The sequence below is a fragment of the Brevibacillus sp. NRRL NRS-603 genome (genome assembly GCF_003013445.1).
Lineage (GTDB): Bacteria > Bacillota > Bacilli > Brevibacillales > Brevibacillaceae > Brevibacillus > Brevibacillus formosus.
In genome coordinates, this window is the sequence record NZ_PXZN01000066.1 from 1 (window position 1) to 43,281 (window position 43,281).

Annotated in this window: 42 protein-coding genes; 37 read left to right on the forward strand and 5 right to left on the reverse strand. The window is 49.9% G+C overall.

The genetic code is table 11. From position 1 onward, the window contains the following. A partial coding sequence (gene ilvD / locus C7R94_RS27315) for a dihydroxy-acid dehydratase (RefSeq protein ID WP_199197968.1) occupies positions 1-1,035 on the reverse strand: 1,035 nt, incomplete at its 3' end. 221 nt (positions 1,036-1,256) lie between these two features. Here ilvD and C7R94_RS27320 point away from each other — a divergent pair. Next, the gene (locus C7R94_RS27320; RefSeq protein WP_106785740.1) at positions 1,257-1,745 is read left to right on the forward strand and encodes a PaaI family thioesterase; all 489 of its coding nucleotides are present in this window, start codon (positions 1,257-1,259) and stop codon (positions 1,743-1,745) included. A 45-nt stretch (positions 1,746-1,790) separates the two neighbouring features. Here the strand turns inward: C7R94_RS27320 and C7R94_RS27325 are convergent, their stop codons facing one another. Next, positions 1,791-2,168 (reverse strand): hypothetical protein, encoded by a 378-nt coding sequence (locus C7R94_RS27325; protein ID WP_047071749.1) that lies wholly within the window; start codon positions 2,166-2,168, stop codon positions 1,791-1,793. Between the two features lie 112 nt (positions 2,169-2,280). On the opposite strand from C7R94_RS27325, the gene C7R94_RS27330 reads away from it, so the two are divergent. From C7R94_RS27330 to cysC, 13 genes are all read left to right on the forward strand, one after another. Further along, positions 2,281-3,057: an inositol monophosphatase family protein gene (locus C7R94_RS27330; RefSeq protein WP_106785768.1), complete on the forward strand. Its 777-nt coding sequence runs from the start codon at positions 2,281-2,283 to the stop codon at positions 3,055-3,057. Positions 3,058-3,202: 145 nt separating this feature from the next. Continuing rightward, entirely contained in the window at positions 3,203-3,649 is a 447-nt protein-coding gene (locus tag C7R94_RS27335; protein WP_047071751.1) for a hypothetical protein, read from the forward strand. A gap of 11 nt (positions 3,650-3,660) precedes the next feature. After that, positions 3,661-3,918, forward strand: coding sequence for a hypothetical protein (locus tag C7R94_RS27340; RefSeq protein WP_106785741.1), 258 nt, complete (start codon positions 3,661-3,663; stop codon positions 3,916-3,918). Positions 3,919-3,922: 4 nt separating this feature from the next. Continuing rightward, positions 3,923-5,170 (forward strand): glutathionylspermidine synthase family protein, encoded by a 1,248-nt coding sequence (locus C7R94_RS27345; protein ID WP_197239779.1) that lies wholly within the window; start codon positions 3,923-3,925, stop codon positions 5,168-5,170. Positions 5,171-5,191: 21 nt separating this feature from the next. After that, positions 5,192-5,629: a DUF350 domain-containing protein gene (locus C7R94_RS27350; protein WP_048034089.1), complete on the forward strand. Its 438-nt coding sequence runs from the start codon at positions 5,192-5,194 to the stop codon at positions 5,627-5,629. A 147-nt stretch (positions 5,630-5,776) separates the two neighbouring features. Beyond that, positions 5,777-6,544, forward strand: a complete 768-nt coding sequence (locus C7R94_RS27355) for a potassium channel family protein (protein ID WP_106785742.1) — start codon at positions 5,777-5,779, stop codon at positions 6,542-6,544. Positions 6,545-6,870: 326 nt separating this feature from the next. Beyond that, positions 6,871-7,683, forward strand: a complete 813-nt coding sequence (locus C7R94_RS27360; RefSeq protein ID WP_106785743.1) for a sirohydrochlorin chelatase — start codon at positions 6,871-6,873, stop codon at positions 7,681-7,683. Then, positions 7,649-9,265 (forward strand): nitrite/sulfite reductase, encoded by a 1,617-nt coding sequence (locus tag C7R94_RS27365; RefSeq protein ID WP_106785744.1) that lies wholly within the window; start codon positions 7,649-7,651, stop codon positions 9,263-9,265. Before C7R94_RS27360 ends, C7R94_RS27365 begins: the two co-directional genes overlap by 35 nt. A 40-nt stretch (positions 9,266-9,305) precedes the next feature. Then, complete coding sequence (locus C7R94_RS27370; RefSeq protein ID WP_047071761.1) at positions 9,306-9,554, forward strand: DUF3906 family protein; 249 nt, start codon at positions 9,306-9,308, stop codon at positions 9,552-9,554. Between the two features lie 46 nt (positions 9,555-9,600). Then, positions 9,601-11,058 (forward strand): uroporphyrinogen-III C-methyltransferase, encoded by a 1,458-nt coding sequence (cobA, locus tag C7R94_RS27375; protein WP_233220684.1) that lies wholly within the window; start codon positions 9,601-9,603, stop codon positions 11,056-11,058. Positions 11,059-11,073: 15 nt separating this feature from the next. Continuing rightward, a complete protein-coding gene (locus C7R94_RS27380; RefSeq protein WP_106785745.1) occupies positions 11,074-11,790 on the forward strand; it encodes a phosphoadenylyl-sulfate reductase in 717 nt (238 codons plus the stop codon). 41 nt (positions 11,791-11,831) lie between these two features. After that, positions 11,832-12,971 (forward strand): sulfate adenylyltransferase, encoded by a 1,140-nt coding sequence (sat, locus tag C7R94_RS27385; RefSeq protein ID WP_106785746.1) that lies wholly within the window; start codon positions 11,832-11,834, stop codon positions 12,969-12,971. 38 nt (positions 12,972-13,009) lie between these two features. Then, on the forward strand, positions 13,010-13,615 hold the full coding sequence (cysC, locus tag C7R94_RS27390) for an adenylyl-sulfate kinase (protein ID WP_106785747.1): 606 nt from the start codon (positions 13,010-13,012) through the stop codon (positions 13,613-13,615). Between the two features lie 61 nt (positions 13,616-13,676). Here the strand turns inward: cysC and C7R94_RS27395 are convergent, their stop codons facing one another. Beyond that, positions 13,677-14,951: a hypothetical protein gene (locus tag C7R94_RS27395; protein WP_106785770.1), complete on the reverse strand. Its 1,275-nt coding sequence runs from the start codon at positions 14,949-14,951 to the stop codon at positions 13,677-13,679. On the opposite strand from C7R94_RS27395, the gene C7R94_RS27400 reads away from it, so the two are divergent. Continuing rightward, positions 14,845-18,138, forward strand: coding sequence for a DNA translocase FtsK (locus tag C7R94_RS27400; RefSeq protein WP_106785748.1), 3,294 nt, complete (start codon positions 14,845-14,847; stop codon positions 18,136-18,138). The two genes, C7R94_RS27395 and C7R94_RS27400, sit on opposite strands and share 107 nt — an antisense overlap. A 104-nt stretch (positions 18,139-18,242) precedes the next feature. Beyond that, the gene (locus tag C7R94_RS27405; RefSeq protein WP_233220685.1) at positions 18,243-18,644 is read left to right on the forward strand and encodes a hypothetical protein; all 402 of its coding nucleotides are present in this window, start codon (positions 18,243-18,245) and stop codon (positions 18,642-18,644) included. A 56-nt stretch (positions 18,645-18,700) separates the two neighbouring features. Here C7R94_RS27405 and C7R94_RS27410 read toward each other — a convergent pair whose 3' ends face one another. Beyond that, positions 18,701-20,239: a glycosyl hydrolase family 28-related protein gene (locus tag C7R94_RS27410; protein WP_106785749.1), complete on the reverse strand. Its 1,539-nt coding sequence runs from the start codon at positions 20,237-20,239 to the stop codon at positions 18,701-18,703. 191 nt (positions 20,240-20,430) lie between these two features. Between C7R94_RS27410 and C7R94_RS27415 the strand changes: the two genes are divergently transcribed. From C7R94_RS27415 to C7R94_RS30125, 21 genes are all read left to right on the forward strand, one after another. Further along, complete coding sequence (locus C7R94_RS27415) at positions 20,431-21,414, forward strand: NAD-dependent epimerase (RefSeq protein WP_106785750.1); 984 nt, start codon at positions 20,431-20,433, stop codon at positions 21,412-21,414. Further along, the gene (locus C7R94_RS27420) at positions 21,407-22,687 is read left to right on the forward strand and encodes a nucleotide sugar dehydrogenase (protein WP_233220686.1); all 1,281 of its coding nucleotides are present in this window, start codon (positions 21,407-21,409) and stop codon (positions 22,685-22,687) included. Before C7R94_RS27415 ends, C7R94_RS27420 begins: the two co-directional genes overlap by 8 nt. Positions 22,688-22,727: 40 nt before the next feature. After that, positions 22,728-24,623, forward strand: coding sequence for a polysaccharide biosynthesis protein (locus C7R94_RS27425; protein ID WP_106785752.1), 1,896 nt, complete (start codon positions 22,728-22,730; stop codon positions 24,621-24,623). Next, the gene (locus C7R94_RS27430) at positions 24,620-25,708 is read left to right on the forward strand and encodes an LCP family glycopolymer transferase (RefSeq protein ID WP_106785753.1); all 1,089 of its coding nucleotides are present in this window, start codon (positions 24,620-24,622) and stop codon (positions 25,706-25,708) included. The genes C7R94_RS27425 and C7R94_RS27430 overlap by 4 nt, the downstream gene beginning before the upstream one ends. Continuing rightward, a complete protein-coding gene (locus C7R94_RS27435) occupies positions 25,701-26,453 on the forward strand; it encodes a YveK family protein (RefSeq protein WP_047071775.1) in 753 nt (250 codons plus the stop codon). The genes C7R94_RS27430 and C7R94_RS27435 overlap by 8 nt, the downstream gene beginning before the upstream one ends. Continuing rightward, on the forward strand, positions 26,428-27,123 hold the full coding sequence (locus C7R94_RS27440) for a CpsD/CapB family tyrosine-protein kinase (protein ID WP_047071776.1): 696 nt from the start codon (positions 26,428-26,430) through the stop codon (positions 27,121-27,123). The genes C7R94_RS27435 and C7R94_RS27440 overlap by 26 nt, the downstream gene beginning before the upstream one ends. A 23-nt stretch (positions 27,124-27,146) precedes the next feature. After that, the gene (locus tag C7R94_RS27445; protein ID WP_106785754.1) at positions 27,147-28,544 is read left to right on the forward strand and encodes a flippase; all 1,398 of its coding nucleotides are present in this window, start codon (positions 27,147-27,149) and stop codon (positions 28,542-28,544) included. Positions 28,545-28,559: 15 nt separating this feature from the next. After that, positions 28,560-29,387 (forward strand): CDP-alcohol phosphatidyltransferase family protein, encoded by an 828-nt coding sequence (locus C7R94_RS27450; RefSeq protein WP_106785755.1) that lies wholly within the window; start codon positions 28,560-28,562, stop codon positions 29,385-29,387. Continuing rightward, complete coding sequence (locus tag C7R94_RS27455) at positions 29,332-30,048, forward strand: phosphocholine cytidylyltransferase family protein (RefSeq protein ID WP_106785756.1); 717 nt, start codon at positions 29,332-29,334, stop codon at positions 30,046-30,048. Before C7R94_RS27450 ends, C7R94_RS27455 begins: the two co-directional genes overlap by 56 nt. After that, positions 30,049-31,251, forward strand: a complete 1,203-nt coding sequence (locus C7R94_RS27460) for an O-antigen ligase family protein (RefSeq protein ID WP_106785757.1) — start codon at positions 30,049-30,051, stop codon at positions 31,249-31,251. Beyond that, positions 31,211-32,449 (forward strand): glycosyltransferase family 4 protein, encoded by a 1,239-nt coding sequence (locus C7R94_RS27465; protein ID WP_233220687.1) that lies wholly within the window; start codon positions 31,211-31,213, stop codon positions 32,447-32,449. The genes C7R94_RS27460 and C7R94_RS27465 overlap by 41 nt, the downstream gene beginning before the upstream one ends. Beyond that, on the forward strand, positions 32,416-33,426 hold the full coding sequence (locus C7R94_RS27470) for a polysaccharide deacetylase family protein (RefSeq protein ID WP_106785759.1): 1,011 nt from the start codon (positions 32,416-32,418) through the stop codon (positions 33,424-33,426). Before C7R94_RS27465 ends, C7R94_RS27470 begins: the two co-directional genes overlap by 34 nt. Next, the gene (locus C7R94_RS27475) at positions 33,410-34,057 is read left to right on the forward strand and encodes a sugar transferase (protein ID WP_106785760.1); all 648 of its coding nucleotides are present in this window, start codon (positions 33,410-33,412) and stop codon (positions 34,055-34,057) included. Before C7R94_RS27470 ends, C7R94_RS27475 begins: the two co-directional genes overlap by 17 nt. Then, positions 34,026-35,057, forward strand: a complete 1,032-nt coding sequence (locus C7R94_RS27480; RefSeq protein WP_106785761.1) for a GNAT family N-acetyltransferase — start codon at positions 34,026-34,028, stop codon at positions 35,055-35,057. The genes C7R94_RS27475 and C7R94_RS27480 overlap by 32 nt, the downstream gene beginning before the upstream one ends. Then, a complete protein-coding gene (locus C7R94_RS27485) occupies positions 35,054-36,226 on the forward strand; it encodes a DegT/DnrJ/EryC1/StrS family aminotransferase (protein WP_106785762.1) in 1,173 nt (390 codons plus the stop codon). Before C7R94_RS27480 ends, C7R94_RS27485 begins: the two co-directional genes overlap by 4 nt. Next, positions 36,219-37,490, forward strand: a complete 1,272-nt coding sequence (locus C7R94_RS27490; RefSeq protein ID WP_106785763.1) for a type III PLP-dependent enzyme domain-containing protein — start codon at positions 36,219-36,221, stop codon at positions 37,488-37,490. The genes C7R94_RS27485 and C7R94_RS27490 overlap by 8 nt, the downstream gene beginning before the upstream one ends. After that, positions 37,491-38,450, forward strand: coding sequence for an ATP-grasp domain-containing protein (locus C7R94_RS27495; RefSeq protein ID WP_106785764.1), 960 nt, complete (start codon positions 37,491-37,493; stop codon positions 38,448-38,450). It begins immediately after the preceding gene. 310 nt (positions 38,451-38,760) lie between these two features. Continuing rightward, positions 38,761-39,630, forward strand: a complete 870-nt coding sequence (locus tag C7R94_RS27500) for a putative RNA methyltransferase (protein WP_106785765.1) — start codon at positions 38,761-38,763, stop codon at positions 39,628-39,630. A gap of 133 nt (positions 39,631-39,763) precedes the next feature. Then, positions 39,764-40,516 carry an RNA polymerase sigma factor gene (locus C7R94_RS27505; protein ID WP_106785766.1) on the forward strand — a complete coding sequence of 251 codons (753 nt, stop codon included), beginning with the start codon at positions 39,764-39,766 and terminating at the stop codon, positions 40,514-40,516. 77 nt (positions 40,517-40,593) lie between these two features. Continuing rightward, complete coding sequence (locus C7R94_RS27510; protein WP_106785767.1) at positions 40,594-41,007, forward strand: VOC family protein; 414 nt, start codon at positions 40,594-40,596, stop codon at positions 41,005-41,007. A gap of 28 nt (positions 41,008-41,035) precedes the next feature. Then, entirely contained in the window at positions 41,036-41,194 is a 159-nt protein-coding gene (locus C7R94_RS30125; protein WP_158264714.1) for a hypothetical protein, read from the forward strand. A 282-nt stretch (positions 41,195-41,476) separates the two neighbouring features. On the opposite strand, the gene C7R94_RS27515 is transcribed toward C7R94_RS30125, so the two are convergent. Continuing rightward, on the reverse strand, positions 41,477-42,697 hold the full coding sequence (locus C7R94_RS27515) for a hypothetical protein (protein WP_106785772.1): 1,221 nt from the start codon (positions 42,695-42,697) through the stop codon (positions 41,477-41,479). Positions 42,698-43,281 lie beyond the last annotated feature (584 nt).

The window sequence follows — 43,281 nt, forward strand, 5'->3', positions numbered from 1 at the left end:
GACAGTGATACGGTCTGGATGGATCGCCCCTGCTTTTTTCGCGATTTCTTTCAGAACAGCTGATACGCCGCCTGCCTCGTGGCAATCCTCGATATGATAGTCAGAGGAAGGAGCCAGCTTGCAAATATGCGGAATGCGCTTCGCTACTTCGTTGATGCGCTCAATCGGGTATTCGATGCCTGCTTCTTGTGCGATAGCCAGTGTATGGAGAACGGTATTGGTTGACCCACCCATCGCCATGTCGAGTGCGAATGCATCGTCGATAGCCTCGAGTGTCACGATGTCGCGTGGTTTAATGTCGCGTTCAATCAGATTTTTCAGTTTTTCAGCAGAGGATTGTACCAGCTCGCGACGCTCAGGAGAGACAGCGAGTACGGTACCGTTGCCAGGCAGAGCCAAACCGATGGCTTCGAGCAGACAGTTCATCGAGTTCGCTGTAAACATACCGGAACAGGAACCGCAAGTCGGGCATCCATATTGCTCCAGCTCTTCGAGTTGCTGGTCGTTGATCAAGCCTGCTTGGTGAGCGCCTACACCCTCGAATACGGAGGAAAGCGAGATAGAGCGGCCATCACTCGTTTTTCCGGCTTTCATAGGACCACCGGTTACAAATACGGTTGGAATGTTGACGCGAAGTGCACCCATGATCATCCCGGGCGTGATCTTGTCACAGTTTGGAATACAGATCATGCCGTCGAACCAGTGAGCAGCGACAACGGTTTCCAAGCTGTCTGCGATGATTTCACGGCTCGGGAGGGAATAGCGCATCCCGATATGTCCCATAGCAATTCCGTCGTCAACACCAATGGTATTGAATTCGAATGGAACCATGCCAGCAGCACGAACGGCTTCTTTGACCAGTTTTCCAAATTCCTGCAAGTGCACATGACCTGGAATAATGTCGATGTACGAGTTGCAAATGGCGATAAACGGTTTATCGAAATCCTCATCCTTTACACCCGCTGCACGAAGCAAGCTGCGGTGCGGTGCGCGGTCGAATCCTTTTTTGATCATATCACTTCGTTGTCTGGCCAATTTGAAAAACTCCCTTCCAATACGGATCATGCCTGTCTTATGTTTTGAACTATCTTATCAATTTTTAATTACAGAAACAACCGCAAAAGTCTGAACATTCGCTCGGTCTCGAGTGGTCCGAACAGCTGCTCTCGATTGGCATAGGCTTAGGAATCATAGCGAAATCAGCTTGTTTGGGATAAAATAGAAGAATCGACTCTATTTCGGTTGGAGTGAACAAAATGTTAAATGAGTTAAAAAACATCTGGTCGGACGGGAATGAAGAGGAGCGCCGCATTCTTGAGCTGGCTGTTGCTGCCATTCATCAAAAGCGGGAACGGAATAGCGCGTTTATCTCTGGTTTTCTTGGATTAAAGGGAGAGTTCATAGACGAAGAAAGACAGTCGTACCGCTTCGAATTGCCTCTGACGCCTTTTATGCACAATTCAGGGGGAGTTGTTCATGGAGGAATTCTTGCGACCTTGATCGATTCAGCGATGGGCTCCTTGATCAATCGGTCCTTGCCACCCAATCAGTATGCAGTGACGACAGAGCTGAAGATCAATTATTTGCTTCCGGGAAAAGGGGAGCGGCTGCGAGCAGAAGCGAGCTTTTTGCATCGCGGACACAAATTGGTCGTCATGGAGGGCAGTGTTTACGATGATCGGGATAGGCGGATCGCCCACGGTACAGGATCGTTCATTGTGCTCTCGAGAAATGGTGGGAAATAAAAAACTCGCTCCACACCAAAAAGGCGAGAGCGAGAGGTGACGGTGTTATTTGATGACAACGAGACCGCTGTATTCCGAAATGTAAGTGAGCATTTTGGTGGAAAGCGGTACGATAAACTCCATGTCTTCTTTCTCGACGATACCGGATCGCGAAACAATCCGGGCCCACTTGGCGGTCAGCTTGTAGTAATCGGAACCAAATGAGGCATGAACCGTCTCACTCTGATGCCGAAACGTGACAGGGCTTGTGCCCAGCTTCACCGGGACCATGCTGATAATATCCTGCAAAAACAAATGGTAGGTCATATGTGGCTTGAAAAAAATAAGCTCCTTTGTGGTGACAGAGAAGCCGTAGCTATTGTTCATTTGGGTGAATTTGAGTTCACCTTCCATATTTTTCAGCCGAATGAAGTCGGTATTCATGTTTATCCCCCTCCTTCGGGTATCTCTCTATGATAGTAATCTTTCCTATGCAAGTGCAAGTGGAAGGTTGTTGAAAAAAGTTGTTCCAATCGTAGTAAAGGAGCGAAATGTCATGATCGAAATTGCAAAAGAAGCAGCAAGCGTCGCGGGTGCGTTTTTGAAGGAACGTTTCCTTGAACAGCTCGTGCCCGATGAGGAATTGCATAACGACGTGAAGCTGCCAGAGGATAAAGGCAGTGAACAGCGCATCATTGAGGTCCTGCATCGCCATTTCCCGACGCATACCATTTTTTCTGAAGAGGTCGGAATGGTTTCCCGCGAGGAAGAGTATCTGTGGATTATCGATCCTTTGGATGGAACGAATAACTATTTTATCGGCTATCCGTATTTCTCGATCTCGATTGCATTGCAGCACAAGGGCGAGCTGGTGCTGGGCGTCGTCTACAATCCGGTAGCGGGTCAAATGTTTTGGGCGGAAAAAGGAAAAGGGGCCTATTTGAACGGAAAACGATTAAACGTCAATAACCGTCAAGACCTTACACGTGCAGTCGGTACGTACATCCGAGGACGAGACACGGTAACGAAGGTAGAAGAGATGGCTTTTACGGAACCGTTTGTATTCCAGACCAAGCGTCTCATGCGAAATATTGCCCCCGCACTGGACTGGTGCTTGCTGGCAAACGGATGGCTCGATTATATCGTGATGCAACGATCCAATATTATGGATGTGGCTGCCGGAATTGTTATCGCCCAGGAGGCGGGTGCAACGATTACAGACTGGTCCGGAAAACCGTATCAGCATGAACCATTCCAGCAAGATCACACGCCTTCATTAGTGGCGAGCAACGGACACTTGCATGAAACGATCCGCGGTATGATTCGACAGTAACAGGTACAAAAGAAGCAGGACTTATGTAGCGGTTTATGGCTCTTCTGGATTTCTTTTCATTTATTGGCAACCAAATGTTTCGGCGCGCGTATAAAACTGTTGCGAATGATTTGCTATTCTGTGATAGGTAAAAGAGGTGAGAAAAATGGCACGAATGGAATATCGGCTGCTGGATGAGGCGAGGGGATACCCTGTTCAGTTTTACTACGACAATGTGAACAAAGATGAGGTCTCCTTGCGTTTCGCTTGCGATTATTTGGTGAAGGGGCATGTCGTTTATGAAAAGACGTCCTGTGCAATCGAAAACGGCACGTATGTCATTTACGTCAAGCGCTCAACAGAAGAGCAAGCTGTCGATTACGCGGAGGCTGTGTCTGCACGATGGGGCAGCATCCAGATCGAAATGCGTGAATATCAAGAAAATGCAAGCGTTTATCCGCTTGTGCACACGTTTTATTTCAAGGACGATGACGACGCCCTCTTGCATCTGCAAAGCGACTATTTGTACGTGAATGGACGCGAATGGGAGAAGACATCGGCCGAGGTGGATGAAGATCGGCAGGTTTATGTTTACTACGCGAAGCCAGTGTAGGAGGAAGAAAAATGGCACAAACGAAATCGAAGAAAGTAGTTGGGCTGTTCGTCGCAGCTGCACTTGCGATCAGCGGTTGTTCTTCCGGGGACGACTATGATGATTGCTACGATAATGACAATGACGGCTATTGTGACGATAGCAGCAGCAGTGGGGGTTCGAGCTCTACCTACAGGTCATACAAGAGCAAATCCGGAGTATCGAGTGGGATAAGCACGAGCAGCTCCAAGGGCGGTATCGGCAGCTCGGGCTATTCCAGCTCCGGGTGAGGTGATGGAAGTGGAAGACCATAACCGACGAGAACGAGAGGCACTGTACGGCCCGATGCGGGAAGAGGGCGTATTTACCTGGGATTGGATGTATGGCGAGGAGTATGCGCTATATGATATCCACCTGATCCCTCCGTCCTTTCGAGAGGAAATCGCGATGGCAACAGAGCGGCTTGGCCAAATTTTTACCAAGGTCGTTCCGGTATTGCAGCGTGCAGAGGACTCCCTGTTGTTGGAACTAGGAGTGCCAAAGCAGGCATTGCAGGCAGTCAGGATCGTCGTTTCCCAAATGGTGCCGACTGTCATTGGACGCTTTGATTTTGCCCAGACGACAGAAGGATTGAAGATGCTCGAGTGCAACAGCGATACCCCTACAGGAATAGTCGAGGCTTTTTATGTGAACGGTCGTGCCTGTCGCCATTTCTTGCGCGAGGACCCTAATGAAGGGATGGAGCGGCAGTTGCGTTCGGCATTCAGCAAGGTGGTCGACGCGTATCGGGCGAAAGGCTATGACACGGATTCTATCTGGTTTAGCTCGCTCGACTGGCATGAAGAAGACAAGGGAACGACATTGTACTTATTGAACCAATCGGGTCTGTCTGCCCGGTTTGCCGCTTTGGAACATTTGCGTGTTTGGCAAGATCGGCTCTATGTAAAGGAGAATGAGGAGCTATTGCCAGTCGATGTGCTGTACCGCCTGCATGCTTTGGAAAAGCTGGCGGAAGAACAGGATGAAGATGGCTACCCGACTGGTGAGCATGTGCTATCGTTGATTGCCCGCAAAAAGCTGGCCATTATTAATCCTCCTTCTGCGTTTCTCATTCAGACGAAGGCTTTGCAGGCGCTCATCTGGAACTTGCATGAGGCAAATGAGTTTTTCACTGAAGAGGAGCACGCGATCATCGAAGCTTACATGCTGCCGACTTATTTTGAAAATTGGTTTGCAGGCAGAGAGGACTACGTCACGAAGCCGATTTTTGGGCGGGAAGGTGGCGGTGTCATGCTGTTTGCGTCAGATGGTACGCTGCAAGAGAAGGATCAGGAAGAGTTTTACTGGGAGCAGCCGATGATTTATCAGAAACGGGTGGAGCTTCCAGAGATAACGGTTCAGACGATGAAGGGAGCGTATGCTGGACGGCTGCTCTGGGGGTCCTTTTGGATCGGCACAGAGGCATCGGCAATTGTAGCCCGTGTCGGGGGACCGATTACAAACAACCTATCATATTATTTGCCGGTCGGCATAGACAAGTAGCGAAAGGAGAGGACAACTTACATGTTGGGACAATTGGATTACGTATTAAACTTTTTAGCGTATTTGGCAGTGACCATTCCGATATTAGCTGTGGGGATTTTTGTGTTTACGATTACGACTCCTTACAAGGAGTTTGATCTGATCAAGCAAGGAGCACAGACTGACGATCCGAAGAAAATGGCAGCGGCAAAAGCGGCCTCACACGATTTGGGAGGTAAAATCATCGGTTTGGCAATCGTCCTCGCTTCGGCTGTTTACCACTCCGTTAACTTGTGGGATTTGGTCATCTGGGGTATTGTAGGAATGGTATTTCAAGTCATCATTTTTTATTTGTTCGAATGGGTCACACCATTTAAAGTCGTGTCTGAAATTCCGAACGGAAACGTATCCGTCGGTATTTTCGCTTCGCGGTTGAGTATTGCAGCGGGCTTGTTGATGGCTGCGCTGATCAGCTACTAAGCATGGAAAGAGGCGTTCACCTTCGAAGTCTGGTGCTCGTGTAGGTTCTCTACATTTAGCTCCTCCCGCTTCAGGTTCCCGCCTCTTTTTCGATGCGGAATCGATCATATTTTGAACAGGCACTTATGGGCACAGGGAGGAGTCTTTTTGTTCTGGCGCGTCATGTATGAGATTTTTATCATTATGCTAGTGATTACGTATGCGATCCTGTTGTTCGCAGACTTCTCTAATCATCCTTTGTTAACTGATGAACTGATGAACAAGGTAGACAATGGGCTGATCATTTTGCTGATTGCCGAGTATTTGATCCGGCTATGGAGGGCGAAAGACAAACGAAAATTCGTTTTCGCCAACTGGTTCGATCTGATCGCAATGATTCCATTAGACTCTTATTTGTATTTGGCCAGAATCATGCGCGTGCTTCGGCTGGTGCGCATCGTGCGTGCTTCGCCGTTTTTATTGGGAATCATTCGTTCAGGTCCGATGCGTCAAGTATTTGGGGTCGTCACGATTATCATGCTGTGGAGCTCGACTGCTATTTATTTGCTCGAGTACGGTGTGAACGAAAACATTAAAAGCTTCCCGGATGCGTTGTGGTGGTCAATTGTGACAACCACGACAGTCGGCTACGGTGATATTTCGCCTGTGACGTCAGGTGGGAGGATCATGGCGGCGATCTTGATGGTAACGGGGATCGGAATGCTTGGAGCCTTGACGGCGAATTTTGCTACCCATTGGACAGAGACACATGAAAGCAAAAGCCTGGATGAGAAAGATCGCTTAACCGAAGAGATCAAAAAGCAGGCGATCGCAAATATCCGACAGATCGAAAGCTTGACCGAGCACGAGTATGAGACGCTCAAAGAAAGTGTGGATTTGCTGTACCGTCGAACGAGGAAAAAGAGTGAGGAATAAGCGGAGAGCTGTCAGGCATTATGCCTGGCAGTTTTTTTCTTCCCCATTTTAAATCACTTTCATAATGTTTAAAAAGCTGCGTAGGAAGAAGTTCATTTCCAGTNNGCGCTCCCGCCATTCATTTCAAAGCGGACAGTCAATCCCCCTAGCAGGGCGTAGGCCGAAGCGTAGACTGGAAATGAACTTCTTCCCCCACAACAGCCACGACAAAACCACTATGTTCAAGTGAAATATGATTTTGTTATTGACGAGGCAATCCATCACAATTATAATTCCGAGTAAACATATATGAATTACAAAACGAGTTTGGTTAAGGGGGTTATCCGATGGCGAAAACAGCGGCTTTGGTAATTGCTCACGGTTCACCCGATCCTGACTGGTTGGCGTTGGTGGAATCAGCCGTTTGGCAGTGCCGCACTGATTTGCCCATTCGGGTAGCTTACTTGGGGGGAGTGGAAGGACGAAGCATCAGCGATGAAGTGAAACGTCTGGAAGCATCAGGAGCGACAACGATTGTCGTCGTTCCACTATTCGCCACGGCAGGAAGCAATCATGTAGGGGAAATCCGCGCGATGCTTGGACTAGACCCATGGCCGACAGGAGAGACAGGCCTGATTCGTGTTCCCGTTCAGGCAAGAATTCTCTGGTGTCCGCCATTGGAGGATCACCCAAACGTCGAGCAGATCGTGGCAGAGCGAATCGCTAATCTATCACGCTTGCCGAATCAGGAGGCTTTGTTGCTCGTCGGGCACGGCAGTGACTTGCCTGGATGTCATGAGCGCTGGGAAAAGCTGCTTTTGCGTCTGACATTCCGCTTGCAAAACCGCTACCAATTTGCGGCTGCCGGATATGCGACACTGAGGCCCGATACACTGTACGATCAAGCCTGTTTACTGGCAAAAATAGGAGATGTCCTCGTGCTTCCTCTGTTCGTCAGCCAGGGTTACTTTACGCGACAAGCAATCCCGAAACGGCTTGCCGGCTTGGATTATCGTTATGAGGGCAGTGCGTACTTGCCCCATCCACTGATTGCTGACTGGATAAGCCAATCGATTCGAATGGCATTGGTAACTGACATCTTCACACAAAGGAGCTTGTACGAGCATGGCAGAGAGAAAGCAGTGGAAGTGGGCTGCTGATCCATCCCTCAACAAAATGGAGTTTACGAAGCTGGAAAAAGACGGACTGGACGTCATCGAATCGATCGTAAACACCTATTCCAAAGAAGGGTTTTCATCGATTGAATCTTCTGACATGGATCGGTTTAAATGGGCAGGCGTCTATCAGCAGCGTCCAAAGGATGGACACTTCATGATGCGTGTGCGCATACCTGGAGGCATTTTGAGCAGTGAACAAGCGCGGGTGCTCGCCAACATCGCGAAAGATCATGGACGTAATCTGGTGGATGTGACCACGCGTCAGGCTGTGCAATTTCACTGGCTTACAGTAGAATCGCTCGCTGACATTTTTGATCGGCTCGCATCAGTCGGGCTTTCTTCTTTTGAAGCATGTGGAGACTGCCCGCGGCAAATCATGGGGAACCCACTGGCAGGAATCGATCCACATGAAGTGCTGGATACGCGCCCCATCGTAGCGGAGTTGGAAAAATTTTTCTTACTCAATCGCGACTTCTCTAATCTGCCACGCAAGTACAAAATATCGATTTCTGCCAATATTCACAACGCCACGCATGCGCAAATCAATGACCTAGCTTTCACTCCGGCCCAAAAAGTCATAGCTGGCAAGGAAGTAATCGGCTTTCATGTATGGGTAGGAGGCGGCTTGTCAGCGAAGCCATACTTGGCGAAGCGACTGGATGTGTTCGTGCGACCAGAGGATGTCGTCAAAGTAGCGGCGGGAGTTACGACTCTGTTCCGCGATTTCGGCTACCGTCAAAAACGTACGCATGCACGTCTTAAGTTCTTGGTCGCTGATTGGGGACCGGAAAAGTTCAAGGAGCAATTACTGGAGCTGGTTGGTGAGATTGAGCCGGGTGGTATCGATTTGACCTCGGGCTGGAATGGCGGATATTTTTACGGCATGAACGAGCAGCGCCAAGCAGGACTGTACTACGCAGGTTTGTCTGTTCCCGTTGGGCGGATGAGTGCAGCGGAACTAAATGAGCTTGCCCGTCTGGCGGACGAATATGGCGATGGGACGATTGGCACCTGTAACACGCAAAATGTCCTGATTCGCAACATTCCCGAAGCGAAGGTCGCAGCTTTCCGCAATGAGCCGCTTATTGTGAACCGTTTCAAATTGCGGCCCAATACGTTTGTCGGGTATGCCGTATCGTGCACGGGTACAGAATATTGCAATTTGGCGATCGTGGAGACCAAGGAGCGGATGCGTTCGCTGGCTCAGTATTTGGATGATACAGTTGTGCTCGATACGCCACTGCGCATTCATATGATTGGTTGTCCGAATTCTTGCGGCCAGCGGCAAATTGCGGATATTGGCCTGCAAGGCGCATTGGTCAAGACATCAAACGGGATGGTTGAGGCGTTTGACATCTACGTAGGCGGGACACTGGAGGAGCCGCAATTCAACCGCAAGCTCAACGCGCGGATTACGGTGGACCGACTCGGGCCGTTCCTTGCCCAATTGATCACGCTGTACAAGGCGGATCGTCAGGATGGCGAACCATACTGGCGCTACGTGGAGCGGGTAGGACTTTCCCATATCCAAGCGCAGGTTGACTCCATTCTGCAACCAGCGTAATGCCTGTGTGGTCTATAGCCAGGTTAGGAGGGGACATGTCATGAGAGAGGAACAAACAGAGAGCTATCTTTACAAGCTGGAAGCTGTGCTGGAGGAAGGGCGGTTACTGACGGTTGTGGTGATTGCGAAAACGGATGAGAGAGCCTTTTCTTCAGCCGAGAACAATCTCTTGCGACATACGATAGCCCCACCTCGTATTAAAGAGCTGAGCCTGGTGGAAAAGAAGCCGCTCGGACGCCAAGGAGTCGGGTACGTAGTGGAAACCTCTACGTTTGCTTCATACAACTAGGACTTTACCTGTGAAGGAACAGAGCAGCAAGGAGGACGGATTCGCAATGAACACAGGCAGAGTCGTTTTTGTCGGGGCAGGGCCTGGTGACCCCAAGCTGCTGACGATTCGCGGCATGGAGTCGCTTCGTCTCGCGGATGTGATTGTGTACGATCGCCTGGCAAGCCCACAGCTTCTCTCATACGCAAAAAAGAGCGCCAGCCTTATCTATTGCGGGAAAGAGGCTGATCATCATACATTGCCGCAAGAAGAGATCAACTTCCTGCTCATTCGGGAAGCCCGAAAAGGGAAGTATGTCGTTCGACTGAAAGGCGGGGACCCGAGCATGTTCGGGCGGGTAGGAGAGGAAGCGCAGATGTGCCGTGATCATTCTATTCCGTTTGAGATCGTCCCAGGGATTACGTCCGGAATGGCGGCCCCACTCTATGCGGGTATTCCGCTGACGCATCGTGACTACAACTCTTCCGTCGCTTTTGTCACCGGTCACTTGTGTGAAAAAAATGCCGGAAAGGAGCCGGACTGGGCTGCTCTCGCCTCGATGGAAACGTTGGTCATCTACATGGGTGTGAAAAATCTGCCTCGTATCAGGGACCGCCTTCTTGCGCATGGAAAAGACGCCCATACGCCGGTAGCTCTCGTGCGCTGGGGGACGGTGCGTGAGCAGGAGACGTTGATTGGCAAGCTCGGGACGATAGATAAGGAAGTCGAGCAGGCTCGTTTTGCCGCACCCGCTATCATTATCGTAGGGGAGGTCGTCCGTCTGCGGGAATCGCTGAACTGGTACGAATCACGCCCCTTGTTCGGACAACGAGTAGCCGTTGCAAGAAGAGCAAGCGATCAAGGAAGTAGCGAGCTCGTAATTGCTTTGGAACAGTTGGGCGCCGAAGTCATGCCGATTCCCCTGATCGAACACTGCACGCTTGATACACCACTGACAGCGCTGGCCACTTATCGTTGGCTCGTGTTCGCGAATGCGCAGCAAGTATCCTTTTTTACTTCTGCCCTGCGACAACAACGCTACGATGTGCGGCGCTTGACGAGCAAGCTGGCTGTTTGTGGACAACGGGCTTTTGAGGCTTTCGAGAAACAGGGGATATATCCGGACTTGGTGCTGGATGAAAACACATCTCTGCTGGCATTCCCCGACCTGCTTGCCTTGGAAAAAGAAGAACAGGTGCTTTACGCAGGGGAAGAGAAGCCACAAAAAATCACGCTGGACTACGGCAAGGTGATTCAAGTGATCCAAGCAGGCACTCTCGAATGGGATGGGAAGAACCCCAGTGCAGAAAAGGCAGGATGCTCATTTGACTGGCTAGCCACGGATGATGTCCATACGCTGTCAGCGCTTGCGCAATTTGCTGGCGATGCCTGGTCAAAGACACCGATCGTATGCGTCGGGAAGGAAACGGCAGACGCAGCGAGAGAAATGGGCTGGCAATTCGTGAGCAGCCATGCAGATAACGCAATCAATATAAACGATCTGAAGGACTCGTACGCTAAATGATCAAGGAGGGGGCATATGAGCCAGCTGAATTATGCGTCTGCGACAGAGGAACAACTCGCTTCCATCAATAATCGTCTCGCAAAGGGCGACACCATAGACGTAATCAAATGGGCATACAAGACGTTTTCGGATGATTTGATTTATTCGTGCAGCTTTGGGGCCGAGGCCATGGTGCTGCTCGATATGATCAGCGATGTGAAAAAGGATGCCAAGGTCACTTTTTTGGATACCAATCTCCACTTTTCCGAGACGTACAGCTTGATTGAGCAGGTGAGAGCGAGGTATCCTGCACTGCGGCTAACGGTCAAGCAGCCGGATATCACGCTGGCACAGCAGGCAGACCTCCATGGCGAAGAATTGTGGAGCAGGCAGCCGGATATGTGCTGCCATATGCGCAAGGTACAGCCGATGGAAAGTGTGTTGACCGGAGCGGTTGCCTGGATGTCAGGACTACGCAGAGAGCAGTCTGCCACGAGAGCGAATGTCGAGTTTATCAATCGCGATGAAAAATTCCAGTCGCTAAAAATTTGTCCGCTCATTCATTGGAAGGCGGAAGAAGTGTGGCAGTACATCCGAGCATTTGAATTGCCGTACAATCCCCTTCATGATCAGAGCTATCCAAGCATCGGCTGCGCTCCTTGTACACGTCCTGTAAAAGAGGGCGAGGATTCGAGGGCAGGACGCTGGGCGCAAGCAGGGAAAACGGAATGTGGTCTGCATCTCGCAAGGTAAACGAGAAGAAGAGAACAAACCAAGGATAGGAGGACTTTTGTATGAGTGGGAAACCTCACGGGGGAGAGCTGGTAAACCGTTTTGATCCACAGGCAGACCTGTCGGTGACTGCGCATGAAGTGGAGATAGATGCATTTGCACTCGCAGATATGGAGTTAATCGGGATTGGAGGCTACAGTCCGCTTGAAGGGTTTTTGAATCGGGCGGATTATATTTCTGTAGTTGAGCAGATGCGGCTGGCAGATGGTACCGTTTGGAGCATTCCGATTACGCTTCCGGTCTCGACCACTGTCGCAGGAGACTTGCAGATCGGAGACAAGGTGCGGTTGAGCCATCAGGGTACGATCTATGGCATTCTTGCGATCACCGATATTTATTCACCTGACAAGGAGCGAGAAGCCCGGCTCGTCTATGGGACCGACGATACGAATCATCCCGGAGTGAAAAAGCTGCTGGAGCGTCCTGCCGTTTATTTGGCTGGCCCGATTACATTGGTAAAGCGCACTGAAAAAGGGCATTTTGCCAGCTATCACTTCGATCCGGCACAAACGAGAGAAAGATTTGCCGAGAAGGGCTGGAAAACGATTGTCGGCTTTCAGACACGCAACCCAGTCCACCGCGCGCATGAATACATCCAGAAGACAGCACTCGAAATCGTCGATGGTCTCTTTTTGAACCCTCTCGTGGGCGAAACGAAGGCAGATGACATCCCTGCTGATGTGCGGATGAACAGCTATCAGGTATTGCTGGAAAAATACTATCCGGCTACCCGGGTAGAGTTGGCCGTGTTCCCGGCTGCCATGCGTTATGCAGGACCACGGGAAGCGATTTTTCACGCATTGGTGAGGAAGAATTACGGCTGCACTCATTTTATTGTAGGCCGGGATCACGCAGGTGTTGGCAACTATTACGGGACGTACGATGCCCAGCATATTTTCCGCCAGTTCCAGCCAGAGGAGCTAGGGATTACGCCATTATTTTTCGAGAACAGCTTTTATTGCCAGACCTGCGGAAACATGGCCTCTACCAAAACGTGCCCGCATGATAGCGAGCATCATGTCGCGCTGTCCGGGACGAAGGTGAGGGAAATGCTGTCGCGCGGCGAGGCTCCGCCACCTGAATTTAGCCGTCCTGAGGTCGCGCGGGTATTGATCGAAGGGCTGCGACCGGTGTCCGTATAATCCGCTGAAAAAATCGGTTGTAAGAGAGGGGAGAGACGATGAGTAGAGAGGGTACCGCGAATATCGTATGGCATCCGACGACAGTAACCAAGCAGGACCGTCAGAAGCGTGCGGGACACAAAAGCTGTGTCTTATGGTTTACAGGGCTGTCTGGTGCCGGCAAATCGACGTTGGCGAACGCAGTCGAACATGAGCTCCATCAAAGAGGGCTAGCCAGCTACGTACTGGATGGTGACAATATACGTTACGGCTTAAACCGGGGATTGGGGTTTGGGGCAGAGGACAGACGGGAAAATATTCGCCGAATTGGCGAGGTCGCGAAGCTGTTCGTAGATGCAGGCGTGATTACCTTGACCGCGTTTATCTCTCCGTATCGGGAAGACCGGGAGCTTGCGCGCAATCTGGTAGAGGCAGGAGAATTCGTCGAGGTATACGTAAAATGTTCATTGGAAGAGTGCGAGCGCCGGGATGTCAAGGGACTATACGAAAAAGCAAGAAGTGGGGAAATTGGTCAGTTTACGGGGATATCAGCACCGTATGAAGAACCTGTTCAAGCGGAGTTGGTTATTGAGAGCGACAAGCAGACGATTGAAGAAGCTGTCCAAATTGTCCTTACATACCTGGAAAAGCACAAGATTCTTTAGTTGTATGGATAGGGAAAAGCACGACGCGAGAGGCGCCGTGCTTTCTTCGTGAGGAAAAATATTACTTCGTAGTGGTCGCTGCTTCTTCAGCTTCCATATCCTCAGCCAATTCTTCCATCCATTTTTGTTCATCAACCATGCTTTGAGCGATTGGACGAACAAAGCCTTTGTCGCTAAAGCTGTTGATTGCTTTTTCATCTTTTACCAGCTGTTCTACAGTCAGACCCGCATCTTTTGCTGGCGCACTGAACTTGGTTGCTTTTCCGAAGTTGTATGCATATTGATCAGCAGCCAGACCAATTGTTACAGCTTGCTTCATTTCAGGAGCTTGGAAAGTTACGCTCAGATCGCTTGTTTGTTTCACAGGCATTTTGTTGCTGTCGATGTAGAAGTCGAGGTTCCAAGCGAGCTTGTGGAAGCCTTCTTTTTTCATTTCTTCTACGATTTTTTCAGGTGTGTATTCTTTACCTGTTTCATCCAACCATTTTTTCGCTTCAGCCATGCCTTCGTTTACCATTGCTTCCGCATTTGCGCGCTTCTCAGCTTCTGTGGTTTTCTTGCCCAGTTCCGGATACAGATCTTCTGTCATGGAAGTGGTCAGTACCATCATATCGATCGCGAAATCTTTTACTTCTTTGCTAGCTACTGCATCGTTAGCTGTGAAGAAGAACATTTTTACCAATTCTTTTGCGTCGATTTTTACAGTTACATGAGTTGCTTCTACTTTTTCACCGTTCGGCAATGTAACGGATTGTTTGCCATGGTTTTTCGCGTCTGCCAATGTATAGCCGTATTTACTTACATACTTTTTCACAAAGTTAAAAGTAAGGTCGTTCATTTTGTCTTGGTATTCTTTCAGCTTCGCAGCGTTAGCAGCATCGGAGCCGCCAAACTCAGCCATGAAAGGATTGGATGCGTTCGAATCGATTACCAAGTATTTGCTGTCCAGCGGAGACTTCACGTATACTTTATCCTCGTCAATGATCGTTTCAACGGATGCTTTTTTGTCACCTGTCCAGAGCTTGTTGTCGCGCAGGAGCTTGTCGTCTTTTACTTCCACTTCAAACTTCATAGTGTCCAGATCCAGCTGGGAGCCTTTTACTGTTACACCTGCTTTCAAAGCAGACAACAACGCCTGGCCTTCTTTGTCAGCTGGTTCTCCGAATGCTTCAGGCAATTTCTCAACGTCGCCTGTCAGCTTCAAGGTGCCTTCAAAATCATAGTTTGGCTTGTCAATTGTCGCTACGATAGAATCACGCACCAAGGATGCCTCGCCTGCACAACCGGTCAGCAGTACCGTACCTGCTACCAGAAGAGCGCTACCTTTTTTCCACATGATGTGTTCCTCCCCTATGTATATTATTTTTTATTCCCCCTTTCTTCTACGCACAGATAGTGAAAAGGTTTCGCAAAAACGGAAAAAAATCACAATCCAGCTAATTCTGCCTCATTTTCGTGGTAAAATGAAGGGGAGAAGATGGTTAGTGAAGAAAGGGCGTTGCAACATGTGGTCGTGGCTTCAAAAGCTGATGAACTTTTTTCAGGGAGAAAGAGAAGAAGAAATAGAGGAAGAAGGCCGTCCGGCAGGTACCAGTAACCCAGCAGGTAATCCCGCTCCCCGTCAGCCTCAGCCTCAGGCGAGAACAAAAAGCATATACCCAAAAGAACGGGTAGACACTCGAGATATAGAAGACAATGTGCGTCAAAGAAGAGAGCGTCAATTTCGTTTTCCAGTTGTCCCGGATGACTATTTGGAGAAGAAGCGCAATCGTAGCGAGAATCCTGCCGAATCGAATGAACGCAGTCGCCAGCAGGCACCTCGTGAGCGATTCGAGCCCAAACGTGAAACGATGCGGCCACCAAATGATCGCGTGATGGAAACAAAGACTGAGCCCGTTTTCGAGAAGAAGAAGCCTGAGCTTGTCAAAAACAACATCGAGATACCGCAGCGTCCAATCCGTACGCCGCAAAAAGAAGCGGAAAAAGTAACGAGACCCGTTTTTTCTACGGAAGAAAAGCGTGCCTACCAGCCGTCTGAAATTGTCTCTCCTGTTTATGGGAAGATTACTCCGGCGACGCGCGAGGCGGAACATCGCATCCATACAACTGCGGGAATCATTTACCCGCGTTTGGAGCAAGAAGAGCATTTGCAGCAGATGAAGCAGTGGGAACAAGAGATAAGCGAGCGGTATTTTCCAGAGGAGCAAGAGTCTGCTTCTTTTGAGCAAAATGAACCGAAGCATGATTCTGTACATAACGAGGGAGAAAATGCTGCTGCAAAGACGGCTGTGACCGAAGCTCTTGATTCAGAACGTGAGGTTGCTGCTTCCGTACAATTGGAGGAGAAGGTGGCAGAAGAAGCAGAAGAAATGCTGCTGGATGCGGAGTTGCAACCTACAAATAAGCAAGATTCTGATCCTGATGCATTCGAGACAAAAGTCGAAGAGACTGTAGCTGAAGTGCATGAGGAAGAAGAGGCACAAATAGAAGTAAGCGAACTTGCAGAATCAATGGCGACTGTAAATTCCGAAGAGAAGGAAGCTGCGTTTATTGGGCAACCAGAACCTACAGTCTACGCTCAAACGATGGAAGAGCGCCAAGCACTTGAAGAAGCCGAGCATAGACTGATTACTACACGTAGTGCGGTAGTGCAGGTGGAGAACGAGAATGATGACGTCGAAGAGCCTGCCTATGCAGATGCAATTAGCCGTTTGCTAGAGAGAGCAGAAGTAGATTCACCACAGGAGCTCAGCTCAGCAGGAGTGAGTTCGGATTCCGAAGATACGCCAGAACAAACCGAGCAAATAGAACCAACTGAGCCAACTGAGCCCGAATCCATTGCTCAACCAATCGTGGAATCAGTTGTGGAACCGATTGTGGAACCGATTGTAGAACCGATTGTAGAACCGATTGTAGAACCAGTTGAAGAAGCGGTTGCAGAAACCGTACCAGAAACCGTACCAGAAACCGTACCAGAAACCGTACCAATCCCTGCTTCATCCGCTGCACAGCCCGTGAACATGTCTCAGGCATCCATGGCGATTCAGCCTGCGTCAGCTCCGGTAAAAGACCCGTCCAATGAAGCGGACCAAGGAGCAGAATCAGCACAGCCGCCATACGCCTTGCCGGATTTGGGACTGCTGAATCCGAGCCCGCCGGTCAGCGATGACGACGATGAGCATACCCAAATTCAAAAGCTGTTATTGGAAGAGACGCTCGCGAATTTCAATGTCAGCGCTCAGGTCGTAGGAATTGTAAAAGGCCCATCCGTGACACGCTTTGAGCTGCAACCGGCTCCCGGCGTAAAAGTGAACAAGATTACGGGATTGATCGACGATATCAAGCTGAATTTGGCTGCCAAAGATATTCGCATCGAGGCACCGATTCCAGGACGCAATGCCATCGGAATCGAAGTCCCGAATATGTCCAGCCAGCCTGTATTAATCGAGAAGATCATCAGCTCAGACAAGTTTCAGGAGCATTCATCTCCGCTGGCGATCGCACTCGGTATGGACATTGGCGGAGAGCCGATTATTGCGGATATTAAAAAGATGCCGCACGGTTTGATTGCCGGCTCGACAGGCTCGGGTAAAAGCGTCTGCATCAACTCGATCATCGTCAGTCTGCTGTACAAGGCGACTCCTGAGCAGGTGCGATTGCTTTTGATCGACCCGAAAATGGTGGAGCTCGCGCCATACAATCATTTGCCGCATCTGATTACACCTGTCGTCACCGAGGCCAAGCAGGCAACGGCTTCTCTTAAGTGGGCCGTGGAAGAAATGGAGAAGCGCTATGCGCTATTCGTAGATGCGGGTGTTCGCGATATTGACCGCTACAATCAGACGACAGATGATCAACTGCCTTATATTGTGATCGTCATTGATGAGTTGGCAGACCTGATGATGGTCTCCCCACAGGATGTCGAGGATTGCATTATCCGCATCGCTCAGAAGGCACGTGCTTGCGGTATTCATTTGCTTTTGGCGACACAGCGCCCATCCGTAGATGTCATTACCGGAAACATCAAGGCAAACGTACCGACTCGTCTAGCTTTTGCCGTGTTCTCCCAAGTGGACTCGCGTACGATTCTCGATCAATCTGGGGCAGAACGACTGTTGGGTAGAGGGGACATGCTATTCCTTGAGAGCGGCACGACTCCCGTTCGTCTGCAAGGGAACTTCGTCTCGGATGACGAGATCGAGCGAATCACGCACATGATCAAAAAGCAAAGAAAGCCTGCGTACATTTTCAGCAAAGAAGATTTGGAGCAGCAGGTTGCATCGTTTGACAGCGGAGATGATCCGTTGTATCTGGAAGCACTCGTGTTCGTGGCTGAGCAGGGTCAAGCATCTGCATCTGGATTGCAACGCCGTTTCCGCGTCGGATATAACCGTGCTGCCCGTCTCATCGAAATGATGGAGGCAGATGGGTACGTCGCAGGCCAAAGCGGCGGTAAGGCTCGCGCTGTCCTTATTTCCAAGGAGGACGCACAAGCCGTAGTGGAGGGATCGTCCCTCCTGTAAAAAACGAGGGTCTTGCAAGAGCAAGGCCCTTTCTAAACGGACGAGTTGCCTAAATATTCAGTAAGGTAGTATCCTATAAGATAGATGTGAGATGGAAAGGATCGATGACGATGAATCCGCTGGCGAAAAAGTATCAGGAAATTGACGACAAAATGGTCTTGTTCAATGAAGAGTATTATTTGAGCGTGGAAAAAATCGACATTGCCGCAATGACGCTGGAAAAAAGGGAGTCGCTCTTTAACCAGCTGTACGATTTCGACAGTTCGGACATGGAACTGGAAATCGATGTATCCGAGGAAGAAAAGGGCGTATGGTACCTGCAATTGCTCGTACCGCATGTATTGACACTGCCTGAGGCTGCCAAAAGACGCATCGAAAATGGGGTCAATCAACTCACCCAGCATTTGAGTGAGCGGGCAAATGAGCTAGTGAGAACGCAATTGCTTGGGGAAGAAATTTATACCTATGTGAAACGGTACAATCCGGATTTGGAGCGTATTGCCTAATAACAAACATCCATCTATCCCACAACGAGGGGCCAGATGGATGTTTTTCATTCCCCTTAGCTTTTGGCCGTTTTGGTCACTAGCCAGGTGCAGGCTGTTTTATTTGTCGTAGTGGCAATCCATTCACATGGTTGATTGTTTACAGGAGTGATCAAGCGCAGTGTATCGCCTTTGATACCGCCGTATTTGACGGAGGCGCTGGGGGCTGTTGCGACATACACAACACGTTCGTTGATGGAAACAGTTGGGATAAAGGAAGAGTTTTCGGATTTGTAGCCGCTAGTGAGGGAAACAGGAACAGGGAGGTTTTTCATGGAGAGGGTTATTTTATCCGAAGTCTTGTGATAAAACATTTTTCCGGTAACCTGGGTGAAGTCGCCACCATCCACGGTGACTACCAATGGGTACGTTCCGGTGCCGTAGAGCATGATCGCGTGGTCAGAGCCGGAATAACGGTTGTTTATGAGAGAGACGTTTCCGCAGCGGTTCAACGAAATGTTTTGGGTCAGCCGAGGGTCAAATGAACAGTTTCTCACGGTAACCTGTCTCTCGGCGAGCACATCCCATGGCTCCAAGCTCAATGCGTAGCCGCCGATGGAAGTCGCTGTATCATTGGCCTCGAAGCTACAGCCATCGAATACAAGTCCTACATCCGAATAATCCACGGTCAGACCTGTACCTACTGTCTTCGTACTTCCTTGTGCGGTTGTATGCAATACCCAGCGACAATTACTGAACGTCATGTTTTTCATAAAGTTCACCCGATTTTTCTCGTTGGGTGCGGTATAAAAAACGGATGAGCTGATACAGCCTGTCATGCCGGTGAGACTGAAGCTGGCGAGGGAAACAAGCTGACTACCTTGCACGACCATCGGGGAGGACAGATCTCCCTCCAAGTCGAGCTGTTGACGGCAAGTGATATTACTCAGGTTTACAAACATGGGTGTGGCTCCGTCGTACCCTTGATTGAGCTCGACCTCAAAACGATCGCACGCTACATTCGTTGCATTCAGACGTTCTAGGCCACCCGTCACCGTAATGTCTGAGCGTGTACGCTTGCGGTTGTCGCTGTAAAAATCGGTAATTTGCACAGAGCGGACATAGCAGTTCGTTTCCCCGGCAAAGTAAAAATGGTCGGCGACTCCATCCGTACACCATACATGTTGTAGCGCTACGTAATTAATATAGCTGCTAGGACCCCCACCACGAATGTAAAAATCAGCGCTATGCTCGTAATCGTAAGGATCAGGTGGCAGCGGATTTGCTCTTGCATTGGAATCAATCTTCAGATTGGAGACCACAAAAGAATCAGCATCCCCACCCGAGGACGTAATCGAGAAAAGCCAGCGCCAATCTGCGGCAGATGAATCGGCTTTCCTTTTTAAGACGGAAAAAGGACCGATTCCCTGCATCACTAGGCTTTTTCCTGCTCCTAGGATGACCTCCAGTCTGTTGGGTTCAATGACATAGGTACCAGCAGGGAAAAATAATGGAATTTGCAGGTTCAGCGCAGCAGTCAAGGCAGCCTGGATTGCTTGGGTATCGTCGGTCACTCCATCCCCCTTTGCTCCGTGTGTTTTTACATCAATCCACATAAAAGCATTCTCCTCCATAAAATTGGTAGACAAGATTGTCTTCTTTTCATTTCATTCAACCATTTCTCAAATGTTGACAACCATTTAGTAAAAAGGGCATGACTACATAAAAATGTGTTTCATAAACTTTGGGCAACCACTGGCATATTTGTCCTAGAACCTCCGTATGAATAAGCAAAGAGGTGGATAGTATGTCGATTTTGGTGACAGGTGCAGCTGGATTTATCGGTTTTCATGTAGCGCGACAGCTTTTGGAACAAGGACAGATGGTGTGGGGGGTAGATAATTGCAATGAGTATTACGACCCGGTCTTGAAGAGCAAACGACTGGAACTCCTCCAAGCGTACCCATCCTTTCGTTTTATCAAAGCGGATATTGCAGATCAGAGCAAAATGGACGAGTTGTTCCGAGAAATGAAGCCGGAGCTTGTCATTCACTTGGCCGCTCAAGCGGGCGTTAGGTACAGTCTGGAAAACCCCCATGCCTATACGACTTCCAATATCACCGGGTTTCTGCACATTTTGGAAGGCTGCCGGCGGTCGAGAGTCAAGCATTTGCTCTACGCATCCTCAAGCTCCGTCTACGGAGGGAATACAAAGCTGCCATTTGCGGAGTACGATCCCGTAGATGAGCCGGTCAGCTTGTATGCAGCAACGAAAAAAGCCAATGAACTGATGGCCTATACCTACAGTCATTTATACGGCTTGCCCGCGACTGGACTTCGCTTCTTTACGGTATATGGGCCGTGGGGCCGACCCGATATGGCGCTATATACGTTTACCAAGGCGATTTTGTCGGGAGAGCCTGTCCGCATTTTCAACTACGGAAAAATGACGAGGGACTTCACGTATGTGGACGATATCGTCGAAGGGATGCTGCGACTGATGAATCGAATTCCCCAAAGGGAGGGGGGGAAAGCGCCGCATGCGGTCTTTAACATTGGGAATCACCAGCCGATCGATTTACTTACGTTTCTCTCGATTCTGGAAGAGAAGCTGGGGAAAAAGGCTGTTCGCGACTATTTGCCCATCCAGCCGGGGGATGTTCCTGCTACCTATGCGTCAGTAGAAGCTTTATATGAGGCGACAGGCTTTCGCCCAAAAACACCAGTCGATGTGGGGATATCTCGCTTTGTAGACTGGTACGTCAGCTATTATGGTGTCGCTCATGCGTAAAAAAGTGGGAGTAGTAGGTCTTGGATATGTAGGACTGCCTGTCGCGATTGCTTTTGGCCAAGTGCTTCCAGTGGTTGGTTTTGACATAGACAAAAGACGCATACGCAGTCTGGAGAGCGGAATGGACGAAACCGGGGAGATGTCGACAGAAGAACTGATGCGAGCCAACATCACATACACAGATGACCCCGCAAGTCTAGCGGCGTGTGATTTTATTATCATAACGGTACCCACTCCTGTCGATTCTGCGAAACGGCCCGATATGCGGGCACTCATTCTCGCGTCTGAAATCGTTGGGCAACATCTGACTACAGGGACCATCGTCGTCTATGAATCGACAGTCTATCCAGGGGCAACAGAAGAGATTTGTATTCCTGTACTGGAACAAGCGTCTGGAAAGCTGGCGGGGATTGATTTTTATGTCGGCTACTCACCTGAACGAATTAATCCGGGGGATCGGGAACGTAGATTGTCGCAGATTGTCAAGGTCGTTTCAGGGCAGGATCGCCAGACGTGTGAAACGATTGCCGAGATGTATGGGCTGATTGTAGAGGCAGGTATTCACAAAGCGCCCTCGATTCAGGTGGCTGAGGCAGCCAAGGTGATTGAGAATACGCAACGAGACATCAACATCGCCTTAATCAATGAGCTCTCGATTATTTTTGATCGCTTGGGCATTTCTACGGCAGATGTGCTGCAAGCCGCTCGGACTAAATGGAATTTCCTTTCATTTTCTCCCGGACTCGTCGGTGGTCATTGTATTGGCGTCGATCCGTACTATTTGACATACAAGGCGGAGAGTGTTGGTTATCATCCGCAGGTCATACTGGCTGGACGACGCATCAACGACGGAATGGGCAAGTTCGTCGCGACCTCACTCGTGAAACAAATGATCTGGCAAAATATTGCGATTCAAGGCTCGCGGATCACGATTATGGGCATCACCTTTAAAGAAAACGTGTCGGACATTCGCAATAGTCGGGTCATCGACATTGTCCAGGAACTGAAGGAGTTCGGAGTAGAGGTCCAAGTGACAGATGAATTGGCTTGTCCAGAGCGGACGAAAGAGGAATACGGCATTCAATTGCGAGAGTGGGAAGATCTGCAGCCTGCCCACGGAATTGTATTGGCCGTACCTCATGAGCGATATCTGCACCTGGGATGGGAGGAGCTTGCCGGGCTCTTGTATCAGGGGCAAGGTGTCATCGCGGACGTGAAAAGCGTGCTCAATCGCGAAACATGCCCGGCAGAAATTAGCCTGTGGCGTTTATGATGACCATTCTTTGAATAACGATCACCTGGAGCGGATGAATATGAGCTACCGGAAGAGAAGGTTCTGGTTAAGCTTATCGGACGCAGGAATTATCAGCTTGGCTGTCTGGTTGGCCTGCCTGGTTCGATTTGATTTTTCTTTCACAGAAATAAGCGAATATCAACCTATGTATTTGATGATGGGCCACGTACTGTTCGTCGTGACAGGCATGCACTTTGCTCAACTCTATCGACCTGTTTTTCGCTATGTCAGTGTTCGCGAACTGGTCTCGATCATTTTTGCCACGAGCTTTTCCGTTTTCGCGCTCTATTTGGTACTAAAAATGACGTATCTGCTTGGTTGGTCCATCCGATTTCCCACCTCACTTTTTCTGATGACGCTAGCCTTTGTGTTGCTCGGCATCACAGGCTCCCGGTTCGTATGGAAGTGGTGGAATGAAGAGCGGGAGAAAAGAACGCAGGATCGCAGGCGCACATTAATTATCGGGGCAGGCAACGCAGGTGTGCTCGTAGCCAGAGAGATGAAAACCTCGCCTTTGTCGGAGCTGCGTCCAGTGGCCTTTATCGATGATGAACCCAGCAAACAAAATCTGCGCGTGTACGGCTTGCCGGTCGTAGGGAATCGGGCTGATATCGCCCGTGTCGTGCAACGACTTTCCGTATCAGACATTGTGATTGCCATGCCATCCGCTTCCCGGCAGACGATTAAGGAGATTTTCGACATTTGCAAAACGACGAGAGCGAGTGTCAAAATTTTGCCGCACGTAGCAGACATCATCAGCGGAAAAATCACAATGAACATGATTCGGGATGTAGCGTTGGAGGATTTATTGGGAAGGGAGCCTGTACAAGTCAATCTGGAAGAGATTACGGGGTACTTGCGGCAGCAAGTCGTACTCGTGACAGGAGCGGGGGGCTCGATTGGATCCGAGCTTTGCAGACAAATAGCTAGATTTGGCCCAAGGAAACTTCTTCTCTTGGGGAATGAAGAGAACGGGATTTTTGAAATGAGCCTGGAGCTCTCGCGTTTGTTTCCTGAGCAGGAGACGGTCAGCTTGATTGCGGATATTCGTGACAGACAAAGAATTGCTTCGATTATGCAGGAGTATCGTCCGGCCGTTGTTTTTCATGCGGCAGCCCACAAGCATGTGCCATTAATGGAGAACAACCCGTGTGAGGCATTAAAAAATAACATTCTGGGTACGAAAAACGTGGCTGAATGCGCGCTGGAAACCAGCGTCTCTCATTTCATCCTGATCTCGACGGACAAGGCAGTGAATCCAACCAGTGTGATGGGTGCCACGAAAAGGATCGCTGAGCTTCTGATCCAGGGTTATAACCATTTCGGACTTACCCGGTTTGCGGCTGTTCGCTTTGGAAATGTCCTGGGGAGCAGGGGGAGTGTCGTTCCTGTTTTTCTCAATCAAATCCGGGCAGGTGGACCGATTACCATTACACATCCCGATATGGAGAGATTTTTCATGACCATTCCTGAGGCTGCCCAGCTCGTCATCCAGGCGGGAGCACTCGCTCAGGGAGGGGAAATATTCATTCTCGATATGGGGAAACCGGTCAAAATTGTCGACATGGCCCTCGATCTGATTCGCTTGGCAGGCTTGGAGCCCGGGAAGGATATTCCGATCGTATTCACGGGAATTCGTTCGGGTGAGAAGCTGTACGAAGAAATTTTGACGGCGGAAGAAGGCCTGTCATCTACTTGCCATAATCGCATCTTCATTGGGAAGCCGCTCGATTTTTCATGGAATGAGCTCTTGGCAGGGATCGCCCAGTTGGAGCAAATCGCAGAAAAGGGATCGACGATGGAGGACAAACAATCCATTATCGAGATTTTGCAAGGGATCGTTCCAGGCTATCAATCCGCTTCTTACGTGAAGGAAGAGTCTACGCCAGTCCCTTATCCAGTGGCGATCGGATGAGCGCCAGCAAATGGAAGGAAAAGATCGCCACGATCAAGTGGAAGCGGCTGCTCGTGTGGGGAGGATTGTTTTGCCTCATCAGCCTGAGTGGTTATAGTGTGTACGTCTATCTGGCGTTAAAAGAAACGGCCAGCAAAATGTACCTCCCTATCCGCACGCAGAAATCTGTCGAGATACCTGTAGCGACTGAACCAGCATCTGTGAGACAAACGCCGACCATGAATTCCCAAGAAGCAACGACACCGCCTGCGGTTGAAGTGGAGAACCCCGCTATCTTACCCAAAGAACCGATCACCCTACTGCTTCTAGGCGTTGATGAACGAGAGAATGACAAGGGGCGCTCTGATGTCATCCTCGTACTCTCCGTCAACCCGAAAACGAAATCTGCGTTGCTCATCAGCATACCGCGTGATACGCGAACCGCTATCGCTCACAAAGGTACCCAGGATAAGATCAATCACGCCTATGCATTCGGCGGAGTGCAGCAGGCAGTAGACACCGTCGAGCAGTTTCTCCAATTTCCCATTGATTACGTGGTGACCGCGAATATGGAAGGATTCGCAGGTGTGATCGATGCGCTGGGTGGAGTGGAGGTCAACAACAAGCTTGCCTTTACTTATGCCGATTACACCTTTCCGGTCGGTCCCATCCAGTTAGACGGGAAGCAAGCCTTGGTCTACGCTCGCATGCGCTACGAAGATCCGAGAGGCGACCTCGGACGCAACGAAAGACAGCAGGAAATCATCAAGGCATTGCTGGACAAAGGGGTAACTCTTGCAGCGCCTACCCGATTGAATGATGTCCTTGCGACGATGGAGAAATACGTGAAAACGAACATGACCTTTGATGTGATGAAACAGCTTGCCTTAAGCTACAGCACGGCAGTTACCTCCGTCGAGACGATTCGTTTGGAAGGAAAGGGTCAAGTGATCAATGGAATCTACTACTATATCGTCAGCCCGCAAGAGCGTGAGAGGTTGACTGAGAGTCTTTCAACTTTTCAAAAACAAATCGAACCTCCCGTACAACTGCCGAAAGAAGGAAATGACAGCATGGCGGGGCAAAGGGGGAAGCAGGATGAATGAGGAGCTTAATCTTCGTGAAATACTCCTGATGCTGTTGAAGCGCTGGAAGCTGATCCTTTTGATTACCTCTTTATGCACTATCGGAACAGCGCTCGTGAGCTTCTATTTACTGACACCGATTTATCAGGCTAAGACGGAAATATTAGTAAATCGCTCGCTGGATTCAACCGTAGAGAGCGTGCTATCCGTCGCGGAAATTGATTCCAATCTGAAATTGATTGAGACCTATCGCGTGATTATTGAAAGTCCGCGGGTGATGGAACGCGTGCTCGAAGTGATCGGGGCAGGCGCTACGATGGAGGATCTGCTGCTGCATACGAAGGTAGAGCCCGTCAAGGACTCGCAGGTCATTTCCATTACGGTAGAGGACCCGGATCAGGGCAGAGCTGTGCTTATCGCCAATACAATCGCAAAGACCTTTCAGGAAGAAGTCGTCAAAATGCTCAGCATGAATAACGTGCATATTTTGGCGGAAGCCCGAAACAATCCGGCGGCCATTCCCGTGAGCCCAAAACCGATCCTCAATTCAGTGATCGCCTTTGTCCTCGGGTTGGCAACATCTATCGTCGTCGTCTTCTTGCTTGTGCAGATGGATACCCGCCTTCAATCGGAAAAAGAAGTGGAGGAGTATCTAGGCTTACCTGTACTGGCAACCATTGCGGTGATCGACAAAAAAACACGGAAGGCATTTCGCCAGCCCAAGGTGGAGGAAGTGAGGAATGAGTATGAGAAGGCAGAAGCCTGATGATCGTTACCAAAAGCTGATCGCCCATTGGGAGCCGCTGTCTCCGCTGGTAGAGGGCTACCGTACTCTTCGCTTAAACATTCAGTTTTCCATGGGCGACAAGCTGATGCAAACGATTTTAGTCACCAGTCCAGGGGCTTCTGAGGGGAAAACGATCACCGCTGCCAACCTGTCCTTGATGATGGCAAAGGATCACAAGAAAACGGTGCTGCTTGATTTTGACTTGCGCAATCCGCGCGTACATTTCACCTTTGACATGCCCAATCTGTACGGGATCAGTTCATATTTTTCGGATATGTGCGAGATAGCCGATATTATTCAACCATCTGGTGTGTCAGAGCTGTCAATCATTACGGCAGGGCCGATCCCGCATAATCCGGCGGAAATGCTCGGGACGCCACGGCTCCTGGAATTGATGGCATATCTGCGTCACAACTTTGATTTTGTGATTGTCGACAGTCCGCCCTTGATCGTAAGTGACGCAATGGTGCTGGCGAGAGAAATGGACGGCTGTGTCATGGTGGTGGATGCAAGCAAGACGAAGCGGGATTCTGCTGTCAAGGCGGTAGAGCAGTTAAAAGCGGCAGGAGCCAATCTGCTCGGTGTTGTTCTCAACAACAAAAAGGTAGGGAAGAGAGAAGGCTACTACGGATATGGGTACAACGCATAGCAGAAAGCGGGGCGTTTGTAGGCATGCATGCCCTCAAATTAGCTTGGCAACGACAATGGAGCCGTCTCAATAAAGATCGCGATGTTCACGAAGTGATTCGCGGCTCGGCCTTTACGTTTTTGTTTCGGCTCCTCGGCTTCGTACTGCTCTATCTCTTGCAGTTCTACATTGCCAGAGAGTATGGAGCCGAGAGCCTGGGCATCTATTCACTCACGATCACCTTGATGAACATCGGAATGGTGCTGGCCGTTTTGGGGACGGATACAGCCATCATCCGCTTTCTCTCGGAATTTCGTGCGAAAGGCTCACTTTATCAGATTTCTCAAGTATTCAACAAAGTAGTACTGTGGGCGACGCTGATTTCGATTGTGCTTGGGGCACTTTTGCATGTGTTCTCAGAGCAGGTGTCCGACTACGTATTTGCAGGGGAGCTGCCAGCAGAGGCACTGCGAGTCGTCGCGTGGATGCTTCCATTTGTGTCGCTCGGAAGGCTGTATGCATCTGCGTTTCGGGCACTGCATCGGGTTGTCCTCTCGATCACTGTCGATATCGTCGGTATGCGTTTTCTGCACTTGGCGTTTCTCTTCATCGCCATTCCTATTTTCGAACCCAGTACGATGCTCTTGATTCAACTGCTCGCAGCTGCTGTTATCTTGAATGCCGTATATGGGATGGGGCAGTGGTATGCGACGAGCCGAGGATTTCGTAGCGGTGCACAGCCGACTGCGGGAGAGCCTGGTGTTGGGTTGAGGAGAATTATGGCAGTCGCACTCCCGATGTATCTCAGTGCATCGATGGAATTGATTATGACGTGGACAGATATGATCATGCTGGGCATTTTTACGGATGCAAAAACCGTCGGAGTATACAGTGTGGTCATTCGTCTGGCAATGGTGACGGGCTTTGCGCTGATTTCCATCAATACGATCCTCTCTCCCAAGTTCTCTGAGCTGTACGCACGTAATGATATGGACGGCTTGAAAAAGATGATTTCGTTTGCCAATCGGCTCATTTTCTTCACCTCTGCTCCTCTCAATCTGCTGGTAGCGATATTCGCCGTTCCGTTGCTCACTTTTTTTGGCGAAGAGTTTGCGAGTGAGAGCTTCGTCCTTGTGATTTTGTGCATGGGGCAGTTTATCAATTTTTGCACAGGCAGTGTCATCCCCTTATTGACGATGACCGGGCATCAAAAAACGGCCCGCAATATTCTTGTCTGTTCAGCTGCACTAAACATAATCGGAAACGCTTGTCTCATTCCGCTGTATGGAATTATCGGGGCAGCCATTGCTACTTCAATCAGCCTGATCTGCCGAGATCTTTGTGCTTCGCATTGGGCATCCAAATATTTCGGCTTTCGTACGTGGTACATCCCGTTTTTGTCCGAAAAATATTCCGTCTCACTATCGGAGACGAGGTCATGAAGAAGGTGGCTTACCGTGAAGGATGAGCTGTATCCGTCTATGTTTTGGGATAGTGAAGAAACGCGGCATTGCCGTGTGCAGGTGCAGAAGCCGTGGAGCAGGGAGGAATTTTGGTCGTACTACTTTACTCGTCGCATCTCTATCTACGTGAGCTTATTGCTGGGCCGAAAAACACAAATATCCCCCAACGCAATTACAATGGGGGGAATTGTCGCCGGACTTGTTAGCGCTGCAGCATTTATGTACGGAACGGCGGCATCCTTTCTGCTCGGCTGCTTCTTCTGTCAGGTGTGCTACTTGGCGGATTGCGTCGACGGGGAAGTGGCCCGCATGCGCAACCAGAAGAGCAAGGGCGGAGAATGGCTGGACATCGGGCTCAACTATGCACTCTACCTGGTGTCATTCGGTGTGATATACGGGATTATCAATCATCACGCGCTGTTGGGGCCGTGGCTGCTCTATTTGATTCTTCTCACGATTTTTGCAGAGATTTTGGCGACCAATGGCTCTGATCTCGTCTTTAGTCAAGGGAAAATCTCTCACGAAACGGTCTCCATGAGAAAGCGCAGCAAATGGCTCGATGCTTTTGTCTTCCTTTTTCTTACCCAAACGGGCTATCAGTTGGGCTTGCTCGTTACCGCGTTTCTGTGGGCAACCAGCGGTCAGATGCTATTTTTGCTCCTATGGACCTTCTACCACCTGTTCGTCGGACTGGCCAGATCGGTGTACAAGCTGAAGCTGAACATCAAATACGTCATGCCATCTCTGAAAGAAGGAGGGGAGTCGGATGAAGGCACTGCTCATGGCAGCAGGTCTCGGGTCACGAATCAACGAGCAAATTGACGGTATTCCCAAGTGTACAGTGGATATCGGGAACCAAGCGCTCATTGAAAATACGATAGCGGAGCTAAGGCGCCACAGAATTGAAGAGATCGCAATGGTGGTGGGCTATCAAGCCAACGTGATTACCAAGCTGCTCAGAGATGAATCGATTCGTTTCTATCACAATCCTTTTTATGATCGGACGAATAGTATGGTGTCTCTCTGGTTCGCCCGCGAGTTTTTGCAAGGGGATGACTGCTTGCTGTTGAACGCCGACGTTTACTTTGAATCAAGGGTGCTGGAAGTCGTGCTGCAAGAGACCGCATGTCCTGTCATGTATGCTGATCCAGTCCGTCGCTATGAGGGAGATTATAAATTTGGCTATGAAAACGGACTGTTGCTCTGTCATGGAAAGGAGCTCTCGCTGGAAGAGACAACTGGCGAATACGTTGGAATTGCCAAGGTTCAAGAGAGCTTTCTGCCAATATTTTTGCGTCGATTACAAAGGTTGATTCAGGAGAAGCAGTATGATTTGTGGTGGGAAAATGTCCTGTATTCTTTTTTGGGCGAAAGGAATGTGTATGTCACACAAATACCACCGGGATTATTTTGGGCAGAGGTTGATACGTGGGAGGATTATCGGCGAATCCTGCAATTCACCAACCATCTGGCCCACAGGTAAATGATGATCAAGGAAAAGCTCTCAGCGGATAAGGTTCTTCTTTTGCTATACGTGGTGCTAAAGCCCTTCTACTTCTTCCCCAGTGGCAATCCGCAAATCGCCGATTTTATTATGCTGGTCTTGATCACCTACAGCTTCTTGTTTCGCCTGGGGCGGATCAACCGCAGACTCGGATTTTTTCTCTTCCTTACCCTTCTATTTTTGTACGACATTATGATGGTGAATGGTATATGGGCGATTGCACTCGGCGGAGAAATGGATGTATTCAGCTCGACCAAGTGGTATTTGTACAACGGAGCCGTGATGCTTGCCCTGGTTATTTTGTTCAGGCGCAACCCCCAAGAGTACGTCAAATGGGTCTTCCTGGCTACGTCCACTTCCTTGCTCGTTCAGGCATTCATTCTCGTGTCAGGACTGTCACCGGATAGTGACGAGTTCAGGCAATCGTTGTTCTTCAACAATCCGAACCAGCTCGGCTATTTTGGGCTTTTGTGCATGGGTATATGCCTGCTGTGTGCTCGCTTCGTATCCGTGAAGACCATTCCACTCTTTATTGCGATCGGTACGGCGTTTAGCATCATTGCAGCATCGTTGTCGAAAGCAGCGATCATTAGTGCCGTAGGGATGTACCTCGCTTTTTTGCTCCTCTCCATCAAAGAGAGAACGGGCTTGTTTTGGATGAATCTGCTTTGCGTGCTCGTCTCGTCCTTCACGGTTTTCTTCATCTATTTGTACACCAACGAAAATGTACTGAGCGACGCATCTATTTACACACAAATCGAAGAACGGATGGTATCGCTCGGGGAAGATTCGGATGACAATTTGGCAGCGCGTGGCTATGACCGGATTGCCAACCATCCGGAGTACATTTTGTTTGGAGCAGGGGAAGGGATGTACGAGCGATTTAACAGCAGCATTTCATTGGAGCTACATTCTACCTTAGCCAATCTGTTCTTCTCCTACGGCGTAATGGGCACGGTGTTGTTCATTCTTGTGATGTATGGAGCGGTCCGTGGGCATCGATTGGTTACTTGGTATCCACTTGTGTTCCAAATATTGTATGGAATTACACATAACGGAATTCGCGAAACGTTTTTCTGGATCATGCTCGCGCTGTATTTCGTGACAGCCGAAATCAATACGCGTCAGATCAAAAATGGCGGTGATCTGCTTGAAAAAAATCTTACAAGTATGCGCAATTGACCGCTCTGTAGAAAGCTTGCTGTTTCCCTTAATTGAAAAGCTGATGGATGAAGGCTACGAGGTGCATACTGCGTGTTCGGATACAGGGCGATTTGATCTGTTAACAGCGAAGGGATTGACGCTCAGAAGTATCCCCATTAAGCGAAAGATCGACCCGATTTCCAATTTGGTGACCATTGGGGCATTGTATCGGCTGATGAAAAAGGAGAAGTATGATGTCGTGCATGTTCATACGCCGATTGCGGCTGTTCTCGGACGTGTGGCAGCAAGGCTGGCAGGAGTGCCGCATGTCATTTACACAGCGCATGGCTACTTTTTTCACGAGGGCATGAGCAAAAGCACGTATCAGATGTACTACACACTGGAAAAGTGGTTTGCCCGGCATATGACTGACTATCTCTTGCTTCAAAGTCGAGAGGATTACGAATTGAGCGTGCAGGATGGCTTCTCCTCTCAGGCGGAGCGGATTCTGCACATTGGCAACGGCGTTGATCTCACAGAACGCTTTCATCCCCGACACGTTACGAGAGAAAAGGTTCAGTCTATCAAGTCCTCTCTGGGGCTGCGGGATGATCATGTGGTGATCACCTATGTAGGACGCATGGTTTCGGAGAAAGGGATTTTCGAGCTGTTGGAGGCCTTTCGCAAGCTGGCGGGCGAATTTCCGCGCCTGCGCCTCTTATTGGTGGGGGACGTGTCTTCCAGTGAACGCGATCAGCGGGGGCAAGACTTCGTGGAGCTTTGCCGGCAGCATCCGCAAATCATTTTGGCTGGATTCCGCACAGACATCCCGGAGCTGATGGCCACAAGCGATATTTTTGTTCTTCCCTCTCATCGCGAAGGACTGCCTCGCTCCATCATTGAGGCGATGGCGATGGCAAAACCGATCGTCGCCACGAATATCCGTGGATGTCGGGAAGAAGTCAGGGACGGGGTCAACGGATTTTTAGTAGAACCAAAACAAGTATGTCCCTTGTATGCAGCCTTAAAAAAGCTCGTAGTGGATTCGAGACTCAGAGAAGCATTTGGGCAGAACAGCCGCAGCATCGCGCTTGAGCACTTCGATGAGCGTGCGGTCCTTGCGAAGCAGGCGGCGTTATTTGCCCAACTCACTGGTCAGCTGCGAGAAGAAAGAGAGCAGGAGAAAGGAGGCAGCGGAGAAGATTGGACAAGACGGGAGCATTCGTCATTTCCCTAGACTTTGAACTTTACTGGGGCGTCCGAGACAAGAGAACCATTCAGTCCTATGAGCAAAATTTGTTAGGCGTTCGTCAAGTGATCCCCGCGCTTTTGGAGCTGTTTGCCAAATATGAAATGCACGTCACCTGGGCTACTGTCGGTTTTTTGTTTTGCGAGTCTCGCAAGGAGCTGGCAAGTGTCGTCCCACGGCATCTCCCGGCGTATTCCGATGAAAAGCTGTCACCCTATCCTTATATGGACACAGATGCGATTGGAGAGCATGAGCAGGTCGATCCGTATCATTTTGCTCCTTCCTTAATCAAGCTGATATCCTCTTACCCGCATCAATTCATCGGAAGCCACACCCTTTCCCACTACTATTGTCAAGAGCCGGGACAAACTCCCGAAGCTTTTGCTGCTGACCTTGCTTCTTTTCATAGATTAACTCGCAAAAAAGGCTATTCCCCTTCCAGCATCGTTTTTCCGCGAAATCAGGTGCAGCCTGCTTATTTATCTTTGTGCAAGAAAAAGGGGTTTCGTTCCTATCGCGGTAACGAGCAGTCTTGGATGTACCACACAAGAGGGGCTGCCGAGGAGACATTGTTCAAACGAGCGATGCGACTGATGGATGCGTATGTGAATCTCTCCGGTCATAACAACTATGTTTCATTGCAGCGTAGTCCAGAGGGAATGGTCGATGTACCATCCAGCCGGTTTTTGCGTCCTTATTCTCCACGACTGCAGAGGTTGGAGAAATGGCGCATGAAAAGAATCAAATGCGACCTGACTCATACGGCAGAGCACAAGCGTTTGTACCATCTATGGTGGCATCCGGAAAACTTTGGGAAGCACATCAAAGAGAATCTGTCCTTTTTAGAGGAAATACTCCAGCATTACTCCATGTTACGCGAGAAGTACGGCATACAGAGCCTCAGCATGGAGGAAGCGGCAGCGAAGTGGAAGCAACAGGAGGTGCGGCATGAAGTCTTTGTTTGATCGTTGCGTATCCTTCTTGATGCTCGTCATGCTGTCCCCGCTGATATTGCTAGTGAGTCTGCTCATCCGCTGGAAGCTGGGGTCTCCGGTTTTGTTTGTACAAGAGCGGCCAGGTTTGCATGGAAAACCTTTTTTCATCTACAAATTTCGCACAATGACCAATGAGTGCGATGAGAGTGGAGTGCTTCTTTCTGATGAGCAGCGACTGGGATCATTCGGAGCGCTTTTGCGCAAGTATAGCTTGGATGAACTGCCGCAATTATGGAATGTGCTTCGTGGTGAGATGAGCATCGTAGGGCCGAGACCGCTGCTGATGGAGTACCTGCCTCTTTACACGCCGCGGCAATTAAAGCGACACGATGTAAAGCCAGGGATTACAGGCTGGGCGCAGGTCAATGGGAGAAATGCGATTGACTGGGAGCAAAAGTTCGAGCTGGACGTCTGGTATGTAGAAAATGGCAGCTTTTTTCTGGATATGCGGATTATCGGTCTGACAATCAAGCGCGTTTTTCAATCGACAGGCATAAATCAGCAGGGCAGCGTCACGGTAGAAGACTTCAGAGGGAGTGAAAACACAGAGCGCGCTGGGAGGGAAGCATGTGAGCCTGATCGTACTGTCGGAGCAGGATGATTGGACCGAATATTTGCGACGTTTTTTACATTTGGACGTGTCCTACACGAAAGAATTTGTGCAGCTATACGCCAAAATGGAGCAGGGCACGCCAGAAGCTGTTTTTTTCAAGAGTGGGGAGAACGAGGTTTTCTATCCGTATTTGGTCAGACGTCTGGATGGGTGGATTTCCGGCTATGCCGATTTGGTTTCGATTGGATACGGAGGGCCATTTGTCGTGGGAGGGCAGACGGCCGCCCGATTGTTCCAGGAGCAATTCCACGTCTACTGTCGGTACAAAAACTATCTGACAGAAACTGTTCGCTTTCATCCGTTGCTGGGGAATGCGGAGATGTTCGCGGGTCAAATGCGGCTGGATCTGGTGAGGATGGTAACAGCGGTCGATTTGCGCCCCACACTTGCCTACATTCGTGCCCACTATACGCAAAACGTCGGACGAAATATGAGGAAGGCTACGGCAAACGACGTCCGGGTTACATTGGGTGGGACCGATCGGCTGCATTCTTTTATCCAGATGCATCGGGAGACGATGGACCGCAATCAAGCCGCAGCGCATTACTACTATGCACCGGAATTTTTTAGGGGGCTCATGAAAAAAACAGCATTGTGCAAGCCCCGCCTTCTGCTTGCTATGCATGAGGATCGGCCGGTGGCGGGAGTGCTTTTGCTCAGTGGAAATCAATTCGCCCACTATCAGCTAGGGGCATCCCATACGGAGGACATGGCACTTGGCGTCAACCACCTCCTCTTCGACGCCATGATCCAGCAGGCAAAGCAGGATGGAGCACAGCTCCTTCTCCTTGGAGGCGGAAATCTGGATGGAGATGGCTTGTTCCGTTTCAAGTCGTCGTTTGCAAACGGCAATCATTTTCCTTACTGGATGGGCAAGAAAGTTCACGATGAGGAAGTGTATCTGGCTTTGTGTCAAAAACTACAGGTCGATCAGGCTGGCGAGCAAGATTTTTTTCCTGCCTATCGCAATGGGAGGACGTCTAAATGAGTGCGCAGCAGCGGATCTTTTTATCACCGCCACATATGGGGGCGGATGAGCGGGACTTGGTGGCAGACGCCTTTGCCTCCAATTGGATCGCACCGTTGGGGGAACACGTGGATGCTTTTGAACGAGAGATTGCCCAGTATGTGGGCGTAAAAGCTGCACTGGCTGTGTCCTCTGGTACGGCTGCTATCCATCTCGGGCTAAGACTAGCGGGCGTCGCTCCGGGTGATACGGTGTTTTGCTCCAGTCTCACCTTCGTCGCCAGTGCCAATCCGATTTTGTACCAGGGAGCGACTCCTGTATTCATTGATTCCGAGGAAGGGTCTTGGAATATGTCTCCGCAGGCATTAGAGCGAGCCTTGAGGGAAGCGGCAGCAGCGGACAGGTTGCCCAAGGCGGTCGTCATCGTCAATTTATATGGGCAGAGCGCAGATATGGGGCCGTTGATTGGGCTTTGTGAGCAGTATGGGGTGTGCGTGGTGGAAGATGCAGCAGAATCGCTAGGGGCTGTATACAAAGGGAGAATGAGCGGTGCCTTTGGTCATGTTGGGACTTTTTCATTTAATGGCAATAAAATCATGACAACTTCAGGTGGTGGAATGCTCGTCTCCGATGACGTTGAGGCGATCGAGAAGGCGCGCTTCTGGTCGACGCAGGCGAAGGAGCCAGCCAGGCATTACCAGCATGAAGAGATGGGCTACAACTATCGGTTGAGCAACGTACTGGCGGCGATTGGCCGGGGGCAGCTGCGCGTCTTGGAGGAGCGCATCGAGGCAAGGCGAGGGATTTACGAGCGTTATGAACAAGCCCTCGGACAATTGCCTGGTATTTCGTTCATGCCCGAGCCGGCGACTGGGAGATCCACACGATGGCTGACCGTGATGACACTGAATCCAGCGGACACAACCCTCTCTGCTGCACAACTGATCGATGCATTGGGCAAAGAAAATATCGAAGCGCGTCCTGTGTGGAAGCCGATGCATCTTCAACCGTTGTTCGAACAGTGCCAATACTATCCACACCAACCTGATGAGAGTGTATCAGATCGGTTATTTGCCCAAGGGGTTTGCCTGCCGTCCGGTTCCAGTTTGACCGCTGAACAGCAAGAGCGAGTCATCGATGTGATCACGAACTGCCTCCTGAACCAGGAACAGGGGGTGCGCCATGTATAGTTATGAGCAGGTAGAAAAATGGCGCAGTCTCTGCTCGTCTTCTTTTTACGTGCTGGATACAGTGAAGCTTACCGAGAACTATCGCCGTTTCCAACGGGCTTTTACTCGACGCTATGAGCATGTAGTCGTCGCGTATTCCTATAAGACCAATTACTTGCCATTTTTATGCCAAAAGCTGCATCAGTTAGGGGCGCATGCAGAAGTTGTCTCTCGTCTGGAATACGAATTGGCACTAAAACTCGGCGTCGATCCTGCCGCCATTATTTTTAACGGCCCGCTCAAAACGGAAGAGGACATTCACCTTGCCTTGGAGCAGGGGAGCCTGATCAATCTGGATTCCTTTTCGGAAATACCGTGGGTGGTGGTCTACGCCAAGCAGTATCCGGAGAAGACGTTTCGGATCGGGCTGCGGATTAATGTGGATTTGGCCAGGGGGGGAGTGAGCCCTCTGCAAAATGGGTACGAGGTCAGCCGATTTGGTTTTTGCGTCGAAAACGGCAATTTGGAAAAAGCCCTGAGCCAATTGGCTGTCGCTCCGAATGTGCATGTAGTCGGGTTGCATGGACACTTTTCCACGAATCGCAGTGTGGGTGTGTATCGTCAAATAACGCGTCATTTATGCCATTTGGGGAAACAGCATTTGGGAGAGCGGCTTGCTTTTATCGATATTGGGGGCGGATTCTATGGCGAGCTCCCAGCCTCGTTCGGGATGACAGCTGCACCAACTTTTGAGGAGTACGCCGAAGCGATTACATCTGTCGTGAGGGAGGAGCTGGCGGAGCTGGATCATGCGCCGTTGCTGATTCTGGAGCCGGGTATTTCACTTGTGGCAGATGCCGTTGATTTCGTTTGCCAAGTCATCGATGTAAAGGAAAACAGAGGAGAGCGGTTTGTTCTCGTGGATGGCAGCATACACAATGTCAAGCCGACGATGCACGCGCACCTCTTGCCTGTCCGACTTGTGTGCAACCGCAAGTACGTTCCCGAAGCGAGCTATCATGTTGTCGGGTATACATGTATGGAAAAAGATTATTTGCTTCAAGGCTACACGGGGCCTTTGCCTGATAGCGGGGATTATTTTGTCTTCGGTCACGTGGGAGCTTATACGCTCGTCTTTAATCCGCCATTTATTCGGGAGAGGCCGCCGGTTCTCGCCATCGACGGAAATGAAGCGATCATTGTCAGGGGAAAAGAGACTCTCCAACAATTCATTCCCGAATCGGTTTATCGTTTTCACGTTGACAAGCAGGAGGTCGTGAACTGAATGAACGTACTTGTGACCAGTGTAGGCAGACGAGTCAAGCTGCTCCACTATTTTGTACGGGAATGGGGTGACACTGGCAAAATCATAGCAGTCGACTGCGATCCGACGGCCCCGGCCCTGTACGCTGCCCATCATCACGAGCAGGTGCCGCGTATCGACGATCCTGATTATCTAGATGCCCTGCTGCAAATTTGCCAACGGTACGAGATCAAGGCAATCCTCTCTTTAATAGACCCTGAGCTGACACTATTGGCTGCGCATGCAGATCATTTCTCCATGCAGGGCATCGAGGTGATCGTGTCCAATCGGGATGTCATCCAGATGTGCTTGGATAAGATGGCAACGTATGACTTTTTGTCCGCACACGAGATTCCTGTCATTCCCACCTTTACAAAAATGGACGAGGTACAAGCAGCGCTTTTTTCAGGGCAGATTAAGTATCCATTGATCGTTAAGCCACGGTATGGGAGTGCCAGTTTGGGCATCACACGTGTAGAGAATGATCAAGAATGGTCCGTGCTCATGGAAAAAACGGAGGATGTCGTCATTCAACCGTTCTTGCAGGCGGAGGAGTATGGAATGGATGGCTATGTGGATCTGATCTCGGGAGAGCTGGTGACACTTTTCGCCCGCAAAAAGCTGCGGATGCGAGCAGGGGAGACGGATCGCTCCCTGGCGGTAAAAGATCCGCGGCTGCTTTCACTAGCGAAGGAGCTCATTCGTGGCCTAGAGTTGCGTGGGCCCATTGACATCGATTGTTTCTTGGTGGGAGATCACTACGTTGTGTCGGAGATCAATCCCCGTTTTGGCGGGGGGTATCCGCATGCTCACGAAAGCGGAGTGAACAGCGTCCGTGCGCTTCTCCAAAACATAAAGGGGCTGGTGAATGTGCCAAAAGTGGGGGAGTACAAGGAAGGAAGCATCATGATCAAATATGATGAGGTCATGATTCTGGAGTGAAGGCAACCACCATCTTTCATAAGCCGGCATGGGCAGGAAGCAAAACGGAGCTCCTGCCCTCTCAGCATTCCGGTACCCCAATTTTCATCGTACTGGTATATCTCTGTACTGTGCTATAATCATAGTTGAGCGCCCATTATAATCGCTCGCTTGATTGAAGGTTAGGAGTGTTACTCGTCATGGTTATGATCCAGTTCGTTCGTTATCGGTAATGTGAGGTACAGATCAACGTAATCCCGCATTTTTTTGAAAATGCTTGGGGTTTATTTGACTGTGCCTTTTTTCATTCACCGAAATACGAATGAATGGGGTGCTTTTTTTGATTTCTACAGCTATCTCCCAACATGTGGAGATTTTTCGTTGTCCAATTTGCATGGCGGCTATGCGCAACGTACCTGCAACCAGCTTGGTTTGCAGCAATCATCATTGCTTTGATTTATCCAAGCACGGCTATGTTCACTTGGCTTCGCGAGCCTACAAAACAAAGTATGACAAGCAAATGTTTGCAGCGAGAAGGGCGATAATGGAACAGGGATTTTTTCATCCATTGTATGACGTCTTGAGTGAAGTCATCCTGCAAACGAAAGAACCTGAGGAAAGCCAGATGTACGTGCTCGATGCAGGATGCGGCGAAGGCTATCATCTGACGCAGGTTCGGCAGAGAGTAATGCAAACAAGCGAAGTCCCCTTTATCGGAGTGGGTGTCGATCTCGCCAAAGAGGGAGTTATGCTAGCTGCGAAGAGTGATCCAGAAGTAGTTTGGTGCGTCGGCGATTTGACGAAGGCGCCGTTTGCGGACAAACAGTTTCCGTACATTTTCAATCTGTTATCTCCATCCAATACGGATGAGTTTCATAGACTCCTGGCTGATGAAGGAAGGATAATCAAAGTCATTCCAGAGGCCAACTATTTGCGAGAGCTACGAGAAGTCTTGTATCAAGACACACCCAAAACAAAATATGCGAATCATCGTACGATCGAGCACTTCAAAGCCAGCTTCCAGCTAATCGGCAAGGAACGGGTTCAGTATCAGTTCCGATTGGATGAAGGGAGTCTCACTTCTCTGCTCCAGATGACTCCGTTGGCATGGGGAGCGACATCTAAGCAGTTGGACAGGGTGACTCACTTGGCAGGAGTGGACATGACGATAGACCTGATTGTGCTGATTGGCAGGAAATAAAGCAGCGACTGTCTGGAGCGGGAAAATCCGTTCCGGACGGTCGCTTTCCTATTTTTACATGGGTCTTTGTTGACAGCGTTCTTTATTTTTTTGAAAATAAGTATGAATAGTCGGAAAGTTTCGGAGGGATCGTATGGAGGCTGATCAGGATAAGGCTTCCTTTTTGCGCGTAAAACCTTTTCTTGCAGATATTCAAAAGCATTGCTTGTCCCTTACGAAAAACGAGTGGGATGCGCAGGATCTCCTGCAAGAAACATTGACGAAGGTGTATCGTTCCTTGCAGAAGGCTCCAGAGAGAGAACTAACCAAGGCATTTTTGAGGCAAATTGCCACGAATGCTTGGATCGATCTTTGCCGGAAAGAAAAGGCGAATGAGCATCCCGCCCTGTTTGATGAAGCGATCTATCTGCACCAGTCGAGTGTATCCGATGCGTTTGTTCAGAGAGAGGTGTTCGAGCAACTGGCGGATCGTCTAAATGCCAGACAGATGGTGCTGATTCTCATGATGGACATTTTTTCGTTTACGGCACAGGAAACAGCCACATTGCTGCATACGACCGTAGGGGCAGTGAAGGAAGGGGTGAAGAGGGCACGCCAGCGCTTGTTCGTGTTGGCTGAGCAATCCCGACAGGATGAAAGCTCGCCCGCCAAAAAGAAAATCGACAAAGCTGGACGTCGTGATTCGTCCGGTTTTGTATCAAAAGAAGGATTCGAGCAATTTTTGGCTGCCTTTCGTGCAGGGGATGCCTATGCGATTTGTCAAACGTACCTGTGCCTCGCTGAACAGGGCGTGAGCGTGGAAAAGGTTGCAGTAGCAGGTGATCGCCTTTTCTTTGCTGTTCGTGACCCGGATGGACATTTGCTGCATTTTTTTCAGAAATGGTAGAAGTGCCCGTTTCTTTTTCTTCTGTTCTTTCGTTTATGAGGATGAAAGTACATATTTAAAAAAAGGAGCGAACACAATTGAGTATTCATGTGCGTAATTTTGCGGTTGTACAGCTGCCAGTCAAAAACTTGGAGGTATCTATAAAATGGTACCGCGATGTCCTCGGCATTCCATTCACGTTTGAATATACACCTGGAGACAATGAGGCGTGGTTGAACGTAGGTGGAGTAGGTCTCGGACTCATTCGTTGCCCAGAAGTTCCGCGTTTGGACTTTACCGATATGGCCGGACAAGCCCAGCCGATTATTTCCTTGCAGGTAGACCAAATTCATGAGGTTTATGAGGAGTTGAAAAGCAAAGGAGTCGAAGTAAGTAAAATGACGTATAAGAGGGGCGGAGGCTACAGCTTTAGTTTTCGTGATCCGGATGGGCATTTGAACCACCTATGGGGTGGCTGGCCTTCTGCTGAGGATGAAGAGAGAAACGCATAGAGTTCTTCTAGCGCCGAAGATGCCACCTGTGAGAGTTATGCAGGTGGTTATTCTTCTTATCAACGGGGCCGCAGTGGAGAGAAGAATATTTCCAGTCTACGCTCCGGGCTACGTCCTGCAAGGAAGTGGGGACTGTCCGCTTCGCAGCGATTTGCGGGGAAACGCAAAAGTGGTAGCCGCTTCGTAGCGTGGGCATGTTGCGTTTCTTCTGCCCGCAAATCACTGCGAAGCTGGGCTGGACTTCGAAAGTCGCTAGGACTGGAAATATTCTTCTCTGGCGTTGCTGACCGTTTGTTTTCAATCCTTAAAAGTCACATGAAACCCTATCCGCATAAGCGAAGTTGAGAAGTTTCTAGGTGAGGCAATCTTAAACGAAACGGAGAACGAACGTTGAATACAGTGAAATTAAAAGTGGCCATCCCGCAAAGGATGGCCTTAAAACTTGTTATCAACATTGCCTCACTTCATTTTAGTAATCGCGTGCGGCGTCGAACCAGCTTTGAGCCATTTCCTCCGTAATAGGCTGGCCAATTTGGTTGTCAGACTGACTTAATTGCCATACGGCTTCACCCAGGTCTTCTCGTTCAACGGTTTCGATACCTTTGAGGGTGTTGAAACGCACGGTAAAGGCAGTAATGGCTGCCTCCGCATCAGCAAGGCTGCGGGCTTGGGCCAAGGCCGCTTTTGCAACGTCATAGGCTTCATTAGCCAGCTTGGCCATACGTTTAGGCCAGGACGAAAAGGGGCGGCCAAACTCGGTCGTCCACCACTCAGGCTTTCGTAATTGGCTCACGGAAGCGTAGCCAGCCCATGGACGGGTGTTAGCTCGTGCTTTCATTTGCTGCCTCAGTCGCTTGCCCGTAATCTCCTCTACGTTAAAGGCGATAAATCTGTCAAGCAACGGCCACACATTTAATGGCGGCAAGTCAACCAGATCAGGCATGAACCGCAGCTCCAAATTCGTTAACTGGGTCTGATGAGCTAGCAACTCCAAATCGCAGAAATTCCCCCACAAACTGAGTGATGTAAGATTCTGAAAACGACTTAGGCACTCCAGCGAGATAGGCTGCGCTAACGGTTCGTTTTGAAGCGTCAGGCTCGTGACCTGGTACAGCTCGCCCAGATCGGGTAACAAGAAGGGATCATTATTCTTGCGGCGGCTGGTGCGTGGCTTCAGTGTCAGAGAGTATGGCATATCGCCAGCGACAGATAAACGCGACAGATCGCCAGCTACACTCAAACGGAAATATTCAGAAACCTGGCGTTTCGGGAGATTCAGATGCAAACGGCTATCAAACTGGTCCAGTCCGATATGCAAGCTGTGCAATTTGGACAGGCTGGCGTCCACGTCCATGTCTTTAGGTAGGATCGGAACCCATGACATTTCTTCAATGGGGCGTTCTTTGGCCCAGTCAAAGAAGCCCGCGTCGCTACCTGCGTAGTACAGAAATCGCGGCCAGGGCGAGCCAGCTGGTGTGGCAAAAGGATCGAATACATTCCAAGTGATGGGCGTATAGGGATCGACGTGCAGATCTGCTTTATTGCTCAATTGTGAGGGTCCGATGGAGAGACTGCCTACGCCGGGCTTGATAACAAGGGTGTGGCTGTGAGGGCCAGTCAGGTCGATAGGATAACGACCATCTTCTCTTATAGAACCAGCAGGAGAACGAACTTGCTTATGATTTGGCATTGCCTTCATCCTTCCTTCTTAACTCCTGACTTCTGCGCTATGTATCGATACATCTCAATACGTTGGAGCTTAATAAAAATATAGCATAGAAAGGCAAGCAGATTTTGTAGTTGCTGTAGAGGAGAGAAGAATATTTCCAGTCTACGCTCCGGGCTACGTCCTGCTAGGAAGTGGGGACTGTCCGCTTCGCAGCGATTTGCGGGGAAACGCAAAAGTGGTGGCCGCTTCGTAGCGTGGGCACGTTGCATTTCTTTTGCCCGCAAATCACTGCGAAGCTAGGCTGGACTTCGAAAGTCGCTAGGACTGGAAATATTCTTCTCTGGCGTTGCTGACCGTTTGTTTTCAATCTTTAAAAGCCACTTGAAACGCAATTGCTCGCAAGGAAACAGGAGAAATAAGCGAAGATCTTTGGGGCACCTACCGAGGCGCAATGGAAAAAGTGAAACACGCCTTTAAGCGTCCACCTCTGAAAAGCATCCCTGACCCTCTACTTTGGACGCGGTTTCGCTTTTTCCATGGAGCCGTGCAGTGAATCCCCCTAGCAGGTGACCCAAGAAGCTGGAGCGTTTTCTCCTGTTTCCTCC

Excerpts from the sequence above, each read along its gene's own strand:
- C7R94_RS27320 (WP_106785740.1), top strand. The coding sequence starts at position 1,257 with ATGTTAAATGAGTTAAAAAACATCTGGTCGGACGGGAATGAAGAGGAG.
- C7R94_RS27325 (WP_047071749.1), bottom strand. The coding sequence starts at position 2,168 with ATGAATACCGACTTCATTCGGCTGAAAAATATGGAAGGTGAACTCAAA.
- C7R94_RS27330 (WP_106785768.1), top strand. The coding sequence starts at position 2,281 with ATGATCGAAATTGCAAAAGAAGCAGCAAGCGTCGCGGGTGCGTTTTTG.
- C7R94_RS27335 (WP_047071751.1), top strand. The coding sequence starts at position 3,203 with ATGGCACGAATGGAATATCGGCTGCTGGATGAGGCGAGGGGATACCCT.
- C7R94_RS27340 (WP_106785741.1), top strand. The coding sequence starts at position 3,661 with ATGGCACAAACGAAATCGAAGAAAGTAGTTGGGCTGTTCGTCGCAGCT.
- C7R94_RS27345 (WP_197239779.1), top strand. The coding sequence starts at position 3,923 with ATGGAAGTGGAAGACCATAACCGACGAGAACGAGAGGCACTGTACGGC.
- C7R94_RS27350 (WP_048034089.1), top strand. The coding sequence starts at position 5,192 with ATGTTGGGACAATTGGATTACGTATTAAACTTTTTAGCGTATTTGGCA.
- C7R94_RS27360 (WP_106785743.1), top strand. The coding sequence starts at position 6,871 with ATGGCGAAAACAGCGGCTTTGGTAATTGCTCACGGTTCACCCGATCCT.
- C7R94_RS27365 (WP_106785744.1), top strand. The coding sequence starts at position 7,649 with ATGGCAGAGAGAAAGCAGTGGAAGTGGGCTGCTGATCCATCCCTCAAC.
- C7R94_RS27370 (WP_047071761.1), top strand. The coding sequence starts at position 9,306 with ATGAGAGAGGAACAAACAGAGAGCTATCTTTACAAGCTGGAAGCTGTG.
- cobA (WP_233220684.1), top strand. The coding sequence starts at position 9,601 with ATGAACACAGGCAGAGTCGTTTTTGTCGGGGCAGGGCCTGGTGACCCC.
- C7R94_RS27380 (WP_106785745.1), top strand. The coding sequence starts at position 11,074 with ATGAGCCAGCTGAATTATGCGTCTGCGACAGAGGAACAACTCGCTTCC.
- sat (WP_106785746.1), top strand. The coding sequence starts at position 11,832 with ATGAGTGGGAAACCTCACGGGGGAGAGCTGGTAAACCGTTTTGATCCA.
- cysC (WP_106785747.1), top strand. The coding sequence starts at position 13,010 with ATGAGTAGAGAGGGTACCGCGAATATCGTATGGCATCCGACGACAGTA.
- C7R94_RS27395 (WP_106785770.1), bottom strand. The coding sequence starts at position 14,951 with ATGTGGAAAAAAGGTAGCGCTCTTCTGGTAGCAGGTACGGTACTGCTG.
- C7R94_RS27405 (WP_233220685.1), top strand. The coding sequence starts at position 18,243 with ATGACGATGAATCCGCTGGCGAAAAAGTATCAGGAAATTGACGACAAA.
- C7R94_RS27410 (WP_106785749.1), bottom strand. The coding sequence starts at position 20,239 with ATGTGGATTGATGTAAAAACACACGGAGCAAAGGGGGATGGAGTGACC.
- C7R94_RS27415 (WP_106785750.1), top strand. The coding sequence starts at position 20,431 with ATGTCGATTTTGGTGACAGGTGCAGCTGGATTTATCGGTTTTCATGTA.
- C7R94_RS27420 (WP_233220686.1), top strand. The coding sequence starts at position 21,407 with ATGCGTAAAAAAGTGGGAGTAGTAGGTCTTGGATATGTAGGACTGCCT.
- C7R94_RS27425 (WP_106785752.1), top strand. The coding sequence starts at position 22,728 with ATGAGCTACCGGAAGAGAAGGTTCTGGTTAAGCTTATCGGACGCAGGA.
- C7R94_RS27430 (WP_106785753.1), top strand. The coding sequence starts at position 24,620 with ATGAGCGCCAGCAAATGGAAGGAAAAGATCGCCACGATCAAGTGGAAG.
- C7R94_RS27435 (WP_047071775.1), top strand. The coding sequence starts at position 25,701 with ATGAATGAGGAGCTTAATCTTCGTGAAATACTCCTGATGCTGTTGAAG.
- C7R94_RS27440 (WP_047071776.1), top strand. The coding sequence starts at position 26,428 with ATGAGTATGAGAAGGCAGAAGCCTGATGATCGTTACCAAAAGCTGATC.
- C7R94_RS27445 (WP_106785754.1), top strand. The coding sequence starts at position 27,147 with ATGCATGCCCTCAAATTAGCTTGGCAACGACAATGGAGCCGTCTCAAT.
- C7R94_RS27455 (WP_106785756.1), top strand. The coding sequence starts at position 29,332 with ATGAAGGCACTGCTCATGGCAGCAGGTCTCGGGTCACGAATCAACGAG.
- C7R94_RS27460 (WP_106785757.1), top strand. The coding sequence starts at position 30,049 with ATGATGATCAAGGAAAAGCTCTCAGCGGATAAGGTTCTTCTTTTGCTA.
- C7R94_RS27475 (WP_106785760.1), top strand. The coding sequence starts at position 33,410 with ATGAAGTCTTTGTTTGATCGTTGCGTATCCTTCTTGATGCTCGTCATG.
- C7R94_RS27485 (WP_106785762.1), top strand. The coding sequence starts at position 35,054 with ATGAGTGCGCAGCAGCGGATCTTTTTATCACCGCCACATATGGGGGCG.
- C7R94_RS27490 (WP_106785763.1), top strand. The coding sequence starts at position 36,219 with ATGTATAGTTATGAGCAGGTAGAAAAATGGCGCAGTCTCTGCTCGTCT.
- C7R94_RS27495 (WP_106785764.1), top strand. The coding sequence starts at position 37,491 with ATGAACGTACTTGTGACCAGTGTAGGCAGACGAGTCAAGCTGCTCCAC.
- C7R94_RS27505 (WP_106785766.1), top strand. The coding sequence starts at position 39,764 with ATGGAGGCTGATCAGGATAAGGCTTCCTTTTTGCGCGTAAAACCTTTT.
- C7R94_RS27515 (WP_106785772.1), bottom strand. The coding sequence starts at position 42,697 with ATGCCAAATCATAAGCAAGTTCGTTCTCCTGCTGGTTCTATAAGAGAA.